At 38.0% G+C, this 57,671-nt stretch carries 40 protein-coding genes and 3 pseudogenes (1 of these 43 running past the window's edge); 16 read left to right on the top strand and 27 right to left on the bottom strand.

The features are described 5' to 3' along the window. The 7 genes and pseudogenes from JCM15092_RS15630 to fic all read left to right on the top strand — a co-directional run. A protein-coding gene (locus JCM15092_RS15630; RefSeq protein ID WP_034541831.1) for a helicase-related protein crosses the window boundary here: on the top strand, positions 1–1,944 show its 3' portion. 921 nt of this gene lie to the left of the window's left edge; only the last 1,944 of its 2,865 coding nucleotides appear in the window; its start codon lies off the left edge, out of view; the stop codon is at positions 1,942–1,944. Between the two features lie 4 nt (positions 1,945–1,948). After that, on the top strand, positions 1,949–6,115 hold the full coding sequence (locus JCM15092_RS09070) for an Eco57I restriction-modification methylase domain-containing protein (RefSeq protein ID WP_024994386.1): 4,167 nt from the start codon (positions 1,949–1,951) through the stop codon (positions 6,113–6,115). Positions 6,116–6,119: 4 nt separating this feature from the next. Then, complete coding sequence (locus JCM15092_RS09065) at positions 6,120–7,055, top strand: hypothetical protein (protein ID WP_024994385.1); 936 nt, start codon at positions 6,120–6,122, stop codon at positions 7,053–7,055. A gap of 122 nt (positions 7,056–7,177) precedes the next feature. Next, entirely contained in the window at positions 7,178–8,848 is a 1,671-nt protein-coding gene (locus tag JCM15092_RS09060) for an ATP-dependent nuclease (RefSeq protein ID WP_024994384.1), read from the top strand. Next, on the top strand, positions 8,845–10,353 hold the full coding sequence (locus JCM15092_RS09055; RefSeq protein ID WP_024994383.1) for a UvrD-helicase domain-containing protein: 1,509 nt from the start codon (positions 8,845–8,847) through the stop codon (positions 10,351–10,353). The genes JCM15092_RS09060 and JCM15092_RS09055 overlap by 4 nt, the downstream gene beginning before the upstream one ends. Positions 10,354–10,383: 30 nt before the next feature. Next, positions 10,384–11,394, top strand: a complete 1,011-nt coding sequence (locus JCM15092_RS09050) for a virulence RhuM family protein (protein ID WP_024994382.1) — start codon at positions 10,384–10,386, stop codon at positions 11,392–11,394. A gap of 31 nt (positions 11,395–11,425) precedes the next feature. Next, positions 11,426–12,302, top strand: a pseudogene (gene fic, locus JCM15092_RS16880) (protein adenylyltransferase Fic). 607 nt (positions 12,303–12,909) lie between these two features. Here the strand turns inward: fic and JCM15092_RS17230 are convergent. The 3 genes from JCM15092_RS17230 to JCM15092_RS17080 form a co-directional block, all read right to left on the bottom strand. Beyond that, positions 12,910–13,056 (bottom strand): hypothetical protein, encoded by a 147-nt coding sequence (locus tag JCM15092_RS17230; RefSeq protein WP_159101386.1) that lies wholly within the window; start codon positions 13,054–13,056, stop codon positions 12,910–12,912. Between the two features lie 70 nt (positions 13,057–13,126). Continuing rightward, a complete protein-coding gene (locus JCM15092_RS09030; RefSeq protein WP_024994381.1) occupies positions 13,127–13,312 on the bottom strand; it encodes a hypothetical protein in 186 nt (61 codons plus the stop codon). A 132-nt stretch (positions 13,313–13,444) separates the two neighbouring features. After that, positions 13,445–13,690: a hypothetical protein gene (locus JCM15092_RS17080; RefSeq protein ID WP_148296635.1), complete on the bottom strand. Its 246-nt coding sequence runs from the start codon at positions 13,688–13,690 to the stop codon at positions 13,445–13,447. A 128-nt stretch (positions 13,691–13,818) separates the two neighbouring features. Here JCM15092_RS17080 and JCM15092_RS17560 point away from each other — a divergent pair, with 128 nt between their 5' ends. After that, entirely contained in the window at positions 13,819–14,103 is a 285-nt protein-coding gene (locus JCM15092_RS17560; protein ID WP_024994380.1) for a hypothetical protein, read from the top strand. Positions 14,104–14,391: 288 nt separating this feature from the next. On the opposite strand, the gene JCM15092_RS15610 is transcribed toward JCM15092_RS17560, so the two are convergent. The 3 genes from JCM15092_RS15610 to JCM15092_RS09010 form a co-directional block, all read right to left on the bottom strand. Next, on the bottom strand, positions 14,392–15,321 hold the full coding sequence (locus JCM15092_RS15610; RefSeq protein ID WP_369384648.1) for a type II toxin-antitoxin system HipA family toxin: 930 nt from the start codon (positions 15,319–15,321) through the stop codon (positions 14,392–14,394). 72 nt (positions 15,322–15,393) lie between these two features. Further along, entirely contained in the window at positions 15,394–15,720 is a 327-nt protein-coding gene (locus tag JCM15092_RS09015; protein WP_024994379.1) for a HipA N-terminal domain-containing protein, read from the bottom strand. A gap of 3 nt (positions 15,721–15,723) precedes the next feature. Continuing rightward, positions 15,724–15,954, bottom strand: coding sequence for a helix-turn-helix domain-containing protein (locus JCM15092_RS09010; RefSeq protein ID WP_024994378.1), 231 nt, complete (start codon positions 15,952–15,954; stop codon positions 15,724–15,726). 902 nt (positions 15,955–16,856) lie between these two features. On the opposite strand from JCM15092_RS09010, the gene JCM15092_RS15605 reads away from it, so the two are divergent. Genes JCM15092_RS15605 through JCM15092_RS08990 form a run of 3 tightly spaced genes read left to right on the top strand, consistent with a single transcriptional unit; the run spans position 16,857 to position 19,043 of the window. After that, complete coding sequence (locus JCM15092_RS15605; protein ID WP_204367513.1) at positions 16,857–17,606, top strand: threonine/serine exporter family protein; 750 nt, start codon at positions 16,857–16,859, stop codon at positions 17,604–17,606. Between the two features lie 45 nt (positions 17,607–17,651). Next, complete coding sequence (locus tag JCM15092_RS08995) at positions 17,652–18,128, top strand: threonine/serine exporter family protein (protein WP_024994377.1); 477 nt, start codon at positions 17,652–17,654, stop codon at positions 18,126–18,128. A gap of 6 nt (positions 18,129–18,134) precedes the next feature. Then, positions 18,135–19,043: a LysR family transcriptional regulator gene (locus JCM15092_RS08990; protein ID WP_024994376.1), complete on the top strand. Its 909-nt coding sequence runs from the start codon at positions 18,135–18,137 to the stop codon at positions 19,041–19,043. 193 nt (positions 19,044–19,236) lie between these two features. Here the strand turns inward: JCM15092_RS08990 and JCM15092_RS08985 are convergent, their stop codons facing one another. From JCM15092_RS08985 to JCM15092_RS08910, 16 genes are all read right to left on the bottom strand, one after another. After that, entirely contained in the window at positions 19,237–20,160 is a 924-nt protein-coding gene (locus tag JCM15092_RS08985) for a hypothetical protein (RefSeq protein WP_148296634.1), read from the bottom strand. A gap of 46 nt (positions 20,161–20,206) precedes the next feature. After that, a complete protein-coding gene (locus tag JCM15092_RS16635; protein ID WP_159101385.1) occupies positions 20,207–20,803 on the bottom strand; it encodes a DUF3575 domain-containing protein in 597 nt (198 codons plus the stop codon). 63 nt (positions 20,804–20,866) lie between these two features. Next, the gene (locus tag JCM15092_RS08975) at positions 20,867–23,086 is read right to left on the bottom strand and encodes a hypothetical protein (RefSeq protein WP_024994373.1); all 2,220 of its coding nucleotides are present in this window, start codon (positions 23,084–23,086) and stop codon (positions 20,867–20,869) included. A gap of 105 nt (positions 23,087–23,191) precedes the next feature. Further along, positions 23,192–24,982, bottom strand: a complete 1,791-nt coding sequence (locus JCM15092_RS08970; RefSeq protein WP_084488519.1) for a leucine-rich repeat domain-containing protein — start codon at positions 24,980–24,982, stop codon at positions 23,192–23,194. Positions 24,983–25,028: 46 nt separating this feature from the next. Next, positions 25,029–26,750, bottom strand: a complete 1,722-nt coding sequence (locus JCM15092_RS08965) for a leucine-rich repeat domain-containing protein (RefSeq protein WP_024994371.1) — start codon at positions 26,748–26,750, stop codon at positions 25,029–25,031. A gap of 151 nt (positions 26,751–26,901) precedes the next feature. After that, complete coding sequence (locus JCM15092_RS16630; protein WP_024994370.1) at positions 26,902–28,746, bottom strand: leucine-rich repeat domain-containing protein; 1,845 nt, start codon at positions 28,744–28,746, stop codon at positions 26,902–26,904. Positions 28,747–28,762: 16 nt separating this feature from the next. After that, positions 28,763–30,823, bottom strand: coding sequence for a hypothetical protein (locus JCM15092_RS08955; RefSeq protein ID WP_024994369.1), 2,061 nt, complete (start codon positions 30,821–30,823; stop codon positions 28,763–28,765). A gap of 30 nt (positions 30,824–30,853) precedes the next feature. After that, the gene (locus JCM15092_RS08950) at positions 30,854–31,267 is read right to left on the bottom strand and encodes a hypothetical protein (RefSeq protein ID WP_024994368.1); all 414 of its coding nucleotides are present in this window, start codon (positions 31,265–31,267) and stop codon (positions 30,854–30,856) included. Positions 31,268–31,366: 99 nt separating this feature from the next. Next, positions 31,367–31,996, bottom strand: coding sequence for a hypothetical protein (locus JCM15092_RS08945; RefSeq protein WP_024994367.1), 630 nt, complete (start codon positions 31,994–31,996; stop codon positions 31,367–31,369). A 37-nt stretch (positions 31,997–32,033) separates the two neighbouring features. Next, the gene (locus JCM15092_RS08940) at positions 32,034–33,269 is read right to left on the bottom strand and encodes a fimbrillin family protein (protein WP_024994366.1); all 1,236 of its coding nucleotides are present in this window, start codon (positions 33,267–33,269) and stop codon (positions 32,034–32,036) included. Positions 33,270–33,308: 39 nt separating this feature from the next. Beyond that, positions 33,309–35,732, bottom strand: coding sequence for a fimbrillin family protein (locus JCM15092_RS08935; protein ID WP_084488515.1), 2,424 nt, complete (start codon positions 35,730–35,732; stop codon positions 33,309–33,311). 33 nt (positions 35,733–35,765) lie between these two features. After that, positions 35,766–37,379 (bottom strand): fimbrillin family protein, encoded by a 1,614-nt coding sequence (locus JCM15092_RS08930; RefSeq protein ID WP_084488513.1) that lies wholly within the window; start codon positions 37,377–37,379, stop codon positions 35,766–35,768. Positions 37,380–37,566: 187 nt separating this feature from the next. After that, positions 37,567–37,827, bottom strand: a complete 261-nt coding sequence (locus JCM15092_RS08925; RefSeq protein WP_024994363.1) for a hypothetical protein — start codon at positions 37,825–37,827, stop codon at positions 37,567–37,569. A 682-nt stretch (positions 37,828–38,509) separates the two neighbouring features. Next, positions 38,510–39,823 (bottom strand): helix-turn-helix domain-containing protein, encoded by a 1,314-nt coding sequence (locus JCM15092_RS16625; protein WP_024994362.1) that lies wholly within the window; start codon positions 39,821–39,823, stop codon positions 38,510–38,512. Beyond that, positions 39,790–40,185 (bottom strand): hypothetical protein, encoded by a 396-nt coding sequence (locus JCM15092_RS08915; RefSeq protein ID WP_024994361.1) that lies wholly within the window; start codon positions 40,183–40,185, stop codon positions 39,790–39,792. Before JCM15092_RS08915 ends, JCM15092_RS16625 begins: the two co-directional genes overlap by 34 nt. Before the next feature lie 597 nt (positions 40,186–40,782). Continuing rightward, the gene (locus JCM15092_RS08910) at positions 40,783–41,406 is read right to left on the bottom strand and encodes a CatA-like O-acetyltransferase, family 2 (protein WP_024994360.1); all 624 of its coding nucleotides are present in this window, start codon (positions 41,404–41,406) and stop codon (positions 40,783–40,785) included. Positions 41,407–41,745: 339 nt separating this feature from the next. On the opposite strand from JCM15092_RS08910, the gene JCM15092_RS08905 reads away from it, so the two are divergent. The 3 genes and pseudogenes from JCM15092_RS08905 to JCM15092_RS15585 all read left to right on the top strand — a co-directional run bounded on the left by JCM15092_RS08905 (position 41,746) and on the right by JCM15092_RS15585 (position 47,757). Then, positions 41,746–43,731 (top strand): KamA family radical SAM protein, encoded by a 1,986-nt coding sequence (locus tag JCM15092_RS08905; RefSeq protein ID WP_024994359.1) that lies wholly within the window; start codon positions 41,746–41,748, stop codon positions 43,729–43,731. A gap of 2 nt (positions 43,732–43,733) precedes the next feature. Further along, positions 43,734–45,905, top strand: a complete 2,172-nt coding sequence (locus JCM15092_RS08900; protein WP_024994358.1) for a bifunctional alpha,alpha-trehalose-phosphate synthase (UDP-forming)/trehalose-phosphatase — start codon at positions 43,734–43,736, stop codon at positions 45,903–45,905. A gap of 47 nt (positions 45,906–45,952) precedes the next feature. Further along, positions 45,953–47,757 (top strand): annotated as a pseudogene (locus tag JCM15092_RS15585) (glycoside hydrolase family 15 protein). A gap of 101 nt (positions 47,758–47,858) precedes the next feature. On the opposite strand, the gene JCM15092_RS08890 reads toward JCM15092_RS15585, so the two are convergent. Beyond that, the gene (locus JCM15092_RS08890) at positions 47,859–49,022 is read right to left on the bottom strand and encodes an iron-containing alcohol dehydrogenase (RefSeq protein ID WP_024994357.1); all 1,164 of its coding nucleotides are present in this window, start codon (positions 49,020–49,022) and stop codon (positions 47,859–47,861) included. A 325-nt stretch (positions 49,023–49,347) separates the two neighbouring features. Between JCM15092_RS08890 and JCM15092_RS08885 the strand changes: the two genes are divergently transcribed. Beyond that, positions 49,348–50,034, top strand: a complete 687-nt coding sequence (locus JCM15092_RS08885) for a nitroreductase family protein (RefSeq protein ID WP_034541819.1) — start codon at positions 49,348–49,350, stop codon at positions 50,032–50,034. Positions 50,035–50,044: 10 nt separating this feature from the next. Here JCM15092_RS08885 and JCM15092_RS15580 read toward each other — a convergent pair. The 4 genes and pseudogenes from JCM15092_RS15580 to JCM15092_RS08865 all read right to left on the bottom strand — a co-directional run bounded on the left by JCM15092_RS15580 (position 50,045) and on the right by JCM15092_RS08865 (position 56,520). Further along, a pseudogene (locus JCM15092_RS15580) lies at positions 50,045–50,856 on the bottom strand (carboxylesterase family protein). Positions 50,857–50,977: 121 nt separating this feature from the next. After that, the gene (locus JCM15092_RS17075) at positions 50,978–52,315 is read right to left on the bottom strand and encodes a TolC family protein (protein ID WP_159101383.1); all 1,338 of its coding nucleotides are present in this window, start codon (positions 52,313–52,315) and stop codon (positions 50,978–50,980) included. A 4-nt stretch (positions 52,316–52,319) separates the two neighbouring features. Continuing rightward, complete coding sequence (locus JCM15092_RS08870; RefSeq protein WP_024994354.1) at positions 52,320–55,475, bottom strand: efflux RND transporter permease subunit; 3,156 nt, start codon at positions 55,473–55,475, stop codon at positions 52,320–52,322. 10 nt (positions 55,476–55,485) lie between these two features. Next, on the bottom strand, positions 55,486–56,520 hold the full coding sequence (locus JCM15092_RS08865) for an efflux RND transporter periplasmic adaptor subunit (RefSeq protein WP_024994353.1): 1,035 nt from the start codon (positions 56,518–56,520) through the stop codon (positions 55,486–55,488). Between the two features lie 180 nt (positions 56,521–56,700). On the opposite strand from JCM15092_RS08865, the gene JCM15092_RS08860 reads away from it, so the two are divergent. Continuing rightward, a complete protein-coding gene (locus tag JCM15092_RS08860) occupies positions 56,701–57,570 on the top strand; it encodes a helix-turn-helix domain-containing protein (RefSeq protein ID WP_024994352.1) in 870 nt (289 codons plus the stop codon). The last annotated feature ends 101 nt before the right edge of the window (positions 57,571–57,671 follow it).

The raw sequence follows: 57,671 nt of genomic DNA, 5'->3' as shown, positions 1-57,671 counted from the left end.
TTCATTCAGCGTAGACGTGTGGATATAAAACCGTATGTGGGCGATGATGTGATATTTCCAACACGTATTCAACTTGATGACAAGTATGCACTTAGCGATAAATATCATTCATTGCTAATCAAGATTATTAAATATGTTAAAAAAGGAGTCCAAGAAGCTAAAAAGTCATCAAAAAATAAACAACGATATATCTATTGGGATTTGCTCGCTGTGATTCGCGGTGTTATGTCTAGCCCTGAATCTGGCATAAGCATGCTGCAGAATAAGATTGCTAAACGCAATGAAGAAGATGTTGCAGAAGAAGATACGGTAAATAATATATATCAGTTTAATGACCAACTCAAAGATAGCTCAAACAGTGATGATATTATTCCTGAATCATATTCAGAATCTACATCAAGCGAGAAGAACACATTCCGTTCTTTCATTGCAGACCTTAAAGATATTATAAAAAATGGACAAGACTCCAAGGCTAAAAAAGCTACTGACATAGCCTCTTTTATTCTTAGTGAAGGTAAGTGCCCTATTATATTCTGCCAATATATTCAGACTGCTGAATATGTGAAGAAGTACGTAGAGCAATCCTTAAAAGGCAACAAAAAGACAAAAGATGTGGTGGTTGAAGTAGTGACAAGTAAATTGGCTGATGAGGAACGAAAAATCAAAATCGATGAGTTGTCAAAGAATCCTCGTCACGTTTTGGTTTGCACTGACTGTTTATCCGAGGGTGTCAATCTGCAAAATGGTTTTGAAGCTATCATTCACTACGACTTGCCCTGGAATCCAAACCGCATGGAACAACGTAACGGCCGTATTGACCGATTTGGGCAGACAGCTTCAGAGGTCATGATTTCTACCATGTATGATGATGTAAATAATCCTGTAGATAAGACCATTATGAAAGTCCTTTATCGTAAGCAAAATCAGATACGAAAAGACCTTGGCATTTACATTCCTATTGCCGATAACGACTCATCTATTATGGAAAGTATCATGGAACAAATTATAGTCTTCGACACCACCGATAAATATATTCAGCCTACATTATTTTCCGACGAAGAGTTTGCTTCTACTGTAGAAGAACATGAACGTCGTTTGCAGCGAGCTATCGAGATTGAAAAGAAATCACACACCTATTTTGCTCATAACACACAGGCTATGGATCCAACAAACCTTATTGACAGCCTAAATGAAGCAAAGAAGGTAATCGGAGATACATTAGATACACGCGATTTTGTTATTGATGAATTACGTAACGCTAATGTATCAATTGTTGATGATAAAAAGGCTCTATGCTATTCATTCCCTTTGTTTGACCTGCCAAATTCGATTCGGTCATATTTTATGCAAGCTGTAGATAAGAAGGGTATTGTTAGAATATCATTTGCATCACCTACGCCTAAGGGATATATGTATATAGGCCGTAATCATACTTTTGTAGAAGATCTTTCTCGTGGAGTTATCAACGACACTATCAATACAGGTGAACTTGCTGCATGTCGTGCCATGGTAATGCAAACAGATGCTGTGAAAAAAGCTACGACTGTGTTACTCATGCGTGTACGTAGTGTTATCAGCGAAACAAAGCATGTAGAGAATCAGATGGTAGGCGAAGAAATGATGTTCTTTGGTTATAGAGGCAACGTGGAAGATGGAGACATCCTAAACGAAGATGAAAGCAGAAATCTTTTTATCAATGCAAAAGCTTCAGGTGATGAAGAGCTTTCATTCCAACAGATGACCTATGATAAACGTCTCAGATGGATAAACGACGAAGAGGCACTTCGCCGTCACACCGATTCGCTCGCTCTTGACAGAGCCTCACACCTTGTCAACGCCTTTACTCAATATCGCAATTATGTAGCTTGTCAGCAATATCAGGTCGTTAAACCTGTATTGCCGATGGATGTAATTGCTGCATACGTTTATCTTCCTAAACTATAAATAAATGGAATACACATCAATACATATATATGGTCATTTCCTTAGTGACGATATTCTACACGAGATAGAGACCGACACTAATCTCATTGGAAATCGTGACCGAGATTTCGGTTTCGATGCCTCTATCAATCGGCAGATAGATTATGCATGGAGCAGCCTTCGCTCTGATTGGACAATCTTCAATGAGCGTAAACTCCTTCGTGACACTTACGGAACTACCTCAGTACGTAAACTTATGAGTCGTTTCTTTCAGTCGATTGATTATAATCTGGACTATCAAACAACACAATTGGAACGTAACGGAAACACTTTCGATATTCCCTATATCTGTCATGAGTTGGGCGATTTGCCTATCATCATAGTTGGCGATTTAACAGGTGAATCAGATATCGAAACACTCGATAAATGCACGCTCGACTATCGGGCGAAGGGCACTATGCGACGCAAATCGCCACATGCCACAATGCTCGACTATCTGAACAATACGGATAATGTGTATGGCATCGTTACCAATGGTCAGATTCTTCGTATTATTCGCAATACAGGGCAATTGGTGAAGAAAACATATATTGAGTTCGATCTTCATCGTATGATAGAAGAAGACCATTATTCCGAATTTTGTATCCTTTTCCGTTTGCTTCATGCGTCTCGTTTCAGTCATTCAGGCGATGATGCTTGTATTATTGAGCAATGGTTCAATATGTCCATAGAAAGTGGAAACCGTATTCGTGCTGGTCTATCAAATGCTGTTCAACAAACGATGGAAGTCTTAGGGCGTGCAGTTGTTTGTGGTAAAGGGAAAGGTAATGAAGCATTCCGCCAGGCTTTTACTGATAAGCAGGTTACAGCAGAAACACTTAACAAAGAACTGATTCACTTCATTTATCGTCTGTTATTCCTCTTTATTATCGAAGATCGCGACTTGATATATCAATTACCTCAAAGCGCAGATCATCCCGATTATAAACATCTATCTCGATGTCATGATATATATAAGAAGTATTATGCAGTATCTCGATTGCGTGGATTATCGGAACTCAACTATTTGAAAAATAACCGTTATCACGACTTATGGGAAAGTCTCATGGACACTTTCCGCTTGTTTGAAGATGAATCGTTTGGTGCTCCTTTGGGTATTAAACCATTAGGCGGCGTGCTATTCGATGCAGATACTTTGCATTACTTGAAGCAGTGTACCATTGCCAATAGTACGGTGCTTGATGCTTTTGGTTATCTCAACGAGTTTATTGCCGAAGGTGGACAACGAGTAAAGATAAACTATTCAAGTCTTGATGTTGAAGAATTTGGTTCAGTATATGAGGGAATTCTCGAAATGCGGGCAGTAGTTACTCCTAATGTCACAAATTCATCTTGGAACTTTAAGTTTGGCTATGGTCTCGACCGCCAATCTACAAGCAGCTACTATACTCGCCCCGATTTAGTTCAAAGTCTTATTAAGACTACCCTTGAACCTGTAATTCAAGAGCGAATTGCAAAATACCAGACTAATGATGAGAAAATAAAGTCTTTGCTATCCATGAAAGTCTGTGATGCAGCAAGCGGTTCAGGACACATCGTTTTAGCTATGGCTCGCACCATTGCATGGTATGTCAGCACATTAAGGACGGAGGAAGATAATCCGGCTTCGCTTGACTATCGAGAGGCTTTGCGTGAAGTTATTCAGAAGTGTATCTATGCCGTTGACTACAATCCCGATGCAGTAGAACTTTGTAAAGTCGTGCTATGGATTGAAGGTTACTGCGCCGGTAAACCTTTGTCATTCCTCGACCATCATATTCGTTGTGGCAACTCTGTTGTAGGCGTTGCCAATCTTGATATGCTCTTCAATGGTGTGCCTAACGATGCTTTTACAGCCAAAGATAATGAAGTTAAGAAGAAGATAAAGAAACTAAATACTGATGCGCTTAAAGATTTGGCTCTTGTAAAAGATGGACGTAAAACAGGTCTTGAAGTAACTCTATTTAGCGATGAGTTTGTACTAAAAAATATTGAAAGCGAACAAGTTGATTTAGCTACTGATGCAAAATCTATTTCAATAATGCCAGAGGATTCTCTGCCTGAAGAAATAGCCAAGCAAAAACGTTGGGAACAGTTAATGCAATCGCCCCGTGTAGAATGCTTGCGTAATGCTTGCGACATATATTCCTATGCTTTCTATAAACAATTTACTGATAATGAATTAAACTCAGAAGTGAAGGATGATGGTACTACATTTTCAATTCCATCTATACCTTATACCAAGACGGTATATCATGCACTTGAAGAAATCAAACATCTTGATAATGCTGATAGCAAGTTTGTTCCATTATCACAAGACTTTAAAAATGAAGTTGAAGAAGTTGCAGCAAAGCAACGCTTCTTCCATTGGTGTATCGAATTCCCTGAGGTTTTTGCACAGCAAGGTGGATTTAATGTGATGTGCGGAAACCCACCTTGGGATAAAATTAAAGTTGAAGACAAGAAGTGGTTTGAAACTAATGGTCGTACTGATATCGTTAATGCTGGTACAGCATCACAACGTAAGAAAGCTATTGAAAATCTTAAAGCCACAGATCCAATTTTACACAACGAATACATCCAAGCTCAACAAGATGCTGAAGGATTAAGTCGCTTCGTGCGCTTTTCCGGTCGATTCAGTTTGACTGCCACAGGCGATATTGACTTATATCCAATGTTTGGAGAACTATGCCTTTCTTTCTCAAAAGAGGCATGGGGGCTTGTTATGCCTACAGGAATCGCTGTTAATGACAGCAACAAAGCTTTCTTCTCTAAATTAATTGATGACAATAGACTAATCTCTCTTTATGACTTTGAGAATAGAGAAAAATTGTTTGATATTCATCGTATGTTCAAATTCTGCCTATTAACAGCAGGTAAGGCACAAACACAATCTCGCATTGTGCGTGGTGGATTCTACCTTACTCGTTTGGATCATTTGCTTGACCCAAACAGAATTTATACACTCCGTACTGATGACTTTACATTGTTGAACCCAAACACAAAGACGTGTCCTACATTCCGCACAAGCCGTGATGCAAAGCTGACATCTAAAATATATCATAATTCAGAGGTGCTTATCAACGAATCTACGGGTGAAAATCCTTGGGATGTGCACTTTGCAAGAATGTTAGATATGTCCAACGATTCTCATCTATTCAGAACGTATGCACAACTTATCGAAGCCGGTGCTACGATTGAGGGTAATAAGTTCACTCTCGATAATCAGTTATATGTTCCGCTTTATGAAGGAAAGATGATATGGCATTATAATCATCACTATGGAACATGGCCAACTGATGGAGAACGCCCAAATACCATCCCTACGCCCTCGGCTACTGATTGTGGTAATCCAAACTCATATATTATACCGTGGTATTGGGTGCCTCAATCTGCAGTGGATGATAAACTTATCAAATATGATAAAGATGTGAATGTTGTATGGGAATGGAAACATAAATGGTTGCTTGCATATAGAGGTTTAACTAATGCAACAAATGAACGAACATTTATAATGTCGCCTATTCCCGACGCCGTAGGCGTCGGGCATAGTGCCACGCTCCTCTTCGCGGAGCGTGGCACTATGCCCGGCTCTCTACTTTTGAGCATGATGTCTTCACTACCTTTTGACTATATTACCCGCCAAAAAGTGGGTGGTACGAACATGAGTACTTATTTTGTCAAGCAATTCCCTGTCCTCACACCTGAACAGATATCTGATAATGCAAAACTACAAATCATACCACGAGTAGCAGAGTTATGCTATTTCAATCACGACTTAGATGGTTGGATGGATGAGTTATGGCATGATGAAGAAATGACAGAAGAAATACGTAATCTCATTGCTGAACGATTAAGAGACTGTAATGGGATACAATTCTTAGGAATTGACTTCAGCAACATAGAGCCATTCATTTATAATGAAGACCGTAGAGCAAGGGCTCAAGCAGAGCTTGATGCCATCTTCGCTCACCTCTACGGACTAACAACCGAAGAACTACATTACATTCTCGACCCCGAAGATGTGTGCGGTGTAGGTTGTATAAATGAAACATTCCGAGTGCTAAAAGACAACGAGATACGCAAATATGGCGAATACCGCACCAAGCGCCTCGTCCTCGAATCATGGAATAGATTTGGATTTAACAAGTAATACTATGCTAGATAAGGAATTTCAGAAAGAATCTAAAAGAATTATTGATAGAGCGTTATCTATTAGTAATTGGGCATGTCTGTGCAAGTGGTGTGAAAACAAAACAATAAATTCACATCTTTTGCAAAGGCATGGCGTGCTTGACAATATTACAGAAAATGGTCATATGTATGAGGTGAAGCCAAAGAATATATTTAACCCTTCCAATAATCGTATGCAATTTCAGAAAGTAGGCATTAACAACGCATTATCCTGGCCAATTTATTGCAATAAGCACGATACTGAACTATACAAGCCTATTGAATGTAAAATATTAGATTGCTCAAATTACAAGAACCAACTACTATTCAGTTTAAGGTCTACATGTGCTGAATTAAGGAAGAAAGAAATTAGAGTTGAGATACTACGTAATATGATTAATGAATTTATTTTACCACCGGAAGAACATCATAACATTCAAGTCTATATATATGGTTTGGACAAAGGTATCTCCGATTTTCGCTATTATAAAAATTTGATAGAAAATGAGTTAGAAACAACATATCATAAATTTCATTTTTACAACTATACTTATCCCAAAATAGACATTTACTCATCTTCAACATTTAGTTATATTGAATATTATGACTATGCTCAGAAAGTTCGATCTGAAAAGCCATGGGAAGCTGTTTTCTTTCATGTTATTCCACAGGCAGAAAGTATACAAATAATAATTGGGTATCATGAAGATCATTGTAATGATTCGATACGAAAACTTACTCAAGAATTTGGATTTCTGAATTGTTTTACTCTTGGTCAGAAATTGACTGATTTATTTGCATTCCATATAGAAGGATGGGGACTATCACCTTCTTTATATAAATTAATACCAGAAGTCAAGAAACAGGAATATCTTAAATCGTTTGATGATAATATATATTATCATGAAGCATCTCTTTAAAGCCAACTAAACTTATTTGATGGATTAATACCAAAGTTTTAATCATTAAGTAAGTAATTAGCAAATAAATATGATTTTCTATAGCTTCTTAAGGGTTTGATAATATTTTAAAAGATACAATAATGAGTCATATAACGAATTTAACGATTAAAAATTACCGCGGAATCAAAGAACTAAACCATGATTTTGGTGATGAAAAGTTCATTGTTTTAATAGGTCGTGGTGACTCAGGCAAAAGCACTATTTTGTCTGCTATAAATGCGGCATTATCACCATCATGGAATATGTCATTTAGTGACCTTGACTTTTATAATCAAAAGACAGAGCATCCAATAGAAATAGAATTAACAATAAAAGAACTTCCAAAAGAATTTCTGAAAGAATCAAAGTATGGTTTATTTGTTCAAAATGATTTAGGCGAAGATGGAAATCTTGATGATCTTACCATTGTTATAAAGCTAACGGTTGATGAAACATTAGAGCCTCATTGGGTGGTAAAAAGTAGAGATGGTTCCGATATTGAAGATAAACCTATATCTGGTGCAGACAGGGCTTTATTAGCAGTAAACTTTATCACAGATTATACAGACAATCAATTTGCGTACAATCGACAATCTCCTTTGTATGCACTGACTAAGGCTAAATTAGAAGATGGAAAAACTATAGAACGTGTAAAATCAGATTTAATACGTACTATGGCTGAATCAATAACGAATAAAGACTTGGATGAATTTAGTGCTCCATTTGAGAGTCTTATTATAACGGCAGAGAAACTAGGGTTGAGCACCAGTGACTTATGCGCTCAAATTGATATTAAAGACAATCCCTATACAGGTAATAGCATTGCACTCCATGATAATTCATTACCATACCGTCTTCACGGTAAAGGCAGTAAGAGATTAATGTCTATCGCAATACAATCTGAGCTGACAAAACAAGGAGGTATCGTATTGGTTGATGAGTTAGAACAAGGACTTGAGCCTGATAGAATAACAACATTAGTTAGAATACTTAAACATGTCGATAAAGGACAGGTCTTTATAACTACACATTCACTAAATGTCGTATTAGAAGCAGAATGGCATAACATTTTCGTAAAAAATAAAGATGCTAATACGCTATCTGTTCTGAATCCTGAAATGGAGGGATTTCGACGTTCTAACCCTCAAGCTTTTTTTGCAAAGAAGATTATTTGCTGCGAAGGCAAAACAGAACAAGGATTTATTCGAGCTATTGATAGTTGGATTTATAGCAAATACAATACAAGCCTTTCGGCAAAAGGTGTAGTAATAGTAAATGCAGGAGGAGGTAATAAAATGTTTACATATGCGAGGAATCTAAAAGAATTAGGATATGACACCTGTGTCTTTGCAGACGATGATAAGCCAAAGGAATTGAAAGAAGAAAAGCAAGCAAGCAATGAAGTTGGTGTAAAACTGCTTCTTTGTGAAACTGGCAATAGTCTTGAACGGCAAATCATTTTGGATTTACCTTGGAATTTTATATCTACAATTGTGAACTGTTCTCAAGAAGATTTTCCAAATGACAATATTAATTTGGATAATGATTTCCTTGAAGAAATAAAGGTTGCACGAGAAATAATAGAACAAAACAAGATTCGAAATACAATAATTGAATTAGCAATAAAAAAGAATAAAGAATGGTTTAAGCATATTCCTGGTGGAGAATTTTTGGGTTCTGTATTTAGTGAAGCATATAATGATATGGGCGACAATAAGAATTTGAAGATTAATGTAAAATCATTATTAAAATGGTGTTCTATTGAAATATGATTGATTGGAGTGATTTTATAAAATGTGAACGAGGGCTGCTAATAGCACCAGCAGGACATGGTAAAACAACAGCTATTGCTGATTGTCTCTTACAATGCCCAAAAGATTCGTGTCAATTAATATTAACACATACACATGCAGGTATAGCTTCTTTACGAACAAAATTTAGAATAAAGAATATACCTTCAAATAAATACCAATTAGAGACTATTACAGGGTTTGCCCAAAGATATGTGCTAAGTATTCTTGGCTCAACAGAACTACCAAATGAAGAAGACAAAGAGTACTTTACTATTGCTATTAGTAAATGTTGTAATCTCATGCAATCAAAAGTTGTACAAGCAATACTAAAAGCCTCGTTTGATGGCGTTTTTGTAGATGAATATCAAGATTGTACCATTGACCAACACAACATGATAATGGAGTTGGCTTATAATCTTCCCCTTCATCTATTAGGAGACCCTTTGCAGGGTATATTCTCTTTTGAAAACAAAACATTGGTAGATTTTAATAGAGACTTAGGACTATTTTCTCAATTTAATCTTCTAAACCATCCGTGGCGATGGGAGAAAAGCAATCCTTTTTTAGGTGAATATATACTAGAAACAAGAAAGCAGTTAGAAGCAGGTCATAATATAGAATTGAAGGATGAGCCTACCAAAAATATCAATGTAGTTATTGTACCGCCTAATGATGACAAATACCAGATAATGGTGAATATTATTAAACAGCATAGTCTTGAAAATACGCTCGTTTTATGTCCATCGTACAGGGAATCAAACAAATACGGCAAACTCACTACCAAAGGAGATATAAATGATAGAATAAAGATCAAACAACGTGTTGACTATGGTAATAGTTTTACTATTATAGATGCAATAGATAGTACTGAATATTATAAATGTGCTAAAGATATTGATTCTTTAATAAAGAGATGCACAAAAGGTAGTAAGATAAATATGATTTCAAAACTACATAGTATCCTAAAACAATTACATCTAAATATTTCAGAAGTTGAGAAATGGATTGATGAGAAATCTGTAAAGAAAAGAAAAGGTAATAATTTATCAAAATCATTAGCTCTAAAAGAATCTTGCGATTACTTTGAAGCAAATGTATCACTAGATAATCTAAAAAAACTTATAACTTTAATAGTAAATTTGCCTTCTATAAAAAAATATCATCGTCTATTTTACAGTAGTATAGATAAATGCTTCAATCTTGCTCAAACTAATAATATATCAATGTTTGAGGCTATGAAATTGCTAAAGACAAGAGTCCGCCACCAAGGAAGACAAATAAATGGAAAAAGTTTCGGTACAACACTCCTAACAAAAGGATTGGAATTTGATACTGTTATACTTTGGAATGCTCACAAATTTGAGGATGCTAAGAATTTCTATGTGGCAATTTCAAGAGCTTGCAGAAAACTCATAATAATAACAGAGAAAACAACGTTGTCTTTTAACGACAACAATAGTAATAGATTGCAACAATCAAAGTAATACAGCAACTTACATATAAAATGATATAATATGAGCAACGAAATACAATTTCTCCTTTATAATATGCCCGACGATGCTGGCAAGGTGCAGGTCGTGGTAAAAGAAGAAACCATATGGTGTACACAAAAAGCTATGTCGCAACTTTTTGGTGTAGGTGTACCTGCCATCAGCAAGCATCTAAGTCATATCTTTGAAGAGGGTGAATTAGATAAGAAAATGGTTGTTTCCAAAATGGAAATAACCACTCAACACGGTGCTATTGAAGATAAAACGCAGACTAAAGAAGTCGATTTCTATAATTTGGATGCTATAATAGCTGTCGGTTATCGCGTATCTTCGTTAAAGGCTACAAGATTTCGCCAATGGAGCACACGAATATTGAATGAATATATCCGTAAAGGATTTGTTCTTGATGACGAGAGATTGAAACAAGGTAAAACAACTTTTGGTAAAGATTATTTCCGAGAGTTGCTTGAGAGAGTTCGTTCTATCCGCACTAGCGAACGAAGAATATGGCAGCAAATAACGGATATCTATGCAGAGTGTTCTTTTGATTACGACCGCAATTCACCAACAACAAAGGAATTCTTTCAGATGGTTCAAAATAGATTCCATTATGCAATAACAGGACAGACTGCACCAGAAATAGTTTTCACGCATGCTGATCATAACAAGAAACATATGGGATTGACCACTTGGAAAAATTCTCCTGATGGTCGCATCCTGAAATCCGATAGTAAGATAGCAAAGAACTATCTTACAGAACAGGAAATAAGAAAATTAGAGCGAGCAGTAACTGGATATTTCGATTATGTGGAAGATTTAATAGAAAACGAAAACACTTTCAGTATGAGTCAATTTGCCAGTAGTGTTAACGAATTTCTAACCTTCCGAAAATATCAATTATTACCTGATAAAGGTCTTATCTCTAGGTCGCAAGCTGACGCAAAAGCTGAAGCTGAGTACGATATATTCAATAGGACACAACAAATAAACTCTGATTTTGACAAGGATATTAAAAGGCTATTAGATAAACATTAGAAAAGAACTGTAATCAGAAATAATAAAAGATATGACAGAAAGAATATCAATAAGATTCTTTGATGACCTTGAGGTAAGAGCCGTTTGGGATGAGACAAATTCCAAATGGTGGTTTTCTGTACTCGATATAGTAGGTGCATTGAATGCACAATATGATTATACAAAGAATCGTAACTATTGGAAGTATCTGTAAACGAAGTTAAAGAACGAGCAGAATGAAGTGGTTAGTGCCACTAACCAGTTGAAACGACTCTCACCTGATGGTAATCGACGACTCACTGATGTTCTTGACATAGATGGTGTACTTGCCATTGCGGCTTGTTTTCCAAATACTAAAGCTTCTCGCTTTGTAGCATGGTTTACAAATAGTGATTAAACGATTGATGGAAGAAGTAAATCCAAAGCTTATGCCCTCTTTGAAAGTAGTATGATTAGTACTATCGAAGTGGGTAGCATAAAAGGTTTGCAGCAGATTCATGCTTATCTTTTTGGTGGATTGTACGACTTTGCTGGGCAGATACGCACCGTGAATATAGCCAAAGGCGGATTCCAATTGCCATGGCGCAATACTTGCCACAAACATTGATTGACATTGCCAAAATGCCTGAGGATACTTTTGAGCACATTATCGACAAATATGTTGAGATGAATATTGCTCATCCATTTCGTGAAGGCAACGGTAGAAGTACGAGAATATGGCTTGACCTAATGTTGAAGCAAAGTTTGAAGAAATGTGTAGATTGGAGTTTGGTGAACTAGAAAAGCTATCTTGATGCTATGACTCGCAGTGTGGCTGATGGTATACCAATAAAGCAGTTCTAGAATCTGCTCTTACTGATAAGATTGATGATCGTAAGACATTCATGAAGGGTATTGACTATTCATACTATTATGAACAAGAGGATTAGAGTGTATGCATTTATAAACGATGTATTGCTGTATGTTCATTGCGAACTATCAATAATTAAATAGTACACCGTACAAGTACCGAACATGTTGATTCTCGAAACCGAATAAGTTAATACCATCTTGATTTTACTCATTTTTACTTGTATTTTCGTACCTTTGTGCCCAGAGTTTCAAGGCAAAAAGGCAACCTCAAAAGCCGAGGTACGAGCAAGACTTACAAAGCGTTGATATACAATGCAATGAATTTTCAACTATTCTTGAGAAGAAAATAAAATGACCTGCCGTAGCTTTTAAAATGCAAAGTGTTGAAAACTAAGAATGTGAATAGAGTGTATTGGCAAGTAATTAACTACCAGCAACTTAAACCATTTTATTGCAACTACTATTAGAGCGTCTGCTATCGAGAAGGCTTTTGACAAAGCTCCTGACTATAAAAAACGCCCATCTTTTAGCAAAAAGAAAGTAGATTCAGAGTACTACACTACCAATGAAATCGCTGAGAAATATCACATTAGACGCAAGACTATTTTGGCTCGTTGTGAACGTTTCAACATCCCTAAGGTCTATGAAGGACGTAAGATGGCATTGGTTTCCATCAATTTATCACTAACAGGTAGATAACGAAACTCGGAAACCTGTTTTATATTTACCAAGTCCAGCATAATCAAGATCACCACTTCTATAAAAGCATAAGTTCATCAGACCATTGGAAACAATAGCTTGTAACACCTCCTTTGAAGTATCATTCTTCAAATACCAATAGGTTCTGATAAAGGGGACCAATTATTTGAGTGGTCGTATCAGCTGTAATAACACAGAAATGTTATTTGAGATTATATTTCTCTTTCATCAACGATTTGTCTTCTTCAGACAAACTGTTATAATATTTTTTCCATCCCGGACAAAAGGATGTATGCCAATGCCAAAATCTTGCAATGAATGATCTTGGATTTTCTTCATATTTGCGTCGCATTTTGCATTCTACGCAAGAGTATTTCTTCGGTTCCATATCTAAAATATTATAAATCATTTGCAAAGGTAACTGGTTTTAGGACTTAAGTATAATAAAAAAGGTACATCTTTAGTTTTAGGTTATATCTTCTCTCTATTTGTACATATTTGTGGCAACATGCTTGGCAATTTATAAAAATGGATTTGCCGGCATAGATGAACCAAGCGACACGAAAGCCGTCTGTATTTTCTCATTTCTCTCAAAGTCTGCCTTCGTCCGATGATAGATGCCCCTATCTCTCCTAGCACTCTGCCCTAGGCAACTTTGAGGGTAGCACCTTTGGTGGAAAACAGAGTCGGATGGATCTAAAGAGAGAGTTAGATTAGTACAATGACGACGAATGGACTTCTCTTTGTTTGTGTATTGGTTAAACACTTAGGGGCATGTAAGTCGTAAATCTTTTAATAACATTTACCACCAACAGGTTGAAAGTAATTTAAGCGTTAAAGATTTCTGCTATAGAATAAATTCACTACCTTTACAATGAAATAATTGATGTAACAATGAAAATAAGAACATTTACTCAGCGTGATTACATCAAAGCCAATAGGCGGGCTTCTCGCTTGGCGGAGATTGAGAATCACCAACGCCCTGTAAGTATTGCAGGGGTGCACAAGTCCAAAAAGGTTTATGACCGCAAACGTAATAAGGCAGAGATGAAAAAGGCTCTGCCTTATCTGTTTCTATGGGGCTTATGTGAATGTTTTCAATATACAATAGGATTCAGTAAAACGCTCCTCATCCTATATTCTACCAGGTATATTTACAATTATCAAGTAATAAATTAGACCCGAAAGGTTATAATTTATTAATTGTATGGTTGACCCTATTTCTAATGTTAATAGGTTTGAAGTATAGATAAAAGGACAATTCAGTAGAAAGTCTATTACTGTGATCTTGTAATCATTATCTGCCATAGTGATTACACTCATTTATAGGTGCGAATACGATATTCAGGAATTTGGCTGTATTTTATTAGGAAATTTGGCTAAGATTAATTCACGATTCAGACAACATTCACTTTGTTTTATTTATTGTAAGCCTTCGGCAAATGAGAAAATAGAATTTTTAATATCTCATTTCATATCCTTGAGCCTATTTCTGCGTTGACGGTATTCCGCCAGATAGGTTTTCTTAGTGTCGGGCAGCAGAAAGGAGGCTTCTATAAGTTGTTCGGTTAATGGATATTGAGTAGTGAACTGAGTTAATATTTCAGCCACACGTTTTTCACTTACTCCGATACATTTCGCGAACGCTTCGAAGGAACGACCGTTAGCCTTGCCGTTAAATTTCAAAAATTCAGATTTTTCTCCATCACGAAACAGCCCTCGACTCAAAGCAAAATCACTATCATCAACATGCAGGTGCGTATTCAATAAGTCATAAGCGGGCGCCAATCGGAAATCGCCTCTTGAAGTTTCGAGAACAGAGAAATTCTTCAAATGGGCATCGCCGTTCGAGAATAAAAAGTTGAAAAGTACAATCTTAAAAAACTTCTCAATCTCAATGCGCCAAGCGGGGATATAGCGTTGTATCAGCTCGGCCAATTCTTCGTAACTGTATTCATATTTATAATTACCTCCACCGTTTACAGGCATCAAGCCTGCCAGCGAGGAAAAATCCTCTTTGCGTAGCTTTACACCTGCCGTCCCAACATCAAAACGTTTGGTAATATAAGCAGGCTCGCCTGTTTTGAAAAAGCACAAGCCGTTGGCGGCGGTCTCAATCCCGTATACCTGTGAAGCAATCTGCATCGTTAGATTTTCGTTTGCGGGGATTTCATTCACTCTTCGCAAACGACTTAGCGGAATCGGCTTTAAGATATGCGTACTTTGTTCTCCTTTTTGCGATAGACGTATCTTGCCTCTTTCAACAATGCAGACATCTTTGTCTTGTACTCCTGAAATTGAAATTTGGTCTATATTCTCTATAAACTTCTCTTTATCCTCTTCGTTTTTCTCGGGAGAATCATAAGGAAGGATATGAGAGACTTTTTTTCCCTGCAAAAAGATTTCTCAGAGCAATAGGAGAATATGTTTCATACCCTTCCGCAAGGGTTGACGGGCAATGTGTCAGTTTCATAATTCAATCGGTTTAACGGTTATTGCTCCTATTGTATCGTGTGATGTGGTAGCGAGAAGAAGTCCGAAATAGTCTTTCTCGTCGATCTTCAACAATCGGCACTGAGCCTCTTTATTAGCACCTTCGGATAGCAGACTAAAGAAGAACGGGAACAGATAATCGCTCGTAAACCTCGTTTGCGTTTTAGGCAATGTTAAACTCACCTCCGGCATCAAGCTATTGGCAAAATACTCCGGTTTATACTCAAACGAATAACTCCCGTTATCATTCTCGGTTAGAGTTCCGGCTTCAAGACCTTTCATATATACTTTTGCACTTCGCATTGCTTATAATTTTAGTTGTTTCACACCCACAGTAATTTCCAGCCCCAGCACATCCAAAATTTTACCCAGCACCTCGATAGTAGGATTTGCCTGACCACGCTCAATTTTGTATAGCGTATTGACACTAACACCAGCAATATCTGCTAAATTTGGTTGCGTAATCATAAGTTCTTTTCTACGGAGACGTATCTGCTCGCCAATGGCTACCCGTAATAATTTTATTTTATCATCCATATTCACATCTTATTGTGATTTTCATCGCAAATATAGTGTTTTTTTCTAAAAAAGATATTAGAATCACATTTTATTATGATTTTGATAATTTCATAATAGTATTAGTGTGTAAGCAGGATTACAATCACATCATAATGTGATATTTATGATAATATAAGAATAAGACGTATCTTTACTCCTGCAAACCATTTTGCAACACAAGTATGGTAACAGCTACAAAATCAATATTTTCCATTTTATTTTTGGTTGTACGAAAAAAGCTAAAAATTACGGTACAGCACGCACGTGCAAATATCTGAAAAGCAAATAGACAAACTTCCTGTAGAAATTTGTCTATTTGTCAAAATGAACTTTGTACCGTTTAAAGGACAAAAACGCTGACACTCAATAGTGTAAATATGTTGTATTGGACAGCATTAATTAATAATAAGGTCATTACAGTTAACATTTTTCTACTCATTAGCTCTTAATAAGTCAAAACAATAAAAGTTCCAATTAACGTTACGAAATTGTGAACCATTATTATCAGCCAAAAAACATATATAGGTCATATACCTTTTATGTCTGTTGGAAAAGTTTCCATTAAACATATTTCTACAAAAAGCGCAAAACGATACTCCTTATTAAATTTAGCCTATGAAAACAAATCCAAATTGCAGTTTTTATCTATAACAGTTAAAGAAAGAAACATTAAGGAACAACAATCCATAGCATATATGCAGAGTAATTTTGCAGCGGAAATTAGTTAAGTATTTAAGATATGGAATTTGGATTGATTATTTTTTGGGCTTTTATAGCTATGGTTATTATCTTAGCTTTTGGGAAGAGTGTATGTTGTAAATTTATAGCATTAAATAGTAAATATCACATCATTGGAATAGAACATAAAAGTATATATACTTGTGAAGGCGAAGACGATGACTTGTAATCTGCATAAACAAGAAGCTATTAACAGGACACATGCAATTGATTTTTTCAGTAATTATGCCACAACTCTCCTATCATCAGGAGCAACGTCACTAAGGACTGAAACGAATATTGGACGCATGGCCGAATTCTACAATATTAAGGTAATAATAACCATTATGCCAAAACATGTTCAAATTATGCTGACAATGGGCGATGAATCGGTAGTGCGTGTCGTTAGCCGAACAATGGGGATAAACTTCTATTCTATCACAGAACTGAGCAGATTAAGTTGGAGAGTGGTTGAAGAAAGATTGGACGTGGCTACTGCAAATAAAATATTGGAAGAAATCAAATCGAAGAAAAGATGCCATATTGCGATAGTGACAATAATGGCAGGTTTAGCTAATGCATCTTTTTGTAGGTTATTTGGTGGTGATTATTGGGCAATGTTTTTTGTTCTAATTGCTACAATAAGTGGGTTCTATACTAAACACGAATTGGTTAACAAAATTGGTATTGATGCACGCATAGCAACCATTTTTGCCGCAAGTATCTCTTCCGTATTATCATGCGGTGCATCAATGTACGGACTTGGGAATACACCTGAAGTTTCCCTTGCTACGAGTGTCCTATATTTAGTACCTGGAATCCCATATATAAATGCATTCAGCGACTTAATTAACGGGCACCATATTTGTGCACTTTCTTGGCTTATCTCGGCTTTAGAAACGACTATCTGCTAGGTACCGGACTCGTATTAGGAAACTATTTATTAAATCTTTGATATTATGGAACTATCGTTGATAGAAGATCTAATTTATGGTGCAATCGCCTCCATTGGTTTTGCAACAATAAGCAACCCTCCTATAAAATCTCTTAAATATTGTGGCATTATTGCCGGATTAGGACATGTGGTACGATTTTTGTTAATGAGAAATGTAGGATTGAACATTATCTGTGGCGATTTCATAGCTGCCTTATTCATTGGATTTCTTGCGGTTATCATTTCAGGAAAAGCAAAGTGTCCTGCTGAAAGCCTCTCCTTCCCTGCTTTACTTCCTATGATTCCAGGGATGTATGCCTATCATATGGTACAAGGATTAATAGGATTGATGGGAGTAGATGGTAAAGAAGATTTTGACCATTTTTTCTTTTTGTTTGGATACAACTTAATTATAACTCTTAGCGTAATTTTCTTAATGGTAGTAGGCATTTCATTACCTATATTCTTCTTAAAAAAGCTATCATTTGAGGCAACTAAATAAAAATATATGGAACTTAGACAACTTAAATATTTTGTGACAACAGCCGAAAAACTCAATTTCTCAGAGGCGGCTCGCACATTATTCATAACACAAAGTACACTTTCACAACAGATTGCTTCACTTGAAAGAGAGCTAGACGTAAAACTTTTCGAGCGAAATAAACATAAGATGTGGCTCACAGACATGGGGAATGCACTATTGCCTTCAGCTTTACGTATATTACAAGATGCCAACGCCTGTTTAGACAATATTCAAGATGTAAAAGGTCTATACTGTGGTGAGATAAATATCGGTACATCCTATACTTTCTCACCTTTGCTACAAGACACCGTGTTGGAATTTATGAAAGATTATCCCGGCATACGACTAAATATTTATTGTAAGTCTATGGAAGAGCTATTGGATATGTTGATTCACAGACAGATTGATGCCGCTTTATCTTACAAACCACTTGAAGGAAAAGCAAATATTGAATCTCATATACTATTTGACAGTTCCCTTTGTGCTATAGTTTCTAAAGATCATATATTAGCTAAAGAAAAGAATGTATCTTTCCGAACTCTGGAAAACCATTTAATATGCCTTCCTGCTAAAGGTATGCAGGCTCGTTCTACTCTTGACAATATCTTGGATTCTATTAATCAGCCTCGTTTAGATATACGCCTTGAAATAAACGATATAAATTTCCTTTTACGTCTTGTTGCAAGGAGCAAATTGGTTACATTTCTCTCGCGAGCAACCGTTATTAATTGTACTGATGTAGTAGCAGTTCCTATAGCATATTGCGAATGTAATATGCAAGGTTCTTTTCATGTTATTAAGGACAGCTATATGAAACAAGCCACCAAAGCATTCCTAAAAAAATTATGTGAAAATAAAGACTTCTCTATGGGTATGCTTTCTTTCTTACAATAAACAAGTTAAGCAAAATCAGCTGTAGTACAACACATCTATATCTCAAGCAGCATGTCGCTAGATATTCCGTACATTACTCTTTTCAGTGGTTTCAACACTTATTTAATTATAAATTAAGGGACTATCCTACTTTGGAATAGCCCCTTAATCTTTCTATTATAAAAACGTTTTACTGAATAGGAATAATTTAATATTACTCTCCCATTCCACCTTCATCCCAACCTGGAGTCCAGCCTGTTATGGTTCCTGAAATACCATCTATTCCTAAGTTTATTATTGCATCAAGTCTCAAGGAAACATCATACGAAGATGTATTGAAACTAGCGAGCAGGGTACTTACATTCTGCTCGTAAGTAAATGTTTTGCCGTTACCGAATGTCACTAATATGCGAAGTATCTGAGTTGCATCAGTGTTAATACCGAGCAGATTAAATGATGTGTTGAATGCTCCATCGGAAGCTGGTTGTGTTGCATTATCAACATAGTATGAAACAATATTAGCAGCATTGTCAGAGCGAGGTATTATACTTTTTGTTACCACATCTCCATTTATAAGACGGACGTTGCTTATACCGCTTAGAGTTACATCAATGTCCTTTATCGCTGCAGGATCAGCTCCAACAAGAGCCCCTTTTACAATGAGACGGCGTGTCATCAGCTTAAGAGCCATATTTTTTGTAATACTGTTATTGTATTGCACATTTAGTTCCTCTTGCGCTGCTTCGAAAATAGGTAATGAAGAGAGTTTATTGTCACTTCTAGAAGGCTCCATTACAAGACCTGCCGATGTTACCGACATTCCCTCAGGCAACAAAGAGCCGGAAGGTATCTTAACAGCTGTAACTGTATAAGTCCCGGCTTCTATATTGGTTGCAACAGACGGAGTTACCGCATAACTTTTGTTATCAGCTGATGTAAGTATCACTGTTGTTTTTGCATCGGCATCGGTTATGGTACTGCCTTTGAGGTTTATAGTAAACATTCCTGGATTTTGAGACGCCGTCCCATCCGGATTGTAAATAGATTTATAGTCGTCATTGCCGCACGAAGTAACAACAGCGAGTAACAACCCGCATATTAATGATATGCGAAAGCTGCCTGTTCTGTTTTTATTCATTAATTCCATGTATTATTACATTGATAGGATTAATATCTTATGACTCTTATTTAAGATCAAAGTGGTATGCTACTGACAGTTCCAACTGAGTAATGCCGAAAGAATTCTTAATTTTTCTTCCTGTAAAGCGGCTTTCACTGGTAGGTGCATAGTACTCGTAACGTTCAAAGTCGGTATGCACATATCCCAGACCTAACCCAAGGTCTAGACTGAAGTTACTAAACAGTGGAAATGTATAACCACCTGTAACTCCGGCAGTGTAGTGCCAACCATCACGTCCAAGAGTACTTAGTAATTGGTCATTGTACTTCATATAACGGGTGCTTACACCAATATATGGCCCGGAAAGCATATCGTCAGAGGTGGCAGCATTGAAATAGCGGCGTCCTTCGGCTCCAACTCCCGAGATCTGCAAATAATCACCCTCCTTGTTCAGCAAAGAGACATGACCATCAATGCTAGCCTGCCAGCGACCGGCTATCTGTATGTCTGCTCCTAATGAAGGAGAAAGCATTCTGAGTGGCACCAGATTTGTACGCATACCTATATATTCTATTTGTGCATTTACAGATGTAAATAGTGATCCTGCCACCATAAAAGCGACTACGGCAAACATTCTTATTTTGTTCATTTGTTTTTTCATTGCAAAAATCATTTTAATCGTTATTAATTAATTTGTTATTTTATTCTTCTCTTTTCTTATCTGTTACTCTCCGTTGTATCCCCAATATATTGGTGGAGCCTGAGAGATGGTTGCACCTTCGGATACTCTCCAGATGCCGGTGGCATTCCATGTACGATAAGCGATAGAAAGTGAGCCTGATGATGAAAGAACTACGGTTTCAATATTGGTAAATGAAGCAGAAGTTGCTGCTACCAACGAACTATAATCGGTGGCTCCCAGAGGTACGTAGCTATATCTTTCCAATACGTCCTTGCATATAGCAGCTTTAGCTTCACTACCGCTTGCATTGGTGGCATAGCATGAGGCCAGATTTCCATAAGATGTATAGTTTTTAGAAATATAGCCTATAAGAGCACCATTACTGAAATCCGAGCCGGTAGTACAAACATTGGTTGCGTAACAGCCTAAAACGTATGCACCTTCCATTGCGGCCATTAATCCGCCAACACTTCCTGAGTTAGTATCATTAGGATCGGCAGGAGTTTTAAGTGTACAGCCATCTGTGTAGCAAGCTAAAACTTTGGTATTAAAACTTAGTGAGCCTACTAAGCCCCCTAGATTATATCCATAGTAACTTGTTTCCATATTCATATTGGACACACGGCAGTGAACTACACTTGCATCACCAGGATTTATAGATCCTATAAGACCACCACCCCAGCCATTTAATCCTGATGTAGTATTATCGGTTAAGCTACCATTTATTACACTGCAGTTGGATACAAAACCTTTGTCAAGCCCTCCCGCAAGTGTTCCGTTATATCCTCCATGAGATGTTTGAAGGGTACAATTGCTGAAATGCAGATTATAAACAATACCTCTTTTTATAACTCCAAAAAAGCCTAAATATCCACCTGTTTCCGAAGAGACAAGCTTCATCCCTATTATTTTGTGCCCGTTCCCGTTAAACTTGCCGGTAAATGCTTCTGCATTGGTTTTACCCAGCGGTGCCCAATTACTTTTACTTAAATCTATATCATTCATCAAAATGTAGTTTCCACCCAAGTTAGAGGCAATGGCTTCCAAGTCTTCACGAGTATAAATGGGAGTTGGTGCTCCGGTTTCGCCGGTTTGCCAACCAGGAACGGTGAAGTTAGCATCCGGAGTGGCGGTGCAACTTCCAGGACTTAAGTTGAGGCGGTAAACGTATGCATCTCCTCCCTTATCGGCCATCTGGCGGCCAATGCCATCGAAAGATCCACTTGAATTGGGTACGGTCACTGTAATTTTTCTTCCGTCGGTAAGAGTTACTAAAAACGATTGCAAGTATACAGTATAGGTGCTATATAGCTGCGCTTTCCATGGTGTAGTTCCCGAAGGCTGTGTACCTGCTACCTCACTTGATGAGGGGAACAGACTGACTGTTGCATAATCAGTCGGCGTACCGGTTGTAGTGCTTACCACTTTGGCTGTGATGGATGCTACTGATGCTCCGCTACCCAAGGCAGACAGGTCACACGCTGTTACAGCTATGCGTCTCGAGCCATGCTTCATTGTAATGCTAAAGACACCATCTGTAGGGTTGGCTGTAACAGAATATTCGCTTTCGGTGGTGTTCCAGGTACCATCTGTGCATCTTCCTTCTGCTAGAAGAATATCGCTATAGGTGGTAATACCTGTGGTGGCATCAGCTGTTTTATACATTTGGGCAAGGTATACCCCACTCATTCTGCTAACAGCAGTTCCTTCGGCCCATGCAGTACCATATATATTCTTAGCAATGTTATCAGGGTTTTGTGTAGGATCATTAAAATCCACACCATTATATTTTTTCCCTAAATAAGCGAAATCTATGATGCATCTTCCGCTTGCGGGAATGGTTATATCGCCATTAAGCAACCATGAGCCATCTGACTGCATAGTGGCGTAACGGTAAATTTCAATGTCGGTTACTGAGCTTATAGTGATTCCTATGTGCAGGCGATCGCCTTCTGCCCATGAGGTTTTCTCGTCCACTGCTTCAGTGATTTCTCCAGCACGGGTGACTATGGCACGAGTAGCAGCTGTGAAACCACCAGGGAGTGCCACAGACGACAATCGATGAATAGTGATGCTTCCGTCAGCATTTTTCATTATATCACGATTGGCAACGGTAAGGTCCTCGTCGGACGAGCAGGATGCCATGAGCAGTGACAACAGCACAATGCTCATAAGTGAAGAACAGAATGAAAGGAGTGAAAAGCCATTCTTTCCACGTACTCCATAACTGCTCTGCTTGTTTTTGTTTATTATTGTCTTCATTTTTTTAGTTATTAATAATTTCTTCTCTGTTTCCCATCATCCACTATGCATGAAGGATATCAGGATATGTATCCGTAGGTTCTTGTATGCTGCATGGATGATTTGCTACTTGTATTGTATAGCTTTCCATTTTTGTCCAAACCATGTAAGACCATCGGTTCCTACTTGTGGATATATGCTTCCACCCGTCTTGTCTGCGTTAAGAGTAAGTGTACAGAGCCCAAAATAGCTAAAGTTACTTAAGGTACCTGAATCAAGAGTAAAGGCACCTGTAGCCGTAAGATTTAGCGTGGTAAGAGGTGTGCCGGCAAAAACTATCTCGCCAAAACTTGTAGCAGACGGCAAGTCCACACTGGATAGTGCCAAACAAGCATAAAAAACACCTCTTCCAATACTTTTTGCAGCAGGAAGGCTAATATTTTTTAGTGCCATACAGAATGAAAAAGAATCATCTGCAATACTTTCAGCAAGCGGTAAATCCACATTAGCAAGTATATCACAACCATAAAAACTATCTCTACCAATTGTTATTGCTTTGGGTAGACTGACACTAACAAGCGCTTTGCAATTTCGTAAAGAATAGTTTCCTGTGCTTTGTAACATAGGAAAATTTACACTAGAAAGCGAAGTGCAATCAGAAAATGCAAAGTTTCCAATGCTTGTTGTAACAGGCAGACTTATGCTGGAAAGTTTGGTACAAGAATCGAAAGCATTATCCGGTAGTGTTTCAATACCCGTAAGTGTCATATTCACTGCTGTTGTGCGGAGATTTGCAATTGCTTTAATAAAACTAACAGCTGTATTTTTGTCGCTTTCAGCTGAAAGGTCAATAATCCATTCTTTATATTTATCAATATTTATAATGCCAATGCCATTGTTATAAAACTGCGCGTAAGTACCTCTCCATATTGAGTATTGCCCACCATCTTCATCACCTGCTCCCTGCTGCACTAAGAGCATCAGTGAATTTATGCTATACAAACGGCCAGCCTCTGCGTGGAATGTTGGTTTCACCACCCCACTCACTCCGTCCGCAGTTACTGTGGTAACAGCAGTTGTGTTAGCAGGGTCGTCTACCGGTTGGTGCAAATAGACTGTAGAAGTAAGTGCAGCATTGGCTGGCTGAGTAGGATTGGCAGTTTGTACTGTTGGGCAACTTACGGTAGTAGCTATTCCACTAGCAGAAGTAACCGTTGCTCCTTGTCCAAGGGCAAGGCCGGTTAGGCGAACTAACGCTGTTTGTCTATGCCACTTGTCGGCGGCAGGAGCAATAGCAATACCTGTTTTGGTAATGTCATCCGGTATTAAAACTGTGCTTTGTCCTGTTATTTGTTCTGTGCCTCTATTAATAACCATACTGGTAGTGGTTGCATCAACAGGCGAATCATCAGCTGAAGAGTAAGTACGGCTATAAGCATAAACCGCCTTTACAGAATATGTGCCAACAGGCAAGCGCAACGAGGTAGGCATTGCCATCCAAGAAGTGCCATCATAAGTAAGCGTTTGGATGTTTCCAGTTGCCATTTGGGAAGCTGCTATCTCTGTTGTTGCTCCGGCATCACTATAACAATGAAAGGTAACATTCACCAAGTCTCCTTTTTGCCATGAAGCTGTGTAACTTCCACCAGTAGCAACATCGCTGGCTGTGGTTCGTGAAGAAGGTAATGTCGCATCACTGCCTGAAACTACCTCTGAAATAGTAGCTGCAGGCTTACCCACACCTTGCATGGTGGCAGTAACCGTCATCGGCGCACCGGTGCGTGTCATTGCCTCCTCATCCATAGACTGCGAGCACGAAGTTCCAATGCCGACAAGCAGGGCAAACGCCACTCCACTAGTCAGTAAAGAGCGAACTACTTTACCACTTTTGTTCTTATTTATATTAATAATTATCATAACGATTCATTTACTTTGGTTACATGTTATCAATCTTTTATAACTCCTATTCCACATACTGAATAGCTTTCCATATTCGTCCATACCATGAGATGCCATCAGAATCAGTTAGTGGCCATCCCGTACCTCCAGGCTTCTTATCTACATTAAGATATAGTGTACAGTTCTCAGAATTAGAAAATTGTTCAAATATTTGGGAACTAATATTGAGGCTACCTGCAGCTGTAATCTTAAGGGTATTAAGTACGTTACAATTAATAAAATTAGATAGACCTAAAGTTGAAGCAACAGGCAAATCTACATAGTTGAGCGATGAACAACTTGCAAAGACACCACCAACAAGATTTTTTGCAGACGGCAGTGTTATACTTTTAATTGAAGTACAACTACCTAAAGCAAAGTTTTTTACCTCTTCTGCAACCGGTAAATCAACACTAACAAGAGAGGAACAACCATAAATCGCATATTCCTGAAGAGTTATTGCAGATGGTAAGCTCAAATTGGTAATTGCTGAGCATCTAAAAAAAGCACTATATCCAATATCATTTGCCAAAGGAAGATTAACATTGGTAAGTGCTGTGCAGTCACAAAAAGCCAATTTACCAATGGTTGTAGCTTTAGGAATACTTACACTGGTAAGAGCTTTACAATAGCGAACAGCATTCTCCTCAACAATTGTCACTGTAGGCAAGTATAAACTTTCAAGTTTATCACATTCTAGAAAAGCTCCAGAAGGCAGTACTTCTATACCAGTTAGGGTTATATTCAATTTCTTATTGCAAGCTTTAGCTTTATCATTAATAAAGGTTAGAGCTGCAGGTTTATCGGCTTCGCTTACAGCTGAAAGATCTATTATCCAACTTGTACAATAGTTAATGTTTGGATCACCGGTTCCATTGTTATAGAAATTGGCATAAGTATTATTCCATTTTTGTCCACTGTCTTCGTAGTCTGTGAGAAACAACACAGGAACATGAATACTATACATACGGCCCGCCTCGGTATTGAAAATGGGTTTCACAAGTCCATTAATAGCATTAGCGCTTACTGTAACAGAATTATTTATCGGCCAATGATAATAAACTGTCGCCGTTAGTGCTTCGTTGACATATTGTGTAGGATCAGCAGTCTGCACTGTTGGACAATATAAATAATAATCTCTATATTTTGCATTAATACATACAGACTTCCCCAAAGGTAGGCCTGTGAGGCGCACTAACGCTGTTTGTCTCTGCCATTTGTCGGTGGCTGGGGCAATGGCAATACCTGTTTCGGTAATGTCATCCGGTATTAAAACTGTGCTTTGTCCTGCTATTTGTTCTGTGCCCCTATTAATAATCATACTGGTAGTGGTTGCATCAACAGGCGAATCATCAGCTGAAGAGTAAGTACGACTGTAAGCATAAACCGCCTTTACAGAATATGTGCCAACAGGCAAGCGCAACGAGGCGGGCGTTGCCGTCCATGCCGTGCCATCATAAGTAAGCGTTTGGATGTTTCCTGTTGCCATTTGGGAAGCTGCTATCTCTGTTGTTGCTCCGGCATCACTATAACAGTAAAAGGTAACATTCACCACGTCTCCTTTTTGCCATGCAGCGGTGTAACTTACGCCGGTAGCAACATCGCTGGCAGTAGTTCGTGAGGAAGGTAATATTGCATCACTGCCTGAAACTACATCTGAGACAGTAACGGCAGGCTTACCCACACCTTGCATGGTGGCAGTAACCGTCATCGGCGCACCAGTGCGTGTCATTGCCTCTTCGTCCATAGACTGCGAGCATGAAGTTCCAATGCCAGCAAGCAGCGCAAACGCTGCCCCCCGGGTCAGTAAAGAGCGAACGACTCTGCTACTTTTGCTATTCGTTTTATTATTATCTATCATGATTATTTTTTTCTATTTTTGATTACCCGGTTACTAGTTACTCGTACTGTATAGCTTTCCATGTAACTCCACCCCATGTAAGGCCATCGGCTTCTACTAGTGGTGTTACGCTTCCAGTTCCGTTCTGCTTATCGGCGTTGAGATATAGCGTGCAATTAGCAAAGTTTGTAAAGCTTCTGAAAACATCTGTAGAAAGAGTTATTGATTCCACGGATGTAAGTTTTATCGTGGTAAGTGCAGAACATTTTTCAAAAGTATTATTTCCTATTGTTGTTGCAGCAGGCAGGCTTACACTGGTAAGGTATGTGCATTCAAAAAAAGTACCTCCGGTTATTTTTTTAGCCTTAGGCAACTCCACATTGATAAGTGATGTGCAGTAAGCAAAAGCAGATTCTCCGATGGATAATGCTTCAGGCAGGTTTACGCTGGATAGTGATGTGCAGTAACCAAAAGAGTTAACTCCAATTTGTGTTGCCGCAGGCAAATCCACTTTGGTAAGCGCATAGCAATTTATAAAAACACCTTCTCCAAGTTGTGTTACTGCAGGCGAGTTTACATTAGTGAGCAATTTGCAGTTCTCGAAAGCAACAGACTTAATGTATGTTACCTTTGGAAAACTTACACCGGTAAGTGAAGTACAGCCATTAAAAGCCAATTGCCCCACGGTTAATGCAGTAGGAAGAGTTACAGTTCCTAACTGCTTACAATCCTTAAATGCTTCATCAGGCAGAGCTCCCAGATTATTAAGCGTAAGCGCCACAATTCCATCGCTGGTGCCGCCCGGGACTACAATATTCGCCATCCGACTTTTTATTTGAGTAATCTGAGCAGCGATTTGGTCGGTGGTCATTCTGGCAAAATCATACGTCCAGTTCAGCTTCCCGTCACCTCCCTGTATAATGTCCTCGCCATTACCATTACCATTAGCAGTGGTAAACGAAGCTATTTGCACAGTCTGAGCTGTTAATGCTTCCTTGCGGTCTACCGTTACATTATAGGTGTAAAGCTTACCTGCTTCCGGAGTAGCTATACCTGCAATTGGAAGGGTGATGCGCAACTTGCGTTCCTCGGTTATTCCTTCTGTAACATTGGTAAACTTTACGGTAAGAATACCAGCCGTTGCTCCTCCGCTAACAGCAACATTTGTGTTCACAGCACCCATCACTGCACACGAAGTAGCAGCGAGTGATGCCCTGCGATCTGCTTGTAAAGTGGGATCTTCAGTATCACCCATCATTGGGGTAAAATCAATAAACTGAGCTGTGTAACCTGCCAGTTTCAAATCATCTGCCAACTTAAACTGAAAACGCATACCTGCAAAAAGTAGCTTTATCTGCAATGTGTATGGAGCTTTGCGAGTAGCAGAGTTGGCTGTGATAGCAGGATTTTGTATACTGCTTCCAATTATTGAATAGAAGGGGACATCATAATTACCCGAATTACCATCAGTGCGAGGCTGCGAAATAGAGAATTTATTTGCTGCGTAAGATCTTAATGTATAATCTTTACCGCGGGTATAGTCAATAATGTCTTTGTATCCGTCGCTCAAGTTCAAAGCATAACTCACAGCTCCACTACCATCAACTTGCCTGGTAGTAGTATATAGTGCATATTGCCTGCTAACTCCACTAATTCCTTCGGCTGTTTTATAATAATGGATAGTCAACGTTGTTCCGTCAGGAATGTTCATAGCCACACTTCCTTCTTCACCGGCACGAGTTAGTTCGCCACTTCCCTGCCCACCGGCAAGTGTTGCACTTAAATTAAGTGGCAGCGGTTGACCGTTGTCTGCACAGGCAATATCTTCGTTCTGGCAAGATGTAGCCAAACCGGTAAGCATTGCCATGCCTGCTAGTGCAACAAGTTTATTTATTATTTTCATTATATATGTTCTTAGATTAATAGGTTAATTGTAAATCGTAGTTTCTAACTGCCTGTGGCAATCCGTCGGTACTTGTCTGGAATATGTAACGGACAGGATCATTTAACCACGAAGGATTATACACTCCAATGACAGCATTGAGTGTTTTGGCATCAGCCCAGCTGGTATAACTAGTGCTGTAAGTACCTACAACGGAATTGAAATCTGTACCTGTAATGTTGATTAAATTCGATATATTACCTGCAGTGGAGGTACCCACAACCAAAATGGTAGCCGAGTTACCAATGCAAGTGAACACATTCCCCATGTTAAGTCCCACTATACTACCAGTGTAGCGGACAGATCCTGTTAATGTACTCACATTGGCATAACAAGCGAAGACATATCCCTCGGTACCTGTGTTTACACCTACTATACCACCAGTAGCAGATTCATCAAGCGAAACTCCGGTAATAGATGTAGTACCTATAACTCGACACACTGCAATGCAGCCACCATTATTACTACCAACTATACCACCAATGTTTCCGACATTAGTGCCGTCACCCTGAAGAGCAATAGTAGGGTTAGAAACTGTGCAAGCAATAAACTTACATATTCCTCCCAGACCAATAAGTGCACCAACATTTCCAGTTATTGCTTTTACTACAGGTTTATCGAGTGTTACATTTTCAATATAGGCTCCTTCTGCAAAACCAAAGAGACCATAATTTCCATTATCAGCCAAAGTTTGATTGATATACATATTTTTAATGGTGTGCCCTAATCCGTTGAATCCACAGGTAAAAGGCATTGTGGAAGTACCTATCGGTGTCCAGCTTTTTGCTAGAGACTCACTACAAACTGACTGTAGGTCGATATCATTTGCCAGTACCACGGGGTTAGCAGCTGTAGGTGCACCACCTGAAAGTGTCCAGTTGGAGTAATTGCCTGCTGCACCATTGGTATTCCACTCATCACGGAAGGCAACAAGATCTGCTGCTGTGCGTATGCCTGGGTGTGATATGGAAGAGTTGCCGCCATCTACACTTGTCCAACTATCTATTGCAGCGCCAAGGGTAAGTGTGGCACGATCGTCCACTGTAAGTGTGGCTGTACGACTATAACCTCTTGTGGTTGCAAAAGCTGTACCTGCCTTTTCGAGGTCTGCTGTGTAGTTCCATTCAGAGCCATTGGCAAGTTGTCCTTTTACTTTGATTGAAGTAAGGAAAAATTCAAACAGATCGGTATAGGGAGGTAATATAACATGCCACTGCGGTGCATTTATACCATCTGTAGTAGCAGTAGCCCCTGTAGAAGTAGCCTCTATGTCATAATATTCATATACGCCACTACCATTTTTAACTCTTACTGTACATGTTACTGATGTAACCTCAGAAAGGGTGCTTTCGGCAGTCTTAGCCACATTGAGCGTTAAAAGATAATTTAGGTGAGTGAAAGCATATGTCAGTTTGCATGTACGCTTATTGCCATCAGTAACAATTGATGTGCTACCTGTGCTATGAAGAGCATCATAACAGACCAATGTACCATGAGTGCTACCACTTGGGGCAGCAGTGTAATAACAACCTTCTACAATGTTAGTACTAAAGCCTGCTGTAAGCTCTGTCTGCCCTGCAGGCAAAGTACCTGTGAATCCTTGGTATTCAGCAGGATAAGAAGTACTCTCACTTTGCGCATCTAGATAAACCGTATGAGGAGTTGTTCCTTCATAGTCACTATATGTATTCCAAGAACCGTCTGCCTGCTTTTTTACATAAGCAGTGGGTTCATTTTCTACGCTATTGCGATATTCAAAATAGAACACATCTCCCTCTTCAAAATCTGTAATTACTTTGTTTGGTTGGGGAATGGCGTCTGCACGGCTTGCTACACTTCTTGCAGCTACCCCATCAATACAGTCACCCTGTATGCTTACACCCGCAACCTGCGCTGCGAGTATGCGTCCTCCGTTAACAGCGTCGTCAATTGCTGTGCTATCGTCTGCACAAGCCGTCATTATGCCGGCAAGCAGCGCAACACACGCCACATTGGCAAATGAAGTGCACTTTTTTATATTATTCTTTATTGTATTCATTCTATTTCTAATTTATAATTTAGTTTCTCACTAACTAGCTGTACCTATATAGTTACCATCCATTTCTCCACCGTTTACGGTAGTCCAGTTACCAATAGTGACACCATGCGTAGAAAGTCCTGCGATGTTATCGTAAGTAATGGTTATGGTTAGGCGCTTACCTTGCATTATGCCGCTTGTGGCATCCGAGGTTAAGTTGTATGTAGCAGTAAGATCTGCACCTGTTACATGTGTTAACTTCAAGATCTGTGCATTGGTCAGTGTACCGTTGATGTAACTATATGTTACGCCAGCTATCGTAGTGGTTTGAGTACCGCAACTAGCAGTTCCTTTATGGAAATAACTTACAGGGATATGTGCACGGTAAACAGCTTCATCACCATTTTTGTATGAGCAGAAAGGAGTAACAGCGTACTGATCATAGCTTGTTGGTATTTTAGGCACAGCCTTGTCTGTAATATGGGTAAGGAAAGCTGTGCGAGCATCCTCTTCTGTACTGCCCCAGCCTATACCACGTTTTACAATGATGGCTACATCTACACTCTAGTGAAGCAGCGTAGCAGTAAGTGCATGGTCTGCTCCCAGCGTTGCAGTGCCAAAAAGGTAATCCGTACCCTGATAACGGGTCTTTGTGCTTTGATCTGTATAGAACGGAGCATCTGAAAAACCTTCTTCTTCTCCAAGCGTACTTTTGGCAGTACCTCCATAGCTATTGATTGTGAATTTGTAATCTCCTCCGTCTATATCCTGGGTATAAATGGCTTCGGGGTAGGTGTTAGGACCGTTGTCGTCAAATCTGAGAGTGGAACCGGGTTTCACCACCCAGCTACCATCACCACCCAGCATGTAGGTAGATGAATAGGAAATACGCTCCGTTCCATTAATAGCTTTCACTATAATTTCCTCGCCTTCCCCCCATTGCCATGCGGTATAACTATCGCCGTTGTAGGCACGAGTACCTACATTAGCGTCATTACATGTTCCCTGTACATTCAACTTACCTATGACTAGCGGTGTGCCTCCCGTAGCGGGCGCAGTTGCATCGTCATTCTGGCAGGAAGTTGCCAGTATTGCCAGTATGGCAACGGCTGCTAGTGAAGAACAGCATGAAAAGCGTAAAAAGCTTTTCTTTCGGCTTACCGAAGTATTAAACTTATTATATGTTGCTTTCATATATATATTCTTTTATTTATTTTTTACTCTTCACATTTTACTTTTTATTACCACCGGTTACATCTCCGTTGAGGTCAATGTTATAATCTCCTTCGCTAGTAAATCCACTAACTGTAACACTCTCTATAACTGCCTTGCTCTCTGTAAGACGGATAGTGTAAGTGTAAATGTGACCTGCCCAAAAGGTAATTCCGCCTGTGGGTACTACAATATTGTAGGTTTTACCATTGTAAGCATCTGTCTTCTGCCCCCTAAAGGTAAAAAGCGTTTGTCCTTCTTTAAAGCTGGCACCGTTGGCAGCTATGCTCTCTTTGTTTGCCTGAGAAACGAATAAGCCGTAAATCACCCTGTTTTCTGTATTAGTCCATGAAATATTGTCTACAAATTCTTTCAGAAACCATGGAGATTGAAAAGCAGATGTACTGGCAGTTTGAAGAATACTACACCATTTTGGATCAGGATATTTAACCAAAGAAGAAGATACAAAGAACTCGTCACTAGCCAAATATGGCTGTGCAGCTGTGGCCTCTCCATAAGCACCGATAACATTGAAGTTTACCCTTGCATAAGGATAGCGCAACAGGATAGCACCATTGGCCGGTGCTGCTCCATCGGCAGCAGCAAGGTCGGCTGTAGCAATAAGGCTTGCGCCGTTCATTTTTGCCTTTCCCGTCCAGAAGGTATAAAGATCAGCACTATCATATTCAGTACCTTGCAACAGAGCATTCATGTTTGCTGGAAGAGCACCGTTAAACTCCATTGGTAAACCATGAATACGCATGTTAAACTCACCAGAAGCCGGCACAAACAGCGAACCGTCAGACTTTGTTCCCACAGGGGTAATGCCCACGGTGGCAAGATCGGCTACGGATATGGGCGACAAATTCAAGTCGGTAATAGTACCTTTACCTACAGATAAATCTGTAAGTGTGGCTAAACTCGTTTCAACTAAAGTGCGGTAATATCCCACGGAAATGGGCTTATCAGTAGTACTGCCATCATGCCCATCAAAGCTGACTTCTACCATGTAGTAACTATAAATAGGAGCCAATGCACGTGTTGTTACTGACTTGGTGCTTGCCGCTGGGGTAGTACTGACAGAGGTCTTTAAATTGATGGAGCCAAGAACAGTGAGAGTGCTCTGCCCTTCACTATTTGTAAGCTCGCTGTCGTTAGTGCAACCCGTAGGCAGCACCAGCAACACAGCTACAGCCAGCATAGTAAATATGCTACGTGCTGCAACCGGATATTTTGATTTTATATGAATGTTCATATCTTATTTCTATTTTATATTCTATGCGTGCATTACAAATTAGTATTGGAAACTGCCCGTAGAGGAGCCACCTTCCCCCCAATCGTTCACATTAACAGTACCAATCTTCACTACCGACTTGTTTACAGAGGCAGTAAGTGTATGGATGCTTCCTGTAGCAAGAGCAATGTTTGTGGTTAAATTGAAGGTTTTTCCTGCTATTACCAGTTTAATGCCGGTAATGCTCTGCGGACACACAATGGCAGTGTAAGTACCCAAAGCATCTGCTGTACCGCTGGCATTGCTCATGGTGATGGTGCGGGAAGCGTTTTCATAAGTAAGTTCCGCATCGGAATACCCATATACATATTTAGCCGAAGTGAAAGTTAGTGTAGCTGCTTTCAGCTGATCTGCAGTATAAGTACCGTCACTCTGTAACTTCACTACGAGTTTACCCATAGCATGTTTCAATGTAAATGAAGGAGTTATACCCCAAGGAGTAGCAGCTGTAGCTCCTTCTGTTTGCAGGTAATCCCTATCCTGGTTGCCTGACACACTGTTTGCTGGGACAAAAAGTGCTTTATAAGAGTAACTGTTTAAAGTAGCTCCAGCAGAGTACTGTGGCATTTCATCCCAAAGTATAGGGGTATAATTAGTCGAAGCTGTATTTACACTTGCTACACCACTTGTATAAACAATTGGGTAAAGACCTGTAAGATAACCACTCTCGCCATTAATAACAGAGACAGCTAAGCCTCCATCTTCAGAAATACCGTTCAGTGTTTCAGCAGAAATGGTTACACCATCAAGAGTTGCATCAGCTGCTGCATCGGCACCTGTACCCCAGTCGGCCACTGTTACGGCTGCTATCTTTGCTGCAGTTGGGTTAACTGTCAGTGTAAGGGCATTGTTTTGTGCTGAATTCAAATTTACTTCGTTATCAAGTGTAGCAGTGTAAGCATTGCCATTAGCAAGAGTAACAGTAAACTTACTTCCGGCAACAAGTTTTTGGGGAACAACAATAGCAGTAAGCTCGGCCTGACTCTTTGCAGCATCATAAGTTGTAACAAGGTTATATGGTGAAGCAGTACCACTTGCAACTAATGAAAGGCTACCGTCGGCATTGTACAAAGCAGTTGATGCATTTTGAATCATACTTGGAGTAGTGATTTTAGCTCCGATAAGTGAAATAGACACAGGTAAAGAACTTCCTGCTTTTACAACTACTGTAAGCTGTGCAAAGGCATGATGGAACTCTAAGTTAAGTGCCCCACCGGTGGTATGGCTCACAGAAGCAGGTCTGGCAATCAAGCCATCTAAAAGATTGGTTTGTGCATCAGATATTGGATTTCCGTTAACATCTCTATTTACTGCTGATGCATAGAACTGGTCGGAAGCCACAACGTCATCTAAATAAAAAGGTGCTTTACCGCTATTGCTTGCAGCATCAAAAGCCCACACTCCTGCTGCCTTTTTATATATAAGAGCATTTTGCTTATCGCTTTCAACTGAACTTCCACGTTTCCATATACTCATATCAGTAAAAAGAGTAGCATCTGTTCCACTGTTAGTGCCGGCAATGTTGATAGCAAGAGCTGCATCGCCAAGGTTGTTTTCCACCCAGTTGGTTACACTTACTGCGCCAAGAGATATACCTGTCTTCGCTACATTGAGTGTTTGCACGGTGTTTTCTCCGGCATTGATGGCGTGATTTATATTAATAGTATAAGGTTTGCCATCAATATTTATTTGCACGTTGCCCAATGTTTGACCGGCAGGTACAATAGCACGGTAAATAAGGCCAGTTGATGCAGATGCATTTGCAGCATCAGGACAGAGGGTAATGTCTGTTAGTTTATCGGCAGCTGTACCGGATGTTATGCTGGCAGTAGCTCCCCATGTTGCTGTATAATCTGCATGCAAAGACTTTGCCGCAACTGTTGCACCATGAAGTTGATCAGCAGTAAAAGCAGCATTAGCATCTGTTGAATTATTCAACACTACAGTGAACTGTGCCATGAGATGCTTCAAATTAAAACTTAATGTTTGGTTGCGCTTTGTGCTTTCTGCATATGCTGCAAGCAAATCGGCTTTGGCATAACCATCGTTTGCACTTTGATCGGCAGCAACAACTCCATCGGTGGCTCCTTCATTCAATGTAGAGTGGTTTGCTGTAGCATAGAAAGTATAAAGTCCACTACCGTCTGAAGACAAATTATCCCAGAAAAGTGGAGGATTTGCACTCCATGTATTGTTGCTGTATGTATAATCCGCACTTACACCACCTTTTACAGAACCGTTCCAAAGAGTAAGTGTTCCTGTATAAGGAGTACTTTCTACAGAACGTGTTTTGGTGTCATATTCAACAGATGCGCTGAATTGTACACAGTTACTATTATCACCATTTACTGTTTCATCGTTGCTGCATGAGGCACAAAGGCTAATCATTGTTGTGACAACAAATAGTTTTATAATTGATTTCATTATTTATATAATTATTATAGTATTCATTTATTCTTAATCATCAATACCAACACTTGCATTGCCAAGCTCTGTGTTGCTCCAGCCTGCTAATGTTACATCTAATCCAGTTGTACTTTTCAAAATATTCAATGTTAGTGTATTGGTATTTCCGGCTTTGAGTTCAAGGTCTTTCTTAAATGTATAAGTCTTCCCACCAAGGGTAATAACCAAGGATGTTATTGTTTGTGGAGCTATCATACATCTGAATTTAATCTGAGAAGCATCATTAAGAGGTAATGTAATGGTGCGTACAGGTACTGAAGCAACAAAAGACAAACTTCCTTTATTGCTATCAAACTTGCTTTCCATTGAAGAAACGAATGTTACGGTCGCTGCTTTCAGTTCTGCTTCTGTAAATAGATTTGAGGTTGTAACATCACCTTCAGCATTCTTTGAAGTCAGCATGATAGCAAAATCGGCCATGGCATGTTTCATTTCAAACTTCACCATTCCACCAAAAGAAACATTGTTAGCAATAGAAATGAGATAATCCTTTTCGAAATTGCTTCCTGCAACTACTGGTACAGTAGGAACGAATGTTGCACCAAATGTGTGTGCAGCTTCAGACAGTTGCTCCCAATAGATTGGGGTTGTCGCTGATAATGTTGTTTTATTCCAGTTGTAAAGGCCTAAATTGGCTCCATCAACGGTATATACATAAAATTGACCTTCTGTATCAGCAGGCAATACCACGTTCCCTCCTGAAACTACATCAAGTGTTGATGTGCCACCTGTTTCTACACCTGTTTGCCATGGAGTAATGGTAGCTGTTATAGCAGCTGAATAACGATGAAGCGTCATTGTATATGTATTTACAGTTCCTGCAACAAGTGCAAGAGAAGGATCGAGCGAAGCAGTAAAAGCCGACCCATTTTTTGTTGTAAGTGTAATAGATACCCCACTTCCGGCATCAGTTGGTAATACAATAGCTGTAGATTGGGTACCATCAGGCGTCATAGACAATGCAATATCAGCAGCATCTCCAGACTGGCTCAGTTCGGCATTAGCAAGATTCCATGAAGCTTTTGTCTTTGTTCCTTTAATTACTGCTGTAGCATTTGAAAGGTCAACATCTGCTGAGCTATCATCTTTCTGAACTTTCAATACCAATTTGCAAAGTTTATGACTAAATGATAGAGATGCTGTACTGTTTTGTGCAGTCAGTCCTGTAACTTTATCAGCTACCATCAAGTCTATTGCAGGCAAATTAGTCTGTGTAGTAACATCTACAGGTACGATAAGATTGTTTGGAGTTACAGCAGATGTCTGTGGATAATAAGCCAAAAGGTCTGTAGATTTACTACCAGTAGGCAAATATGCTTTGCTGGCATCATCTTTCGCATTAAATGTACCGCTACCATCTGCGGTCACATAGCAGTAGTTAACCTTGCCATCGCAAGGATTTGTTGTACCAGCATCAAATAGTACAAGGCCAATAGCATCATTCTGCTGCCAATCATTGTTGACAGCACGCGAACGAGGAATATTAGCCGTAATTTTTAACGGATTACGATTTTCGAACGCACTTGGTTCGTTTTCGTTGTTGGAACATGCGGTGAGTAGTGCTGTTATTGCAAACACCGCGGAGATACTTCTACAATTTTTCATTTGTTTCTATATTTAAATGACTTAGTTATCACAGGCTTATTTATTATTTCTGAATTCAACTTATAATCTCTTCTTTATCAGAAACACATGATGTAAATGTTTCCTTGATAATAGCCAACAGCAGAAAATGTGAGGCCATAAATTTCATTGAAAGCGTATAGATTTGTCATGTTTCTCTTTGGGTGATTTATTGTATTAGTGATAGAGCATGGCGGAGTAATACTTTAGTTTTTTCTTTCTCTTTGTTGATTAAGAATTTTACAGAACTTTGAGAAAGATCATCTAACAAATGTTTATGAGCTGCTGCATCAAAGGCTACATTAAAAACACGTAAATACACTATCATCTCACCTGACTTTAAATCAGACCAACTCTTTCTAAAATCGGTTGATAAGCCAATTTTAAGATCACCCTCTTTGGTTTCGAAAATATACACCCAATGCAACATCTGTATGCGTCCTTTTTTTTATTAGGCAAACGTACTTTTTTTAAAAAACAGGACTGTCTCATACATGATAAAGGTTGTCCCAACGGCGCAACTCACTGATTTGCAGTAGAATATATTTACAATATAATTTATTAAAAGGGAGCTTTGTGGAATTAAAAAATAGTCAATAACGTCTTAACATGACTATCGAAATACAAGAGAAATAAATGTGATGATAAAATAATATGAAGTTATTCTTTAATGAAGAAGTGATTATTATAGAAGAAAATAGACAAAAAGCAATTCTTATTTAAATAGTCTTGGTTTTAAGACAGGATAAGATTGTCTTAAATATGCAATAAATAATATTATCTTTTTTCATGCAAAGAAAAGAGAGGATCAACTGTTTTCATTGTTCATAAAATGAATCATGACAAACTGTTCAACCGATCATGATTCATTGGTTAACCGATCATGATCGGTTAATAAACCTATCACGACAGATTTTGCGACGCAGATAATGACAGTAACTGAGCTATTACTTTCTACACTTTTAGAAACATTTTTAGGATACAAAAATGCCCTCGCAATCTGCAAGGGCATTAAGTGTTTGGTGGAAACCTTCCTGTATAATGCAAGAAGGGATTGAATCAAGTATAATTTATTCCTGCATTGAGCAGGGTCGTTTTTTTATCTATAATAGCTACTTAACTTTTTTCTCTTTAGATATTGCTCTATATTCCGAAGGAGACATACCGTAAAAATCACGGAACAAACGGTTAAATGTGCTACGAGAATTGAAACCAGAAACATCCCCTATCTCATTTATTGGTATGTCTTGATCTTCACTAAGCAATGTAGCAGCATGACGCAGACGATAACGGTTCAAAAATTCCATAAAAGTAAGTCCTTCTGTAAATTGCTTTATTGCATCAGCAAGATATGTACGATTGGTACCAAGTTTTACAGCTAAATCCTCCCTCTTTATCTGAGAGTCTTTGAAAAGTTCTTCTGTCTGTATAAGCTTGCATAACTTACGGTAAAGTTTTTCTTCATTACTCAACTGATCTTCAGAAACTTGTTCGTGAGAAATGTAAAGATCATCCTGCATTTTTTGTGATTGTACGATAGTATCATACAATACCCTATTCTTTTTACGCAACCTGTGGGTATAGACAAAATATATAAAAACAGCAACAGACAACAGCATAATACATACAATTGCGGCATAGAGTCGATTTGTTGACAACTTGTTTTGTAACGTCAACTCATTCAACTGAAATTTCTTCGTAAGTTCATTAAGTTGGCTGTTTGTTGACTGAACATTAGCCGAATCATTATCAATACAATATTGACGGTAGCTTTCCATAGCTCCTATATAATCGCCCTGTTCACGCTGTATATCGGCTAGTTCGTACCTATATCTAGCAACTTTAAGATAGTCTTTTTCCTCCAAAAAGCGATTAACAAGAGAATTCAAGCCGGCATAAGCTTCTTTGTAATTGCCTCTCTGCTCTTCGAAACATACAATAGCATATTGAATGATCTCCTGTTGAGCCGGATCCTTATGCATATTATTATAGTAAAACATAGTATCACGCTGAGCTTCTGCCTCTTCAAAGCGTCCGGACTGGAAAAGTAAACGGAAACGATATAGAGCCTGCTTCATTAATGTTACCGGATTTACTTCTGCACCTTCGGCCTGCCACTGTTTCAGTAATTTTGCATTATCATCACTGATAAGCAAACCTTTCTCTGGTGCATTCAGGTTCATCTGTACTGCCATCAGGTTGAATCCAGCTCTTAATGCGCGATCGTATTCTTTCTTATTAAGTAGTCCTTTATAAGCTAACCTGTAATATTTATCTGCTTCAGCAGGTTGACGATTATCCAGGTACACTTGACCAAAACAGAAATTAACAATAGCCATTCCTAATTCATGACGATGTTTCTGAGCATAATCTGCCATCTGATGAATTACAGCTATTGCCTGGTCATGATCGCCCCATATCTGCAATCGGTCAAATTTAGTAGCCCATGCGTCATAAAGATATTTCTCGCTTTTTTCTCCTTACCTTCTTTATAATGTTTTATTAATTTGTCACATTCACTAAGAAAGTTCTCCTTATCTTCCAAAACATAATAATGAGAAATAATTGCACGTCGAAAAGTATTATAGTAAAATTCATTTTTTGTACTGACAGCTCGTTTCAGTCCCTCCTCCTGCATCTTAAAAAAAGATGGAGATTGGAGGCTATCATACACCTGTTTATTCAGTTCAAAAAGTACTTTATCACCATGAAATGGGTCTTCCTTCTCCGCTTTTGCCGTCGTAGATAGTCCCATTATTACTAATAATAAGATAAAAAAACGATTCATTGTATTCTATTTTTAATAAATATTGTTACAAAGGTAATGATTTATCATTATATTCCTTATTATTAGTTTTCGTAAAACTAGAGGCCTATTGATATCTTTGTAAGTCCTGCAACCAATAAAATCATAAATACAAGTTCATAAATTACTGATAAAAGACCAATTATCTCGAAATATATTCTCAGAGATTGTTCCTAACCTCGATGTCAACTGATCATGTGGTTGCTCTTTGAAAAAATATCTCAATGATTCTTCAACAACTACTCCTGAGGATATGACTACAGAAATTTGGGTCCCAATTAGGTAATATCCTAGGAACCACAATCAATCAAAAATCACAATCACACATGAGGATATATTCAGATATGTGATGTATGGAGGATGCAAAAAGGCTTGCTTGATTTCAGTGATTATACATTGGAGGTGGTTTCTATAAAATATATCAATCTGTATGCTACTATCAAGGAGGATATAGATTTTTCAGTCAACTTAAGCAGAATGATATATTATAAAATATCATAGGTATTCGCTGGCAAAACTCAACTTTTACGAATGTTAGTCTATATATAATATAAAAAGAGTACATATTTTATGTACTCTTTAAATTTTTATTCTGTCAACTTCTTCCTGTAGGAATTGTAAGAATCTGCAAGCCTGCTCACCATCCATCTGTACATGATGAAACTGAAAAGAAAGTTTCAAATATTTGCGGAACCAATGACTGCGATATTTCCCCCATGCCATGAAAGGATTATTCCATGAGTTGTTATATTGATTAACTACACCATCGAATTCAAATTCTGAAAGATTGGAAGTCCCAATAATCATTAAATCAAAGTCATTGATATATTCACCCTCTTCAGAAGCTCTTTTTGTCAAGTTGATATAGCTTTGTTTGAATTCATTTATATCATCATCAAAAGGAATATCGCACCAGTTAATTCCACCTTGAGCCTTTGGTACAATTACATTGATGCCTATTTTGTCGTATTTCATCAACTTACATTTTTCTGGAAGAACCAGAAATTCTGGAATGCGATTAGCCGCCTTTCCTATGCAATAACACATCAACATATTGAACTTGAATCCTGTTTTATGGCTCAGCTTCACAATACGAGTTATATCAATAGTCTTAAATACAGTCACCATCGGCTGTTGTGAACTCATCCACATTTCAAATGCAGTTGCTCTGGATGTATCTGAAGGATTTATTTCTCTTTTCATGCTACAATGTAGTAAATATTAATAAAATAGAATTACGAAGTTAAATGTTATCCATTGAAATACATATTTTTTATGAATTGTTTTTTTATCCATCAATAAGTAATGCAAATCTGATACTAATAAACTATAATAACACTTATCAAATTTGGCTTTTTCATTTGTTTTTGTTATTTTGCTGTGAAAGTAATTGCACTCTGTTCTTTGTGAACAACTTCTTACTGCATTAATTCTCAATGATTTGCAGTAAATGTCACTTGGTTATAGTACTATTTTACAACATCTGCTAAGTGACAATCCTTATTAATAATAAAAATTAAATCGCTTATGACGAAAAAGATCATGAGTCAGCATCTGAAGAAGATTATGGCTCACTTCGAAATCAATTTAACAACAATTGTCGAGTTTGCCGCTAAGAGCAGTAATTCCGACGAGTTTAAAACAAAAATCAGTGATTACCTTAAATCGGAAGATCTGACCAATGCTCCAACTCAAGCAAAGGAAAACATATACCGATTGGTAGAATACGACGATCGCGAAGTATTTGAACTATCTACCGGTAAAATAATAAAATCACCGACTTTATCTCGCTTGTGGACTATTCTCCACAACAATGAGGCATGCATAGATGACACAGCTTTCCTTATGGATATTTACCAGCAATTGCTACGTCTCTATAAAGATCCAATAAAAATTCCTACTGAAGAAAAAGTGAAGCAATGGGCATCACGATGGAAAAGCGGACTTGACAAAGAGGTTATTGCTATAAGAGAGGCCAACAAACATCGCATTATATCACACCTTATTCATCGTATAGAACAAAGACATTCTCCTAAAAGCAGATTTCTATTTGCTGAAGGAATGACAATGGAGGATAAACATCAAAGAGTGGAAGAATGGTGGAAAGATTCAAAATTCCATTTAGCATTGGCTGCACGTTCACCAAAAGCCCTTAACGATATGCTCGGAGGTTCTCTCTCTGCAGAAAAGATAGACATATATCGTCGTGCACAACAAAAAGGTATACCAATATTCGTCACACCATATTATCTATCACTACTTGACATAACAGGTAACGGTTATGACGACCAGACAATACGCCAGCAAATAATGTACACCAATAATCTGGTGGAAACATTCGGGAACATCAAGGCTTGGGAGAAGGAAGATAGCGTGGAGGACGGCAAACCTAATGCAGCCGGTTGGCTGCTACCGGAAGGTAATAACATTCATCGCCGCTATCCTGATGTAGCAATACTTATCCCCGATTCTATGGGACGCGCTTGTGGTGGACTATGTTCTTATTGTCAGCGTATGTACGACTTCCAAAGTGGACGACTCAACTTCGACTTCGATAAGCTTAAGCCCAACGAAAAATGGGAGCATAAGTTGCGTCGTCTGATGAAATATTTCGAAGAGGACACCCAACTGCGTGACATACTCATAACCGGTAGCGACGCCTTGATGAGCAGTAATACCACACTTAGAAATATATTACAGGCAGTTATAGTTATGGCACGCAATAAGAAACATGCTAATATGAAGCGTCATGAAGGTAAAAAATATGCAGAAATACAGCGAGTTCGACTCGGCACACGACTACCTGTATATCTACCTATGCGTATTGATGACGAACTAATTGATATTCTTACTAACTTCCGTATTCATGCCATGTCTGTTGGTGTGAAACAGTTTTTCATACAGACACATTTTCAAAGTCCACTGGAAATAACGCCAGAGGTAAGTAAGGCTATCAAACAAATACATGCCACGGGATGGACAGTGACAAACCAACTTGTATTCAACGTAGGAGCATCACGTCGTGGACATACAACTAAACTCCGCAAAGTGCTCAACTCGCTAGGTGTGAAACCTTACTACACATTTTCGGTGAAGGGATTTCAAGAAAATCATGACGTGTTCACGCCAAACTGTCGAAGTATGCAAGAAAGTAATGAAGAAAAAGTCTATATCTCTAAAATCGCCAGCGACCGTAATGTACTGAATCTTCCAGGCATTGGGAAAAGTATGACATTCAAAATGGTAGGTATAATGCCTGATGGATGTCGACTTTTGGAATTCAAACATGACCAAAAGCGTAAACATTCACCTATTATCAATAATAATGATAAGGTCTATATTAAAGAGAATAAGTCACTATATGAATATATGATTCAATTACAGGACATAGGTGAAGATCCAAAGATATATGGATCTATATGGGAATATACTGAAGGAGAGACAGAAAGCCGTAATCCTTTTTTCCTCTATCCTGAATTGGACTATAATATGACTAAAAAATACAATAACATAATAATAGAAAAATAGGTATGAAGTTAATTATAGTTGCAAACCGTTTGCCTATTAAAGTCTCTGAAAATAATGGGAAATTAGAATTTGAGACTAGCGAGGGTGGATTAGCAACAGGGCTAAATTCACTCGATACAATATATGAAAAGCATTGGATAGGATGGCCTGGAGTATGCCCCAAAGATAAGACAACTAAAAAAAATATCACAATGGAGATGGTAAAAATGAAAATGCATCCAGTATTTTTATCATCCTCCCAATACCATGACTATTATGAAGGCTATTCCAATAGCACATTATGGCCTCTTTGTCACTATTTCTACGGATATTCCGCTTTCCAAAGAAATCAATGGCAAGCTTATAAAGAAGTAAATCAGATTTTCTGCAATAAAGTAATGGAACAGGTAGATGACGATAGCATAGTTTGGGTGCAAGATTACCAACTAATGTTACTACCAAACCTACTTAGAGAGAAATGTCCTAACCTACGTATTGCATACTTTCATCATATCCCATTCCCCTCATTCGAACTATTTAGCGTTATGCCTAACAGTTCAGAACTACTGAAAGGCTTATTAGGGGCTGAATTTATTGCATTCCATACCCTTGACTACATGCGTCATTTCACTAAATCGGTTGAAAGGATTTTAGGATTTGAGTTTAAGCTTAATGAGGTTATGGTGGATGGGCGAGCTGTATGGGTTGATGCACTACCAATGGGTATTAATTATGAACTTTATAGTCAGGCTCCATCAACAGAAGCTGTTAAGGACTCTGTCTATAAACTTAAAGAACAGTTTGGTGGTAACAAAGTCATTATCTCCGTGGACCGCCTTGACTATAGCAAAGGAATAGTACACCGTCTTGTAGGATTTGAAACTTTTCTAGATCAACATCCTGAATACCATGGAAAAGTATCATTGGGAATGATTATTGTCCCATCCAGAGATAAAGTTATTAAGTATGCAGAGATGAAGAAACACATTGATGAGAAGATAGGTAATATAAATGGGAAATTTTCTAAAGTTGGATGGACTCCCGTAAACTATTTCTATCATAGTTTCAAATTCAATGATTTAGTAGCTATGTATAAGGTTGCTGATATAGCACTTATATCACCTTTAAGAGATGGAATGAATCTTGTTGCAAAGGAATATATTGCAGCAAAACAAGATAGTCCTGGTGTATTGATTCTAAGCAAGATGGCAGGAGCTTCAATAGAACTGACAGATGCTATTCTTATAAACCCCAATGATACTGATGAAATAGCATTAGCCATCCAGCAAGCATTAGAGATGCCAGAGATAGAGCAGAAAAGAAGAATGAAAAGATTGCAGGAGCGTGTTTCTAAATACGATGTAAATAGATGGGCGTCAGATTTTTTCAAAGAGTGGAAAGAAGTTATAGATCGTAATCTACAAATTAATAATAAGACACTCACCAAAGAGGGCTTAGCAGAACTTTTCAATCGATATAGCAATAGTAACAAACGTCTGCTTGTATTCGACTATGACGGTACGCTCGTTGGATTCCATAATAATCCCAAAGATGCCTACCCTACCCAAGAAGTAAAATCATTGCTTACAACATTGTGTCAGGATGATAAAAACAGCGTAGTAATAAATAGCGGCAGAGATTGTAATACACTGGACTCATGGCTTGGAGATATAAAAGGCTTAAAGTTAGCAGCAGAACATGGAGCCTACTATAAGGATAATGAAGGATGGCATAAAAAATCTGGTACACAAAAATGGGATCCTAAACTTCTTGAAATAATGCGAAAATTCACATGCAAGACTGTTAATTCCCACATAGAAGTTAAGGAAACAGCCATTGTATGGCACTACAGAGAGGTAGTAAATGAAATGGGACAATTCAGAGCACGTCAAATGATGCGCGAACTCATACCTATATGTTCAGCTCAAAACTTTCAGATTATAAATGGGAATAAAGTAGTAGAGATTAAACCCAACCAATATTCTAAAGGAACCGAGATACGAAGACTAATTGATGAAGACAATTTCGACTTCATTTTTGCCATAGGAGACGATACAACAGATGAGGATATGTTCCGTGAGATGCCGTACGATAGTTTTAGCATTAAAGTTGGTAATACATGTGATGATGCCCGTTATACACTTACTAGGCAAAAAGACGTAATCAATTTACTCTACGGCTTGTGTGTACGATAGAGAGTCATAAATAACAGTATAAAGTAATAATCAAAATCAATAATATTATGCAAAATCTAAACTACGGAGTAATTGGCAATTGTACAACAGCTGCTCTTGTTTCTGAACGCGGAAGTATAGACTGGTTATGTTTTCCTAGATTTGACTCATCCTCTGTATTTGCCCGATTACTGGATAAAGAAAAAGGTGGATCTTTTGGATTCAAAGTTCCTGATGATTATAAAATTACACAAAAATACATTCCACATACAAATCTCCTGGCAACGACTTTTGAGTCAGACGAAGGAACTTTTGTCGTTACCGACTTTATGCCGAGATATAAAAAGAAGGATGGATATGGATACTATAGAGCATCAGAAATCTATAGGTATATACACTTAATACGTGGTAATCCAAAAATAAAAGTAATATACCAACCAAGGCCAGACTATGCCCGAGGAAGAACTTTATATAATATTACTGAAGAGTATATAGAGACTATGTCATCATCTAATATACGCGACAGGCAATATCTATACTCCTCTCTTACACTCCAATATATAGCCGAAGGAATAGAGTTCACATTAAAAAAAGATGAATTTATGCTTCTTTCTTACAATCAGAAAGTAATAAAAGTTGATTTAGACAGAGAGAAGCTTGACTATTGCCGGACATTAGTTTACTGGCTTGACTGGAGTGAGAACGCACGTAAGTACCAAATATACGGCGAAACAATTGAGCGCAGCATGCTTACTTTAAAGATGATGTCGTTTACAAATGGCGCTATGTTGGCAGCAATTACTACCAGTATACCAGAAGTTGTTGGTGAAGTTAGGAATTGGGATTATAGGTTTTGTTGGCTCCGTGATGCTTCAATGTCAATAAATACACTTATCAATATGGGGCATCCAAATGCTGCAAGGAGTTTTATAAACTTTATTAAATCTACATTCATTGGGAACCATAGTGATTTCCAAATTATGTATGGTATAAATGGGGAACGAACTCTTAAGGAGAAAACACTTGACCACCTCACCGGTTATAGGGACTCCAAACCTGTAAGAATAGGTAATGATGCATACAGACAAAAACAGAATGACTCATTTGGTTATTTAATGGACCTTATTTATCAATATTTCTGCTTCATCTCTGGCTCTCTTGATGAAATAGAGGATGCATGGGATATGGTAAAAAATATTATGCGTATTGTAATGACAGAATGGCACAAACCCGATAAAGGTATTTGGGAAATTAGAGGCGAAGAACAACATTTCATCTCATCAAAAGTGATGTGTTGGGTGGCTCTAGACAGGGGTTCGAAGATTGCTGCGAAATTGGGATGTCATATTAATGAACAACGATGGAGAAAAGAAGCAGATATTATTCGCCAAGAGGTCTTCAACCTTGGTTGGAAAGAGAACATAAATAGCTTCTCACAAACTTATGATAACGAAGTCTCGACGCTTCACTATTATTAATGGAGCCTTATGGATTCACAGATGCAAATGATATACGATATCAAAATACAGTGAAGGCTGTGAAAGAAAACTTGATGTACAACGGATTGATGTTTCGTTATAAATCATCAGACGATTTCGGAATACCCAAATCATCATTCACGATATGTAACTTCTGGCTCATTCATGCACTATTCGTTATAGGTAATAAAGAAGAAGCACGTTGCCTGTTCGAAAATATGATAAGTTATTCAAACCATCTGGGACTATTAAGTGAAGACATTGACTTTGAAAGTAAAGAACAGTTAGGCAATTTTCCACAGGCATATTCCCATTTAGCTCTGATAGACACTGCTATACTGTTCTCAGAAGAGGAGAAAAAATATGGTTTAAACATTGATAATTGTAAACATTAAATATATTTATATAAGCTAAAACATAAAGGTTGGATATGTGCTTTCGCAATCTATCCAACCTTTTAATATTTAGTATAAACTAACTATCTCATATTCATTTATTATAGTGAATCTAGCATTATAGCAGCAATATCATCTTCCGATAGAGGAGCCCAACAGCCATCAAGCGGTTGAGTTGTTGCAACATGATGTGCCATCTCCTTTATGCGTGTTTCATCTATGCCAACCTCACGCAGATGCATTGGAATTCCTATACTTTTGTAGAAGTCAAACATCATATCAATACTCTTCTTAGCTATTTCAAAAGGCTTTAGCGATGGATCAATACCAAGAACATTAACTCCAAATTTTGCAAACCTAGGAACAGTTTTTTCGCTAAGTACATGTTTCATCCAACGCGGAGTTATTATCGCAAGTCCTATACCATGAGTGATATCATAGTAAGCAGAAAGAGCATGTTCGATAGCATGCATAGGCCATCCAGATGATGCTATTCCTAGAGAATAAATACCATTACAACCATAAGCACAAGCAAGAGATATATTAGCACGTGCCTCATAATCTTCTGGATTTTCCAGTACGATATGTACATTCTTCATTAGAGTTTTGAAACCTGCCTCACAGAACCCATCTGACAATTCATTAGCTGGAGATGCAAAATACTGCTCCATGATGTGATCTATAGCATCAGCAACACCAGCTACAGTTTGAATAGGAGGAACAGTGAAAGTATATGTTGGATCTACAAATGAGCAAACCGGCCATAAAAGTTCATCCATATATCCAATCTTATCATTTGTATCAGTACGTGAAATCACTCCGCCTGCATCATACTCACTTCCTGTAGCGGCCATAGTCATAATGTCAACAATAGGCAGAGCTGACTGCGCCTTAACCTTATACGAAATAAGGTCCCATGGGTCTCCATCATATTTTGCACCTGCAGCGATTGCCTTGGAACAGTCAAGCACACTTCCACCACCGACTGAAAGTATCACTTCAATATCGTTCTCCTTGCATAGACGAACACCATCCAATACACTTGGATCATACTTTGGGTTAGGTTCAATACCGCTAAGTTCAGTAATTTCAAAATCCTTCAACAGACTCTTTACCTTGTCATAAAGTCCGCTTCTTTTAATACTTCCTCCACCATAAGTAAGAAGGACTCTCTTGCCAATAGGTTTCATAACCTCGGCTAACTGTTCAACAACTCCTTTGCCGAAGATAAGGCGTGTAGGAGAATAATAATCAAAGTTTACCATATAATTAAAATTACATTAGATTTCATCAATAAATTAAATAAACAGACTTATCATTTAATTGTTAAAAGAAAACCATTAGAATAACTTATTTATACTATTAGTCTAACATCAATCCCGCTAATATATGCAAATCTGTTCCCATTTAGTACCAAGTTTAAAGTTAATTATTAATTCATTTCTCACTGTTCAAATATTTCTATTTTTTGTAGATGACATTGTAATTGTTATGAAATATATCTATTTGAGTGAGTATGCAAGCTTCAATAAAAGCAGAGTAATAATAAAAAACATTTTATACATTTGCCAATACAAATTCAATACTATCATGCAAGAATTAATAAAAGAGATTACTCTAGACACTATAAAGAGTCGTCATTCCGTGAGACGTTATACGGAAGAACCTCTTTCTGAGGAACATAATAATATCTTAAAAGAGATAGTCGATAAGTGTAATGCAAGTGGAAATTTTAACATGCAACTTATTACAGATGAGCCAAATGCTTTCGGTAAATCGTTCTTCGCTCGTTACGGTAAGTTCTATAATGTGCGCAATTATATCTGCCTCATTGGTCCTAAAGCAAAAGAGACTGAGGAGAGACTCGGATATTATGGTGAAATAGTTGTACTAAAGGCTCAACAGTTGGGTATTAATAGTTGTTGGTGTGGCCTATCATATAGTAAGAGCAATGCTATCTTCAAAATTAATGATGGTGAGAAGCTCTATGCACTTATAGCACTAGGTTATGGAGAGAATCAAGGAGTACAACATAAAAGCAAATCACCTGACAAAATAAGTAGCGACATCGCATCATCTCCTGAATGGTACCTGGAAGGAATAGAGGCAGCCCTACTAGGACCAAGTGCTGTTAATCAGCAGAAGTTCCATTTCAGATATATCAATGATAATCGTGTTGCTGTTTCAACAGATTGGGGATTCTATAACAAAACAGATATAGGGATAGCCAAACTTCATTTTGAGATTGGGTCACAAAAAGAGATATCATGGATTTAATTCCATGATATCAGTCATTATCAAACATCTCTGAACTCCACTTTAGTTCCTGATAAGTATCTTTTATATCTGTGCGGTCAATTTCAAAAGCTTTATCCACTATCTTAGGGTTATCACCTAAAGAGTGAGAGAAGAGCCAGTCGTATGTCTTCTGCAAATAGAAAAGCCGTGCATAGACACCATGATCACCACCTTGCATCCAGTCATAACGCAACAGCTTATCATTGCCGGATTTCTGCAGATAGTCTACCACACTCTTTGACTGCTTTATCGATACAGCTCTATCTGCAGTACCATGCATTATCCAAAGAGGCAGTTGTCCAAGTCCATCCATTTTCTTGAGTGAGCAACCACCACAAAAAGCCATGGCAGCTGCTATCTTATGAGGATAAGTCCCTACATAATCCATGGTACCATATCCCCCAAGACTCATACCCAATACATATACCCTACTCTTGTCAATAGAATAATGTTCTTCTGTCCACTCTAGCAGTTCGTCAATCTTTTTTGGACTCCATGCCCCTCCACCATTCTGAGGAGCCAATACAACAGCAGGTATCACCTTACCCTTCTCAATGGCATCAAGTACCCCATATGTACGAACTCTGTTCAGGTTGTTTCCACAAAGGCTTGCGCATGAAGGAATATAACAAGAGGCATAGGATGTCCACCTGGCTCATAATCCGAAGGGGTGTAAATCCAGAAGTTATAGCTACCGGCTACAACATTCTTCTTTGCCTCGAAATTACCATTCGAACTACCGCTGGCTGTTACCAACGATAAAACAAATAACATTAATATAGTAATCTTTACTCTTAGCATAAATAATATCAGAACACATTAGGTCAAGAATATCCTATTCTTTATTGTTCTACTGTAATTAATGAAAAATCAAGTTAAAGTACAGTTTTTATATAATATGAGCAATAGATTAAGTAAAAAATTAGCGTCCACATGCTTGATTATACTCCAACAGACGAATATGATATTGTGTAATGTTATCAGTCAGCTTATCATTAGATTTCTGAAGAAGTGTCTGAGCTTCAAGCAGATCACTCATTGTACATGTTCCGGCATTATAATAATCACGCTGCAGACGAAGATTCTCCTGAGCCTGTGCTATTGAGCTCTGAGAGACATTAATCTGATTAATAATCTCCTCAACACTATTTCTCTTATTTATAATATTTACTTTGAGCAGCACAGCATTATCTTCAAGTTGTATACGCGCATTCTCTACAGCGATCTTCTGTTTCTTAACCGAATGTGAACCTCCCCACCAATCAGAAATTGGGATAGAGACTGTTGCCATACCTATCATATGATTCTTCATATCTCGTCCATTATTTCCTAAAGGCATAGAGGAGAGATTCTCGGAAGCAAAAGCACCTCCAATAGATACAGTAGGTAACATTTTTCCTAAAGCTATCTTTTTCTGCAATTTCTGTGCTTCAACATTCTTTTGCAACAACATATATTCGTTGGTGTTTCGTTCTATTCCCTCTTGCGTAACCAAATCAGTATACATATTTTCCGGAACTTGTAATGAGGTTAAATTTACATCAACAGGCTCACTTCCCATTCCTATATATTGTGCCAAAAGCAACTTAAGAATGCCAATACCATTATTTATCTGCAAACGTGAAGAGGTCATCTCATTCTGCTTCAGCTGCACTTTTAGCATATCATTTCGAGTAGATATCCCAGCATCAACTGCCGCCTTGACATCTTTCATTATCGAAGCTAATTGCGCATCAACCGCATCTATAGTACGTAAATTTTCTTTTAACTGAACTATATTCCAGTAAAACTTGCTCGTCTGCAATCTTACTTCATTCTCTGATTGTTGTAATTGAATCTGTGAAACCTCCTCTCCTAACTTGGCTAGTTTATTGCCATTGACAATCTGTCCTCCAACAAAAACAGGCTGAACAGCACTTACAGATGCAGTCATTCCATTCTTCAAGGCACCAACTGATGATGGCAAACCTGCAGCTGCTTCGCCGATAATACTACCCAGGAACTGCTGATCAAGTTCAATATTCAAAAGACTCTTATCTGCTATAAACCCAAAGCCCATAGCCGAGAGTTGAGGGAAATATTTGGTAAATGCCTCTTTACGTGTCTCATTACTCATAAGAACATTATTACGTGATGTACGCAATTTTGCATTGTTCTCAATGGCTAATGATGTACACTCCTGAAGTGTTAGTTTGCTCTGCGAATGTGCATTAAATGTAAAAAGGCAAAACAATAAAGATAATGGTATATATTTTTTCATAATTCTATTCATTTTCAAATTTCTGTTGCATAATACGTTTCTTACTGCTACCCCTTTGTACATACCAATACATTACCGGTAACACAGTAAGAATAAATAACATTGTAATGAGCGTTCCCCAGAATATTACAGCACCCATAGGCTTCCACAATCCACTTCCTCCTATAATCATAGGGATAACACCCATTGATGCTGCTGCTGAGGTTAGGAATATTGGTCGCATACGGCGTTTGGCTGATGTATATATAGCATCACGAACGATTGATCTTTTTCTATCATTATATAACGGCATGGTTTCATATTCACTCCTTAGCTCTTCAGCATAGTCAAACATGATTATGGCATTTCTTACAAGGATACCTATAAGCGATATAATGCCCAGGAAGCATGTAGCTCCAAAATCAAGACCCTGTATCAATCCTCCCAATACTGCACCGAAAATACATAACGACATACTGGCAAAAATAAGTAGGGTTTCACTCAGTCTACGGAAATGCCAAATAAGTATTATAATTATTATTGCTATGGCAATACACAATCCACTGACCAACATACCTGACATCTCATCACCTTTCTCCTTATCTCCTCCAAAAACAATATTCGATGATAAATTAGATATATTCTTTTCCAACGCTTTATGTACTGTCTCTGTAACTGCAATAGAATTCAATCCTCTTTGAATATCAGCTACAACACTCATTGTCGGAACACCGTTGCGGGTACATATCTGTCCGTCAGTCCAAGTTGGTTCAACAGAAGCTACCTGACGTAATGGAACATATCCTACCCCACCTAATAGAGGAATTTTCTCATCCTTAACAGTCTCTATTGATGAAGAGTCTGCTCTATTTGACTTAATCACCACAGGTATATTATAGTTGCCTTCCCAAACATTACTTAATGGTAATCCTGAAGAGTATCTCATTGCCAGTGCCATCTCTATTGCCATGTTATCAACCTGAAGGCGTTGTGCCTCTTCCTCCTTTATCTTAACTTTAACAGTAGGTTGTGCCTCTAAGAAGTCGGTCCTCACCTGTTTCAACTCAGGCAGAGTCATCAACAAATCCTTAACTTTGGCAACATCACTTCTTAGTGAGTCCATATTTGAGTTTGATAGACGTACCTCAATAGGATAAACTGCTTCACTATAAGATAACTGCTTAAAACGTACACGTGCTTTCGAATAATGGTCACTGTACTTAGGCGCATACTCGTCCAGAACCTCTATTGTAGCCTTTGGACTGATAGTATTTACTATAAATTGAGCAAAATTACTTCCTGCTATCTGTGGAGCATATGCATTCATAAATCTTGGTGATGAACATCCTTTAAATGCAGTAATACTCAATATCCTTTCATCTTGCTTTAATATATTCTCCAATGAATCAGAGATGGCTGACGTCTCTTCTATAGTAGAACCTAAAGGAAGAGTTATCTCTACGGCAAATTGGTTACGATCGGCGGTAGGCATCATTGATTGTGGAATGAATTTAAACAACACCACTCCTATGACTACAGATGCAAAACCTATGAAAAGAGTTGTCTTTGGCCAAGCAAAAACTAGATCAAGTAATTTGTTGTATAGTCCTTGAACAAGATTCATAAAGTTAAAACCTTTCTTTTCATTACTCTTCAAAGGCTCCTTAATAAAGTAATATTGCATTATAGGAACCAATGTAGCAGCCACAGCTAACGATACCATTAATACTATGGTAACTCCCCATGGGAACATCATCAGAAAATCATGAAGCATGCCGGTAGTAACGAATAAGAATGGGAAGAATGTTACTGAAATAGCAAGCGTAGCCGAGAATATTGATTTGAAAAAATGTGTAGCCGAATCAATACTCGCCTGCCAGCGTGGTTTCCCTTCACTTATTTGTTCCAGATAATTATCAATGATTACAATTGAATTGTCAACAATCATACCCAAGACGACAATCAAAGCTGCCAAGGTCACAGTATTCAGTTCAATCCCTATCAATCTAAATATACCCATTGATATGAATACAGTAATAGGTATAGTAGATGCTGCCACAAGTGCTACTTTAATAGGCAGTAAAAGCATAACAACTATTACAACAGCAACGATAGCAATTAAAAGTTCTCCCAAGAAACTTGTAACAGATTCTTTCACCAATTCACTCTGATCGGTTATGCGATAAAAATTCACATCCGACGGAACCGTTTGTTGATATTCCTCTAACACTTTATCAACTTCACGCCCCATTGCTACTATATTGTTGCCCGGCTTCATCTCCAATGAAAGCAGTATACATTTCTTAGACTTACCGGTACCTCCATTAGCTTTTGTTATTGTATTGCTTATACTGCTATCGGAAATAGGATACTCCTTTTTTACTTCAGCTATATCCTTTAGACGTAGCACATTTCCATTAGTATCACTCCACACAATCTGCTCCTGCACATCTTTCAATGAATTTATGGAGTGAGAAACATAAATAGGCATATTCACTCCATTAAGTTTCAATGTACCTCCTGTTGTCTGGAATCCTTTTTGCAATAAGTTCATTGCAATAAGTTTGTCATTAAGTCCATAATGAGCAAGACGATTATTATCTAGTACAACACTTATCTGTTCTCTCTTTTCTCCGTTTACTACAAGTCGGCCAACACTCTCTATTTTCCGTAGACGTGAAGTAAGTTCATCCATATAATCATTGAGTTCACGATATGTCTTATCTTCACTCTCCATTGTTATAAGCAGTGCAGATGAATCACCAAAATCATCCATTGTCACTATAGCCAACACATTTCTGGGTAATGATGATTTGAACGAATCTACTCCATGTTTGAATTTAGACCAGAATTCATCTTTATCTTTGACATCATCATTTAGCTCTACTTGAATGTATACAATACCATCGCGACACTTTGTAGTAGTCTTATTCTTATTTACTTCCTTATATGTATAGATATAATCCTCCAAAGGTTTAGCTACCTGATCAAGAACCTCTTGAGAGTTCAATCCAGGAGCTGCAGCGACAACCATTCCCTGTCGGATAGTAAAATCGGGGAACTCATTTTTATTGAGCTTGTCAATGCTATATATTCCAAAAGCTACAAAACATGATACCAGCAAAATAACGATTTTGCGATAATGCATGCAGCTCTCTACTATGTTACGTTTCTTCTTCATTGTTACCTATTTATTTCTTTACAGTCAACTTTGTCCCATTGCACACTTTTTGCTGTCCCTCACAAATTATTCTATCATCTGATGATATGCCACTGACAATCTCTATATCATCACCTAGAAAACCTCCTACTTTGACAATCCTCTTCTCAGCCTTGCCATTTACATCAAGCCATACAAAAGAGTTGTTCTCTTCATCAATTTGTACAATCTTTACCGGAAGAATCAGTTTATCTTGTTCGTTTGCTGCTGTACTTAATACCACCCTGCAAATCATGCCTGGCATTAGCTTAGCATCCGAAGATTCTATTCTCATTTTTACATCGTAAGAACGAGTGAACTTGTTGGCAACTACATTTTTCTCACTCACAATAGCTGTAAATGTTTTCCCCTGTAATGCGTCAACAGATATATTAGCTTTTTGCCCTAGATTAATCTTCGCTATCTCCTGTTCTGGAACACTTATCTTAACATTCAGTTTATTTATACCAACAATTTTCGCTATAGGAATACCTGGAGCTACATTCTGACCAACCTCAACAGATTTCCCACTAATAACTCCCGAACATGGAGCAAATAGTTTAGTATCATCAAGCGCCTTCCTTGCTATCTGCTCTGCCGACTCCGCCTGCTTTAGTTTTGACTCCGAATCTATCCACTGTATTTCAGGTAATGAGCCCTTGTCGTGCAACTGCTTCATACGCGCATGTGCATCATTCATCTGAACAAGCATTGCCTTTGCACTTGAATAAGCACTTTTAAATGATGTATCGTCAATAACTCCAATTAACTGACCTTTACTTATATGTTGACCATCATGAATATATAGCGACTTTATCGTACCCATTGTTGAAAAACTTAGTGCTGTAGAATTGTCTTCCTCTATTGTACCCGAATAGTTCTGTAAAATAGTCGCCTGAGTGTTGATAATTGGGTTAATAACCTTGACTTCAACCGAAGATTGGTCTCTATCATCATTAGATTGCTTACAACCGGTAAATGCAATAACACTTAATGTTATAAATAAAAATAGACTCTTTGATTTCATATATTTCTCTTTCCTTAAAATTATGGGAGCAAAATAAGTAGGTTTATGCGAGCTTTAGAACAATATTATCTCCTATTATTTGTTCTAAAACTCCTACCTTGAAAAGCCATATTACAGATAGAACAATATTTATGCGATCAAGAACACACACTTTCTATTTATGTTTATTAGATTTGCAATATGAAAACAGTAAATATCCAAGAAATAGAACAGAATATTGTAGCATTATCCTATAATAAAGATTTTGCTATAATTGATAATATTACTGAGATAGCAAAACAATTCGATGATGTATTTGCCATAGAAGGATATATAGCAGTGATTGTGCATAAAGGGACATGTAATATTAAAATTAAAGAGCAACTATTTGAACTAAGTGCCAGAGATATTTTTATCTGTAATCCTCGTAATATATTAGAAGGAGCTATGTTTAGCCTTGACTTTGAGTTTGTAGGTTTATTTCTATCACCCAATTATGTAGACCATTTGATAGAACAAACAAATCTGACTGTCAGTCTACGCATGATTACCATGAAACATGAGATTCTACATACCACTGAAGAAGAGATGCAACGTATCGTGGAATATATGAAGCTGTTACGCAGTAAATTATCATCTACAGGGTCTTATAAGGAACAAGTAATAGATAGGTTGATGCAAATAATGGTTTACGAAATAATAGGACTTATGGAAGATAGTGAAAAAGAATTTTTAATGAAAAGAGAATATATATCGGCTGAAAATATAATGCAGAAGTTCCTTTCACTAATTCAGAATGAGTCTATAGCCTATCTTAATGTGACAGAATATGCTAATTTATTACATATATCTCCAAAGTATTTTAGTAGTGTATGCAAGAAACTAACCGGTAAAACCGCCAGTGAAATTATTAATGATGAGATAATAAAACAATCCTCTTTCCTTCTTCGAAACAATCAGCTATCAATAAAACAGATTTCTTCCAGACTGGGCTTTGTTAATCAAAGTCACTTTGGAACATTTTTCCGCAGGCATACAGGGTTATCTCCACAGCAATATCGTGAGCAATAACTCATAAAGCTATGAAGTTTCATTGTCATTTAAGCAACAATATCAATAACACCATTATAATAATCTTCCCCACTATAGCCTAAATCCATTCTGTTTCTCAA

The organism is Phocaeicola paurosaccharolyticus JCM 15092 (assembly GCF_000613805.1).
GTDB classification, from domain to species: Bacteria; Bacteroidota; Bacteroidia; order Bacteroidales; family Bacteroidaceae; genus Phocaeicola; species Phocaeicola paurosaccharolyticus.
This window is presented reverse-complemented; position numbering and strand designations above follow the sequence as displayed.

Excerpts from the sequence above, each read along its gene's own strand:
- JCM15092_RS09055 (WP_024994383.1), top strand. The coding sequence starts at position 8,845 with ATGATTGATTGGAGTGATTTTATAAAATGTGAACGAGGGCTGCTAATA.
- JCM15092_RS08915 (WP_024994361.1), bottom strand. The coding sequence starts at position 40,185 with ATGAATCGTTTTTTTATCTTATTATTAGTAATAATGGGACTATCTACG.
- JCM15092_RS09030 (WP_024994381.1), bottom strand. The coding sequence starts at position 13,312 with ATGGAACCGAAGAAATACTCTTGCGTAGAATGCAAAATGCGACGCAAA.
- JCM15092_RS09060 (WP_024994384.1), top strand. The coding sequence starts at position 7,178 with ATGAGTCATATAACGAATTTAACGATTAAAAATTACCGCGGAATCAAA.
- JCM15092_RS08910 (WP_024994360.1), bottom strand. The coding sequence starts at position 41,406 with ATGAAAAGAGAAATAAATCCTTCAGATACATCCAGAGCAACTGCATTT.
- JCM15092_RS08970 (WP_084488519.1), bottom strand. The coding sequence starts at position 24,982 with ATGATAATTATTAATATAAATAAGAACAAAAGTGGTAAAGTAGTTCGC.
- JCM15092_RS08955 (WP_024994369.1), bottom strand. The coding sequence starts at position 30,823 with ATGAATACAATAAAGAATAATATAAAAAAGTGCACTTCATTTGCCAAT.
- JCM15092_RS08940 (WP_024994366.1), bottom strand. The coding sequence starts at position 33,269 with ATGAACATTCATATAAAATCAAAATATCCGGTTGCAGCACGTAGCATA.
- JCM15092_RS08865 (WP_024994353.1), bottom strand. The coding sequence starts at position 56,520 with ATGAAATCAAAGAGTCTATTTTTATTTATAACATTAAGTGTTATTGCA.
- JCM15092_RS08885 (WP_034541819.1), top strand. The coding sequence starts at position 49,348 with ATGCAAGAATTAATAAAAGAGATTACTCTAGACACTATAAAGAGTCGT.
- JCM15092_RS08930 (WP_084488513.1), bottom strand. The coding sequence starts at position 37,379 with ATGAAAAATTGTAGAAGTATCTCCGCGGTGTTTGCAATAACAGCACTA.
- JCM15092_RS09015 (WP_024994379.1), bottom strand. The coding sequence starts at position 15,720 with ATGCGAAGTGCAAAAGTATATATGAAAGGTCTTGAAGCCGGAACTCTA.
- JCM15092_RS08945 (WP_024994367.1), bottom strand. The coding sequence starts at position 31,996 with ATGAAAGCAACATATAATAAGTTTAATACTTCGGTAAGCCGAAAGAAA.
- JCM15092_RS17560 (WP_024994380.1), top strand. The coding sequence starts at position 13,819 with ATGAAAATAAGAACATTTACTCAGCGTGATTACATCAAAGCCAATAGG.
- JCM15092_RS08905 (WP_024994359.1), top strand. The coding sequence starts at position 41,746 with ATGAGTCAGCATCTGAAGAAGATTATGGCTCACTTCGAAATCAATTTA.
- JCM15092_RS08890 (WP_024994357.1), bottom strand. The coding sequence starts at position 49,022 with ATGGTAAACTTTGATTATTATTCTCCTACACGCCTTATCTTCGGCAAA.
- JCM15092_RS08975 (WP_024994373.1), bottom strand. The coding sequence starts at position 23,086 with ATGAAGACAATAATAAACAAAAACAAGCAGAGCAGTTATGGAGTACGT.
- JCM15092_RS09010 (WP_024994378.1), bottom strand. The coding sequence starts at position 15,954 with ATGGATGATAAAATAAAATTATTACGGGTAGCCATTGGCGAGCAGATA.
- JCM15092_RS08965 (WP_024994371.1), bottom strand. The coding sequence starts at position 26,750 with ATGGACGAAGAGGCAATGACACGCACTGGTGCGCCGATGACGGTTACT.
- JCM15092_RS09050 (WP_024994382.1), top strand. The coding sequence starts at position 10,384 with ATGAGCAACGAAATACAATTTCTCCTTTATAATATGCCCGACGATGCT.
- JCM15092_RS08900 (WP_024994358.1), top strand. The coding sequence starts at position 43,734 with ATGAAGTTAATTATAGTTGCAAACCGTTTGCCTATTAAAGTCTCTGAA.
- JCM15092_RS17075 (WP_159101383.1), bottom strand. The coding sequence starts at position 52,315 with ATGAAAAAATATATACCATTATCTTTATTGTTTTGCCTTTTTACATTT.
- JCM15092_RS08935 (WP_084488515.1), bottom strand. The coding sequence starts at position 35,732 with ATGAAATCAATTATAAAACTATTTGTTGTCACAACAATGATTAGCCTT.
- JCM15092_RS08985 (WP_148296634.1), bottom strand. The coding sequence starts at position 20,160 with ATGAATAAAAACAGAACAGGCAGCTTTCGCATATCATTAATATGCGGG.
- JCM15092_RS09070 (WP_024994386.1), top strand. The coding sequence starts at position 1,949 with ATGGAATACACATCAATACATATATATGGTCATTTCCTTAGTGACGAT.
- JCM15092_RS09065 (WP_024994385.1), top strand. The coding sequence starts at position 6,120 with ATGCTAGATAAGGAATTTCAGAAAGAATCTAAAAGAATTATTGATAGA.
- JCM15092_RS08870 (WP_024994354.1), bottom strand. The coding sequence starts at position 55,475 with ATGAAGAAGAAACGTAACATAGTAGAGAGCTGCATGCATTATCGCAAA.
- JCM15092_RS16635 (WP_159101385.1), bottom strand. The coding sequence starts at position 20,803 with ATGAAAAAACAAATGAACAAAATAAGAATGTTTGCCGTAGTCGCTTTT.
- JCM15092_RS08860 (WP_024994352.1), top strand. The coding sequence starts at position 56,701 with ATGAAAACAGTAAATATCCAAGAAATAGAACAGAATATTGTAGCATTA.
- JCM15092_RS16630 (WP_024994370.1), bottom strand. The coding sequence starts at position 28,746 with ATGAAAATAATAAATAAACTTGTTGCACTAGCAGGCATGGCAATGCTT.
- JCM15092_RS08925 (WP_024994363.1), bottom strand. The coding sequence starts at position 37,827 with ATGTTGCATTGGGTGTATATTTTCGAAACCAAAGAGGGTGATCTTAAA.
- JCM15092_RS08990 (WP_024994376.1), top strand. The coding sequence starts at position 18,135 with ATGGAACTTAGACAACTTAAATATTTTGTGACAACAGCCGAAAAACTC.
- JCM15092_RS08995 (WP_024994377.1), top strand. The coding sequence starts at position 17,652 with ATGGAACTATCGTTGATAGAAGATCTAATTTATGGTGCAATCGCCTCC.